The following is a 56,051-nucleotide window of genomic DNA, read 5'->3' as shown; positions in this document are numbered from 1 at the left end:
CCGCCTGACGATTTTCCGCTGCTCGGATTTGCCGGATGAGTCTCTTCAGCCTGATGCACTCATCGGCCGCTTCCGGCCAGGCGTTCGTAATCCAAGGTCAGTTGTTCAAGCTTGCGCAGCAGCGAGTCGCTGGTGGTGACGATCACGGTCGGCACGAAGCGTGAGTCCTCCGCCAAGGTGAAGCCGGCCCGGGCGAAACGCCATTGGGTATCGATCTTCTCGAGCTGACTAACGATTTGCGCGGTGTTCTGCGGCGCCGTTTTCAGCTCATTCAACCCCTGTTCGAACTCATTGACTGCAGCATCGAAATCGCTGCGCAAGCGCTGCTCTGGCAGCTTCCAGCTCATGGCCAGGTAAAGCATGGTGATGCGCTGACTGAGCATGCGTTGGCGCCCGCTGCGGTTTACCAGCCGGGCGGCCTGACTGCCGCTGTGACGCTCGATCTTTCCGACCAGCGCTTCGCTCTGGCTGAGGAAGCGGTCAGCCAGGCGCAGGAGTTCGGCGGATTGGCTGCGGTCCGGGCGGGTCAAAGCCAACTGACGATACTGGTGCCAGGTGTCAGTTGCTTCGTTCAATGCTTTGCGGATATCCCCGTCAGCGGCGTATTCATCGAGCCACTGAGCGTTCTCCTCGACGCTGGCAATGCTGTTGTCGAGCTGACTTGCGGCGAGGTCGACACGGGTGTCGGTGCCGATCATCAAATAGGTCTTGGCGATGCGTTGGCTGAGCATACGCTGCATGCCGGCGCGGTTGACTGCTTCTGCGTCCCTGATGCCGGCCTGACAGGGCAGGCTGCCGGACAGCAGACCGAGTAGCAGCGTGGTGATTAGCGAAATTTTAAACATGGAGCGCTCCTGACGTCCGGGCGGGCGCGATGCTGACCGATCGGTCAGTCGACGTGGGCGAGACGATAGAGCGCTGCGCGCTAACGGCATTGATGATTATCAAGGGCGCCGGAGCGCTGCTTCAGCCTGAGGCGTGGCGCACACAAACGCGGTGCAGAGCGGGCGCTTCTGGCTCAGCCTTTGGCCTCGTGCTCCAGGACCCAGACCGCCGCTTCCACCCGCGAACGCAGGCCCAGCTTGTGCAGCAGATTTTTAACGTGGACCTTGACCGTGCCTTCGGTAATACCGAGTTTGCGCGCGATCATCTTGTTGCTCTGGCCTTTGGCAATCTGGCGCAGGACCTCTTTCTCGCGCTTGGTCAGGCCGGAGAACGGCATCTGCCCGGTGGGCTTGGGCCGCACCCGGATCGCTTCGGCGAGCACCTGGGTCAGTTCAGGACTCAAGGCCATACGGCCGGTCGCCGCCAGGCGGATCTGTTCGATCAGCTGTTCGGCGTCCATGTCCTTGAGCAGATAGCCGTCAGCACCGTTGCGCAGGGCTTCGAGTACATGGCCCTGCTCATCGGAAACGGTAAACATCACGATGCGTGCGTCGATGTCCACGTCGCGCATGCGGCGGGTGGTTTCCAGCCCGTCGATACCCGGCATGTTGAGGTCCATCAGGATGAGGTCCGGCTCGGTCTGTTGCGCAAGCGCGATGGCGTCTTCGCCGTTGCCCGCCTCACCGACCACCTCAAGGTCATTTTCCAGTTCCAGCAGGTCACGCAGACCCCGACGCATCATGGGGTGGTCGTCGACCAGCAGGATTCGTGCAGTAGTCCCTTCGTTCATGCGTGACCCGTTCCTGTTTCAGGGGAGATGTGGCGGTAGGCGGGCGGGAACCGCAGGTATACCAAAGTGCCTCCCGCAGGGCGCCGACCGATGTTGATGGTGCCGTTGAGGCTGTTGGCTCGCTCGCGCAGGATGATCAGGCCATAGTGGCCGGCACGCTGCTCTTCAAGGCGGATGCCGATGCCGTCGTCCTCGATCTTGACGTGAATGGTGCCGACGCTGTCCTGGGTCAGGCTCAGCCAGCAGTGCTCCGCCTCGGCATGCTTGACCACGTTGCTAAGCGCTTCGCGGACGATCTGCAGGCAGTGCACTTCTTCGTTGGGCGTGAGCGGGCAGTGATCGAGTTGGTAGTCACTCTCGACCTGCAACCCCGAGTTGGCGCTGAACTCCTGAACCGTGGCGTAGAGCGCCGGTTTGAGCCCGGGTTCGTTGACCTTGATGCGAAACGTCGTGAGTAATTCGCGCAGCTGGCGATACGCTGAATTCAGCCCCTGCTCGATCTGCTGCACGCTGTCGTCCAGTTGTGCCTGGTCGCTCTGCTTCTGCATCAGCCGCTTGAGGCGTGCCAGTTGCAGTTTCTGCGCGGCTAGCGCCTGGGCCAGTGAATCGTGCAGCTCACGGGCAATCACCGCGCGCTCCTCCATCAAGGCCAGGCGCGCCTGTTTCTGGCCGAGTCTGGCCAGACTCAGCGATGCGGCGAAGAGATCGGCCAAGGTCGTCAGCGGTAGCGTTTGCCAGGGCCGCAGTGGCTCGCCTGTGCGACTGGCCACCCGCAGCGAGCCCAGCTCGTCCGGTCCTGAGCGCAGCTCGAACGTCAGCAGTTCTTCGCCAGTCGGCAGCCGGCCGGTCTGGTTCACCGGGCAGGCCTCGCACTGAGGCAGCTGGCAGTATTCCGGCGGCTGCAGATTGTGGGAGGTCATCGCCGTGTGGCTGCCCGCTTCGGCGGATCGGTTCAGGCACAGCGAAATCGGGCCGGTGTCGAGGATCTGCTGCACCTTGCTGAGTTGCGCGCCCATCATCTGGGTGGGGTCATCCGGCTTGCTGTAGAGCATCCGGGCACTGTCGAACAGCAGCTGCAGCGTGGCGTTGCTGCGAGTCAGGGCAGCGGTCTTGTCATCGACCTTCTGTTCCATGTCCGCGTAGAGGCCGGCCAATTCCTGGCTCATCTGGTTGAGCGTGCGGGCCAATAGGCTCAGCTCGGTATCGCCGGGAATCTGCACCTGGCCGCTGAAATCGCCCTTGCCGATATCGCGCGCCATCCGGGTCAGGCTGCGCAGCGGCGTGGCCAGGTTGTTGTGCAATCCGTAGATCAGCACAAAGGCGATCACCACGATGACGAACAGCGTACCGGCCTGCAGTGCGCGGATAACGCTGAGCTTGCCTTCCGAGGCCTCCTGCAGCGTGCGAACGAAGGTGTCCAGCTCGTTGACGAACGCTGGCGCCTCCCGACGGTACTCCTCCAGCCGCGCCGGTTGCGCATCGAGCAGGGAGCGCATGCCTTGCTCCCAGTGCTGCGACACCGCGGCGTGCAAAACCGGCAGACGGGTACCGTCGTGGCGGTGCAAGGCCGAGCGCAACGAAGGAGAACGCAACGTCTGCTGCAGGGTTTCAATGCGCTCATAGAGCAGGGCTTGCGAGCCGTGTTCGGCCGTGAAAGCCAGGCGGTAGGCCTGCATGCGCAGACTGCCAGCCTGATTGATCGCCTCGGCATCGCCTTCCAGGGCGTCCGCCAGGTAGAGGCTGGCAAGCATGCTGACCAGCGAGACACCGATGATCACCACGAAGGCCACCAGCGTATTGAACACGATCGAGTGACGGGTGGAGAGCGGCTCGCTTTCGGTTGAAGACATGTTCGGCTCGACGGTCAGGCGATGCCCCATTCTGCGCCTGGTCGGTTGCGCTGACCACGGGTGAGAGCGTACCTCCAATGCTTTTGAACCCTCCTCTGAGGCGCCACCGCTGGCCGGCGCCACTACCTAACCTGCTGATTCAATGACATTTTTATTGTTGAGATAGGGATACCTCGCAAGAGGTAGTTAGAGGGTGTGTGGCAAATCGCCATTCACCCTGTGTTGACCACAGTCAAATTCGGATCGATCCCCCCCGCTTAGCGTGCAAGCCATTCCTGAACCCGCTGCGTTTGCCGGCCGGGTGTCTTGGCGCCAAGAGGATCGACCAATGAGCAATATCGAAAAGTGGGACGTGGAGGACCAGATCTTCTGGGACACCACTGGCAAGCGGGTCGCCAATCGCAATCTGTGGATTTCCATTCCGAGCCTGCTGATGGGCTTCGCCATCTGGCTGATGTGGGGCATCGTCACGGTGCAGATGCTCAACCTGGGCTTTCCCTTCGCGCCCGCCGAGCTTTTCACCCTGACCGCCATCGCCGGCCTCACCGGCGCCACCTTGCGCATTCCAGCGTCGTTCATGATCCGCATCGCTGGCGGGCGCAACACCATCTTCCTGACCACTGCGCTGCTGATGATTCCTGCCGCCGGCGCGGGCATTGCCCTGCAGAGCCAGGACACGCCGCTGTGGGTCTTTCAGCTGCTGGCCTTCCTCTCCGGTATCGGTGGCGGCAACTTCGCCTGCTCGATGAGCAACATCAGCACCTTCTTCCCGAAGAACCAGCAGGGTTTGGCCCTGGGCCTCAACGCCGGCCTCGGTAACTTCGGTGTCACCACCATGCAGATCCTGATCCCTCTGGTGATGACTGCCGGTGTGTTCGGCTTTATCGCCGGCGACCCGATGACACTGGTCAAGGACAGCGGCACCTTGATCGGCGGCATTCCTGCCGGAACCGATACCTGGATTCAGAATGGCGGTTGGGTCTGGCTGCTGTTCCTGGTGCCGCTGGCTTTCGCCGGCTGGTTCGGCATGAACAACCTGCTGGTGATCTCGCCGACGCCGGGTTACCCGCTGAACGCCTTCGGCAAGATTCTTGGTCTCTACGCCGTGGCCTTTTTCGCCGCCGCCGTCGGCCTGTACCTCTACCTGCCTGCGCCGACTGGCCTCGGCGTGCTGAATATGTGGGGCGTGATGCTGCTGACCATCGGCGCGACGCTCGGCATGCTGCGCCTGCTGCCGGGCAGCATCAGCCCGAACATCAAGCGCCAGTTTGCGATCTTCCGCGACAAGCACACCTGGTCGATGAGCGTTCTCTACATCCTGACCTTCGGCTCGTTCATCGGCTTCTCCATGGCGCTGCCGCTGTCGATCACGGTGATCTTTGGGTTCATGAATGAGGTCGGCGCTGATGGCGTGGTGACCCGCGTCGCCAACCCCAACGCACCGAGTGCGCTGACCTACGCCTGGATCGGGCCGTTCATTGGCGCCCTGATCCGCCCGCTGGGCGGCTGGATTTCCGACAAGGTCGGCGGCTCCATCGTCACCCAGGTGATCTCGGTGGTCATGGTTGGCGCCTCGGTCGCGGCCGGCTACGTGATGCAGCAGGCCTACGGCTCGGCCCAGCCTGAAGAGTACTTCTTCCTGTTCCTGGTGCTGTTCCTGGTGCTGTTCGCCGCCAGCGGCATCGGCAACGGCTCGACCTTTCGCACCATTGGCGTCATCTACGACCGCGAGAAGGCCGGCCCGGTACTCGGCTGGACCTCCGCGGTCGCCGCCTACGGCTCCTTCGTCGCCCCGATTGTGATCGGCGAACAGGTCAAGGCGGGCACCCCGGAAGTGGCTATGTACGGCTTCGCGGTGTTCTACGCGCTGTGCCTGATCCTCAACTGGTGCTTCTACCTGCGCCCCAACGCCTACGTGAAGAACCCCTGAGTCCGGAGAGCCGCCATGAACATCATGCTTGCCTACGACAACTCGCGTAACGCCAGGAAAGCCCTGGACGCCACCCTCGAGATGTTCGGTCCGCTCAACCCCCTGATCATGCTGATCGGGGTGGTGGAAGACACCCGCGATACCAGCGATTCGGCGGCCGAGCTCTACGAGCGTGAACGCCGCGAATTTCAGGCCTTCCTGCAGGAGGCGGCGGCCAAGGTCAGTGCTTTCGGCCTGGACGTCGACGTGATGCTGGCCGAAGGGGACGCCCGCAAGATGATTCTCAAGGCCGCCGAGCACAAGAAGCCCGACCTGCTGGTCATCGCGCGGCATTCCAACGAACCGGACGGCGGCTTCATCTCCCGCTCGCTGAATCTGCTGGTCGACGAGCTCGACTACATGACCTTCGGCAGCGTCAGCGCCTTCCTGGCCCGCCGGGCGCCTTGCCCGGTCCTGATTCAAGCCTGCCCCTGAGTGAGGAGCTCAACATGAGAGTTTCTACGCTGTTCGAATGGAAGCGCCCCGAGATCCGGGCCCTGCACCTGACCTGGATTGCCTTCTACATCTGTTTCTTCGTCTGGTTCGGCATGGCGCCGCTGGCCTCCAGCATGCTGAAAAGCGTGAACTGGCTCACGCCCGAAGACCTCAAGCTGTTCGCCATCGCCAACGTGGCGCTGACCATCCCGGCGCGCATCCTGGTCGGCATGGCGCTCGACCACTGGGGGCCGCGCCGGGTGTTCTCGGTGCTGCTGGTGACGATGGCGGCGCCCGCGCTGTTCTTCGCCTTTGGTGACAGCCGCACCCAGCTGCTGGTGTCGCGGCTGATCCTCGGCTCCATCGGCGCCAGCTTCGTGGTTGGCATCCATATGACCGCCATGTGGTTCAAGCCAAAGGACATCGGTTTCGCCGAAGGCTTCTACGCCGGCTGGGGCAACTTCGGTTCAGCCGCTGCCGCCATGAGCCTGCCGGCCATCGCCATCCATGCCTTCGGTGGCCCGGAAGGCTGGCGCTGGGCGATCGCCAGCTCGGCGATCATCATGGCCGTCTACGGCGTGTACTACTGGTTCGCGCTCACCGACGGCCCGGTCGGCACCATCCACCGCAAGCCGCACAAGGCCAGCGCGCTGGAAGTCAGCACCTGGGCCGACATGATCAAGCTGATCGTCTGGACCATCCCTATGGTCGGCGTGCTGGGGATCCTGGTCTGGCGCATCGAGGGGCTGGGTTACCTGGGGGCGACCGGCGCGGCGATCTGCTACTCGGTGATCGCGCTGGTGGTGATCTTCCAGGTGGTGCAGATCCTGCGGGTCAACATACCGATCCTGAAGAAGGGTGTGCCGGAAGACGACAAGTACCCCTTCAACACCGTGGCCGCGCTGAACTCCACCTACTTCGCCAACTTTGGTGCGGAGCTGGCGGTGGTGTCGATGCTGCCGATGTTCTTCGAGCTGACCTGGGGCCTGACCCCGACCACGGCGGGCATCATTGCTGCCTCCTTCGCCTTCGTGAACCTGGTGGCGCGGCCCATGGGCGGGCTGGTCTCCGACCGCTTCGGCAACCGCCGCTTCGTCATGCTCGCCTACATGCTCGGCATCGCCGTCGGGTTCTTCCTGATGGGGCTGATGAACGCGTCCTGGCCGCTGATCGTCGCCGTCGCCATCACCGTGGCCTGCTCGATGTTCGTCCAGGGCGCCGAGGGCGCGACCTTCGGAATCATCCCCTCGATTAAGCGCCGGGTTACCGGGCAGATCTCCGGCATGGCCGGGGCCTACGGCAACGTTGGCGCCGTCTGCTACCTGACCCTCTACACCTTCGTGACCCCCTCGCAGTTCTTCATGGTGATTGCCGCCGGTGCGTTCGTCAGCTTCGGGCTCTGCCTGCTTTGGCTGAAGGAGCCCGAGGGTGCGTTCTCCGACGAGTACTACGTGTCCAGCGTGGACCGCGAACTGGAGGCCCGCCAGAAGCTTGCGTCCTGACGTTTCTACCCCTGATGCGCCGGTCCCAGAGATCGGCCAGCCGAGATTGATAAGCCGACCGGTCGGGCCCGTGGTTCGCAACCGGAGTGAGGAGAAATAACCAATGAGCCACTTGCTCGATCAACTGCGCTTCTTCAACAGGAAGCAAGGCGAGTTCGCCGACGGTCATGGCGAAACCCGCATCGAATCCCGCGACTGGGAGAACGTCTACCGCTCGCGCTGGCAGTACGACAAGATCGTGCGCTCCACCCATGGGGTGAACTGCACCGGTTCGTGCTCCTGGAAGATCTACGTGAAGAACGGCCTGATCACCTGGGAAACCCAGCAGACCGACTACCCACGCACCCGCAACGACCTGCCCAACCACGAGCCGCGCGGCTGCCCGCGCGGCGCCAGTTACAGCTGGTACATCTACAGCGCCAACCGCCTGAAATACCCCAAGGTGCGCAAACCGCTGCTCAAACTGTGGCGTGAGGCGCGGCGCAGCATGACCCCGGTCGACGCCTGGGCGAGCATCGTCGAGGACAAGGCCAAAGCTGAGTCCTACAAGAGCAAGCGCGGCATGGGCGGTTTCATCCGTTCCAGCTGGGAAGAGGTCAACGAGATCATCGCCGCCGCCAACGTCTATACCGTCAAGCAGTACGGCCCGGACCGCGTCATCGGCTTTTCGCCAATCCCGGCCATGTCGATGGTTTCCTACGCGGCCGGTAGCCGTTACCTGTCGCTGATCGGTGGTGTGTGCCTGAGCTTCTACGACTGGTACTGCGACCTGCCGCCCGCCTCGCCACAGGTGTGGGGCGAGCAGACCGACGTGCCGGAGTCGGCCGACTGGTACAACTCCAACTACATCATCGCCTGGGGCTCCAACGTCCCGCAGACCCGTACCCCGGACGCGCACTTCTTTACCGAAGTCCGTTACAAGGGCACCAAGACCGTCGCCATCACCCCGGACTACGCCGAAGTCGCCAAGCTCACCGACCTCTGGCTCAACCCCAAACAGGGCACCGATGCCGCCCTGGCCCAGGCGTTCGCCCACGTCATCTTCAAGGAATTCCACCTCGAAACGCCGAGCGCGTACTTCCGCGACTACGCCAAGCGCTACACCGACATGCCGGTGCTGGTGCGCCTGAACGAGAAGGACGGCAGCTACATCGCCGACCGTTTCCTGCGCGCCTCGGACCTCGCCGACAACCTCGGGCAGGACAACAACCCCGAGTGGAAGACCATCGCCGTCGACGGCAGCACCGGCGAGCTGGTCTCGCCGCTGGGCTCCATCGGCTACCGCTGGGGCGAGAAGGGCAAGTGGAACATCGAAGCCCGCGAAGGCAAGGACGGCCGCGACGTTGACCTCGCCCTGACCCAGATCGAGGGCGGCGAGACGGCCGAGGTCGCCTTCCCGTACTTCGGCGGCATCCTCCACGAGCACTTCCAGCACGCCGAAGGCGAAAGCATCCAGTTGCGCCGCGTGCCGGTGCGCAGCATCACCCTGGCCGACGGCAGCACCACCAAGGTCGCCACCGTGTTCGACCTGATGGCCGCCAACCTGGGGATCGACCGTGGTTTGGGGGGCGGCAATGTCGCCAAGAGCTACGACGATGCCAGCGTGCCGGGCACCCCGGCCTGGCAGGAAGTCATCACCGGTGTGGCGCGTGAGAAGGCGATCCAGATCGCCCGCGAATTTGCCGATAACGCCGACAAGACCCATGGCCGTTCCATGATCATCGTCGGTGCGGCGATGAACCACTGGTACCACATGGACATGAACTACCGCGGCCTGATCAACATGCTGATGTTGTGCGGCTGCGTCGGCCAGACCGGTGGCGGCTGGGCCCACTACGTCGGCCAGGAAAAACTGCGTCCGCAGTGCGGCTGGCTGCCGCTGGCGTTCGGCCTCGACTGGAGCCGTCCGCCGCGGCAGATGAACGGCACCAGCTTCTTCTACAACCACAGCTCGCAGTGGCGCCACGAGAAGATGAGCATTCACGAAGTGCTCTCGCCGCTGGCCGACAAATCGCAGTTCCCCGAGCACATGCTCGATTACAACATCCGTGCCGAACGCGCCGGCTGGCTGCCCAGCGCGCCGCAGCTCAACCGCAACCCGCTGCAGATCTGCCGTGATGCCGAAGCGGCCGGCCTGTCGCCGGTGGACTACGTCACCCAGTCGCTCAAGGACGGCTCGCTGCGCTTCTCCTGCGAGCAGCCGGACAGCCCGGAAAACTTCCCGCGCAACATGTTCATCTGGCGCTCCAACCTGCTGGGCAGCTCGGGCAAGGGCCACGAGTACATGCTCAAGTACCTGCTGGGCACCAAGAACGGCGTGATGAACGAGGACCTCGGCAAGCGCGACGGCTTCAAGCCGCTCGAAGCCGAATGGCAGGACGACGGCGCCATTGGCAAGCTCGACCTAGTCACCACCCTCGACTTCCGCATGTCCTCGACCTGCGTGTACTCCGACATCGTCCTGCCGACTGCGACCTGGTACGAGAAGGACGACATGAACACGTCGGACATGCACCCCTTCATCCACCCGCTGTCGGCTGCCATCGACCCGGCGTGGGAAGCGCGTTCGGACTGGGAGATCTACAAGGGCATCGCCAAGGCCTTCTCGAAGATGGCCGAAGGTCACCTGGGGGTGGAGAAGGATCTGGTCACCGTACCGCTGCTGCACGACAGCCCCGGCGAACTGGCTCAGCCGTTTGGCGGCACCGACTGGAAAACCGCTGGCGTCGATCCGCAGCCGGGCAAGAACTGTCCGAACATGGCAGTGGTCGAGCGCGACTATCCGGCCACCTACAAGAAATTCACCTCCCTCGGCCCGCTGCTCGACAAGCTCGGCAACGGCGGCAAGGGCATCAACTGGAACACCCAGGCTGAGGTCGATTTCCTCGGCGAGCTGAACTACAAGGTGCGCGACGAGGGCGTCAGCCAGGGGCGTCCGCAGATCGAGTCGGCCATCGACGCGGCCGAGGTCATCCTCAGTCTGGCGCCGGAAACCAACGGCCACGTGGCGGTGAAGGCCTGGGCCGCGCTGTCGGAATTCACCGGCCGCGACCACAGCCACCTGGCGCTGCCCAAGGAGCATGAGGCGATCCGCTTCCGTGACATCCAGGCGCAGCCGCGCAAGATCATCTCCAGCCCGACCTGGTCAGGCCTGGAAGACGAGCATGTGTCGTACAACGCCGGCTACACCAACGTCCACGAGTTCATCCCGTGGCGCACCATCACCGGCCGCCAGCAGTTCTTCCAGGATCACCCCTGGATGCAGGCCTTCGGTGAGCAGCTGATGAGCTACCGGCCGCCGATCAACACCCGCACCATCGATTACGTGAAGGGCAAGAAGAGCAACGGCCATACCGAGATCGTCCTCAACTGGATCACTCCGCACCAGAAGTGGGGCATCCACAGCACCTACTCGGACAACCTGATCATGCTCACCCTGAGCCGTGGCGGCCCGATCGTGTGGATGAGCGAAATCGACGCCAAGAAGGCCGGCATCGAGGACAACGACTGGATCGAGTGCTTCAACGCCAACGGCGCCCTGACGGCCCGTGCGGTGGTCAGCCAGCGCGTGATGGAAGGCATGGTGATGATGTACCACGCCCAGGAACGCATCGTGAACGTGCCCGGCAGCGAGACCACCAAGACCCGCGGCGGCCACCACAACTCGGTGACCCGCGTGGTGCTCAAGCCCACCCACATGATTGGTGGCTACGCCCAGCAGGCGTACGGCTTCAACTACTACGGCACCGTGGGTTGCAACCGCGACGAATTCGTCGTGGTACGCAAGATGGCCAAGGTCGACTGGCTCGACGGCCCGAACGGCAATGACCTGCCGCAACCCCTGCCGCAAGACATCTGAGGAATAGGCCATGAAGATTCGTTCACCCGAGGTGGCAGCGCATGGTCCCCGGACCATGCCCGCTCTGAAGATCAAGGCGCCGGTTGTGGAGGCTGCACAATGAAAATTCGTTCACAAGTGGGCATGGTCCTGAACCTGGACAAGTGCATCGGCTGCCACACCTGCTCGATCACCTGCAAGAACGTCTGGACCAGCCGCGAAGGCATGGAATACGCCTGGTTCAACAACGTCGAGACCAAGCCCGGCATCGGCTACCCGAAAGAGTGGGAAAACCAGGACAAGTGGAAGGGTGGCTGGGTGCGCAATGGCGACGGCACCATCAACCCGCGCATCGGTGGCAAGTTCCGGGTGTTGGCGAACATCTTCGCCAACCCGGACCTGCCGACCATCGACGACTACTACGAGCCGTTCGACTTCGACTACCAGAACCTGCACACCGCGCCGATCTCCGAGCATCAGCCAGTGGCCCGGCCGCGCTCGCTGATCTCCGGTCAGCGCATGGAGAAGATCGAGTGGGGTCCGAACTGGGAGGAAATCCTCGGTACCGAGTTCGCCAAGCGGCGCAAGGACAAGAACTTCGACAAGGTCCAGGCCGACATCTACGGGCAGTACGAAAACACCTTCATGATGTACCTGCCGCGCCTGTGCGAGCACTGCCTGAACCCGACCTGCGCCGCGTCCTGCCCGAGCGGGGCGATCTACAAGCGCGAGGAGGACGGCATCGTTCTCATCGACCAGGAGAAGTGCCGCGGCTGGCGCATGTGCATCAGCGGCTGCCCGTACAAGAAGATCTACTTCAACTGGAAGAGTGGCAAATCCGAGAAGTGCATCTTCTGCTTCCCGCGCATCGAGGCTGGCATGCCGACCGTCTGCGCCGAGACCTGCGTCGGCCGCATCCGCTACCTCGGCGTACTGTTGTACGACGCCGACCGCATCCATGAAGTAGCCAGCACGGTCAACGAGCAGGACCTCTACAAGAAGCAGCTGGAGATCTTCCTCGACCCGTCCGATCCGAAGGTCATCGAGCAGGCGCTCAAGGATGGCGTACCGATGTCGGTGATCGAAGCCGCGCAGAAGTCGCCGGTATACAAGATGGCCGTCGACTGGAAGCTGGCCCTGCCGCTGCACCCTGAATACCGCACGCTGCCGATGGTGTGGTACGTGCCGCCGCTGTCGCCAATCCAGAACGCCGCGGCGGCCGGACACGTCAGCATGGACGGCGTGCTGCCAGACGTCGACAGCCTGCGCATTCCGCTGCGCTACCTGGCCAACCTGCTCACCGCGGGCGACGAGGAGCCGGTCAAGCTTGCCCTCAAGCGCATGCTCGCCATGCGTGCCTACAAGCGCGCCGAGCAGGTCGATGGCGTGCAGGACCTTGAGGTACTGGACAGCGTCGGGCTGTCGGTGGCCCAGGTCGAGGACATGTACCGCTATCTCGCCATCGCCAACTACGAGGACCGCTATGTGATCCCGACCGCGCACCGCGAAGAGGCCATGAGCGACGCCTTCGCCGAGCGTTCCGGTTGCGGCTTCAGCTTCGGCAGCGGTTGCTCGGGCGCCTCGGACACCAACATGTTCGGCGCCAAGAAGGCCAACCGCCGCGACATCATCCAGACCGTCCAGCTGTGGGAGGACTGAGCCATGCGCATCCTTAAAGTGATATCCCTGCTGCTCGACTACCCCGACCAGCACTTGCGCGACGGCCATGCGGAGCTGGCCCAGGCCATCGGCGCGGCCCGCGAGATCAGCCCTGCGCAGCGCATCGCGCTGCGGCGCCTGCTCGACGAGCTGACCGAGGGCGACCTGATGGACGTGCAGGAACGCTACACCGACCTGTTCGACCGCGGCCGCGCCCTGTCACTGCTGTTGTTCGAGCACGTGCACGGCGAATCCCGTGACCGCGGTCAGGCCATGGTCGACCTGATGGCGCAATACACCGAGGCCGGTTTCGACATCGGCGTCCGCGAGTTGCCGGACTACATCCCGCTGTACCTCGAATACCTCGCCACCCGCGAGGACCTCGAAGCACGCGAAGGGCTGGCCGACGTGTCGCACCTGCTGGCGCTGCTGGCGGCGCGTCTGCAGGAGCGCGAAAGCCCGCATGCCGCGTGCTTCAGCGCACTGCTGCAGATCGCCGGCGAGCCGGTACAGGAAACCCTGGCCGGCCTGCAGGAGCAGGTCGCCGCCGAGGAGCGTGACGACTCGCTGGAAGCGCTGGACAGGATCTGGGAGGAGGAACAGGTCGATTTCCTGAAGGCCGAGCAGCAGGATCGCTGCCCATCCATGCCGAGCGGGCCGGGCAAGGCCCGCGAGGAAAGCCCGGTGCCGCTGCACTGGACCGATTTCAAGCATGACGGGCAGGCCGCCGCGCTCGCCCAGGAGGTGCGCAATGTCTAACTTCAATTTCCTACTGTTCGGGGCCTACCCCTACATCGCCCTGGCCATCTGCCTGATCGGTAGCTGGGCGCGCTTCGACCTGTCGCAATACAGCTGGAAGGCTGGCTCCAGTCAGATGCTGTCGAACAACCGCATGCGCCTGGCGAGCAACCTGTTCCACGTCGGCATCCTCTTCATCCTGGCCGGCCACTTCGTCGGCCTGCTGATGCCCGAGGCGCTGTACCACCACTTCATCAGCAGCGGCCAGAAGCAGGTTGTGGCGATGGTGTCCGGTGGCTTCTTCGGCATTCTCTGCCTGATCGGTTTATCGATGCTGATCCGTCGCCGCCTGACCGACGCCCGCGTGCGGGCCACCTCCAGTTCCAGCGACATCATGATTCTCTTCGTGCTGCTGGCGCAGCTGGTACTGGGTCTGCTGACCATCGTCGCCTCCACCGGCCATCTGGACGGTTCGGTGATGGTGCTGCTGGGCACCTGGGCGCAGAGCCTGGTCACCCTGCAGCCAGTCAAGGCTGCGGGCGCCATCGAGTCGGTCGGCATCATTTACAAGCTGCACGTGTTCCTCGGCGTGACCCTGTTCGTGCTGTTCCCCTTCACCCGTCTGGTGCACATCGTCAGCGCGCCGGTGTGGTACCTGGGACGGCGCTACCAGATCGTTCGGCAGAAGGGCGTCAAACCGGCCATGCCACGCCCGCAGCGTCCGCGTACCTATGAAGCGCCGGCCCGCGAAACGTCCGCGCCTACGGCTGTACCCGGTTACGCCACGGCGAAGAGCAAAACCCCGGCGTGATGACTCGGCGGCTGGCGCACTTTGCGTCAGCCGTTCTGGCTGAATCGACCAAACCTTCATACGGCTTTAGCGAGGTGATCATCATGGGTTGTGGATGTGGTGGAAGCACAGGCGGAGGCGGCTGCGGTGGCGGCGCGCGCCTGGAGATCGAAGTGCCGGTCGATGCCCCGCTGTTCGAGGCGCTGGCGAACGAAGTTCAAACCCATACTGCGGCTGAACAGGCGCCCGGCGAACCCTCGCTGATCGCCAGCAGTGAACAGGAGTGGCCGCGGGTCCACGTCAACGGCGTGGCGATCGCCTCTCAGGCCATCGCCCAGGAACTGCAATATCACCCGGCCGAAAGCCGTGATGAGGCCGTCTACCTGGCGACCCAGGCGCTGGTGTTGCGCGAGCTGTTGCAGCAGCGCATCGGCGAGCTGGGGCTGGTGGTGCGAGCCGAGTCCGGCGAGAGCGAGGAAGAGGCGGCCACCCGCACCCTGATCGAGCAGGAAGTGCCGCTGCCGCTGGCTGATGAGGCCGCCTGCCGGCAGTACTACCACGGCAACCAGCAGCGCTTCTTCAGCGCACCCTTGCTGGCCGCACGGCATATTCTGCTGGCCTGTCCGGCGGACGATGCCGAGGCCCGCAGTCTGGCGCGTGAACTGGCCTTGGAATTGATCAGGCAGCTGCAGGCCGCCCCGCAACGCTTCGCTGAACTGGCGCTGCAGCACTCGGCCTGCCCGTCGAAGGCACAGGGCGGCGCGCTGGGGCAGATCAGCAAGGGCCAGACGGTGCCGGAGTTCGAGCGTCAGCTGTTCCGTCTGCCGGTCGGCCTCTGCCAGCAACCGCTGGAGAGCCGCTACGGCTATCACCTTGTGGCCGTCGACCAGCGCATAGAAGGCGAACAGCTGCCCTACGAGGTCGTCGCCGGTTCGATCCGCGCCGAGCTCAACCAGCGGGTCTGGCAGATCGGCGTCAGCCAGTACCTGCAGAACCTGGTGGGTGCGGCGCACATCGATGGCATCCAGATGCAGGGCGCGGACACGCCACTGATGCAGTAACGGAGACGTAGGGTGGATGACGCTTCACCCATCCACCTTTGCGGGCTGGCGGTGGATGGAAGCGGCGGCACTCGCACCACCCCACCGGGTCGCGCCACCGGGCGGGGCCAATGGTGGATGAAAAAAGCGTCATCCACCCTACGAGGTTTCAGAGGTGTTCTCGATGACTGAACTACGCGATGCCCACGGCCGCCAGATCGATTACCTGCGCATGTCGGTGACCGACCGCTGCGACTTCCGCTGCGTCTACTGCATGGCCGAGGACATGACTTTCCTGCCGCGCCAGCAGGTGCTCGGCCTGGAGGAGCTGGAACGCATCGCGCGGATCTTCGTCGGCCTGGGGGTCAAGAAGATTCGCCTCACCGGCGGCGAACCGCTGGTGCGCCAGGGCATCGTCGGCCTCTGCGAGCGCATCGCGGCACTGCCCGGTCTGCGCGAACTGGTGATGACCACCAACGGCTCACAACTGGTCAAGCTCGCTGCACCCTTGGCACGCGCCGGGGTCAAGCGGCTGAACATCAGCCTGGATAGTCTGGATGCAGCCAAATTTCACGCCATCACCCGCACCGGTCAGCTGCAGCAGGTGCTCGACGGCATCGAGGCGGCGCGCGATGCCGGCTTTCAGCGGATAAAGCTAAATGCTGTGGTGATGAAGGGCCGCAACGCCGAGGAAGTCGCAGACCTGGTGGACTTCGCCATCGCCGGTGGGCTGGACCTGAGCTTCATCGAGGAAATGCCGCTGGGTGACGTCGGTCGTTCGCGCGGCGAGCGTTTCTGCTCCAGTGACGAGGTAAAGGCGCTGATCGCCGAAAGGCACACGCTGATCGACTCGGCCGAGCAGAGCGGCGGCCCGGCACGTTACGTGCGCCTGCCGGAGCATCCGCAGACGCGCATCGGCTTCATCTCGCCGCATTCACACAATTTCTGCGCCACCTGCAACCGCGTGCGGCTGACAGTGGAAGGGCGCCTGCTGCTGTGCCTGGGCCACGAGAACGCCATTGACCTGCGTGCCTTGCTGCGTCGCCACCCGACCTGTGATCAGCCGGCGATCGATGCGATTCACGCCGCATTGCAGCGCAAGCCCTTGCGCCACGAATTCTCCAGTGGCGGGGAGGTCCAGGTATTGCGTTTCATGAACGTCAGCGGCGGTTGAGCCAACGACCCATAGGCTACGAGCCGACCGCTTAATTCGCTACCATCGGCCGCCATTGCCGGTTTGACCCACATGCCCAGCTGCCGCGATCGGAGCTTGTGGCCGAAACCGCTGGTGCCATCGCCTGCAACGCTCACGGCACCACTCAGCGCGCGCATACCTCCAAAGGGGAATGGGTTCGCATACGGCACGGGTGCAGCCTGTGCACACATCTTCAAAGGAGTTTCGAGCCATGGCTCATCTGTCCAACACCGAATTTCAGGCCCTGAGCATCGCGGTGCTTACGGTGAGCGACACCCGCAACATCGATTCCGACACCTCCGGTCAGGCGCTGATCGACGGCCTGCAGAGCGCCGGCCATACCTTGGCCGAACGGGCTATCGTCAAGGACGACATCTGGCAGATCCGCGCCCGCGTCTGCAGCTGGATCGCCAGCGACAACGTTCAGGTCGTGCTGGTGACCGGTGGTACCGGCTTCACCGCCCGCGACAACACTCCACAGGCGGTACAGCCGCTGCTGGACAAGGACGTCGATGGCTTCGGCGAGCTGTTCCGCTACGTTTCGCTGGGCGAGATCGGCACCTCCACCGTGCAATCCCGCGCGCTGGCCGGTATGAGCAACGGCACGCTGGTTTGCTGCATGCCGGGCTCGACCAACGCCTGCCGTACCGCCTGGAACAAGATCCTCGTCGAGCAGCTGGACAGCCGCACCAAGCCCTGCAACTTCGTTCCGCACCTCAAGGCTTCCGCGGTCGAATACTGCGGGCCACGCTCATGAGCGCCGGTGGCTGCGACACCAGCGGCCTGAAGCCGGTCGACGAGGCCATCGCCGAACTGCTGGCGCGGGTGCCGGCGCTGCCGCCGGTGGAGCATGTGGCGCTGGCCGATGCCCTTGGCCGGGTGCTGGCCGAATCGCTCGACGCACCTTTCCCGGTGCCGGCCTGGGACAACAGTGCAATGGACGGCTACGCCCTGCGCGCGGCCGACCTGTCGGCCGACGGCGGTTGGCTGCCACTGGCCGGGCGCATCGCCGCCGGTGATGCGGCCGACCAGCAACTGCCTGCTGGCCACGCCGTGCGCATCTTTACCGGCGCGCCGCTGCCGCCGGGTGCCGACACCGTGGTGGCGCAGGAAGACTGTCAGGTCGAGGCGGACCGCGTGCATCTGCCTGGGGTTACCCCAGGCGCCCATGTGCGTCGGCAAGGCGAAGAGGTGAAGACCGGCGAGGCGGTGCTGCAAGCCGGCAAGCGCTTGCGACCGCAGGAAATCGGATTACTGGCGAGCTTCGGCGTGGCCCGCGTCGCGGTCTATCGGCGGCTGCGCATCGGCTTGCTGTCCAGCGGCAACGAACTGCGTGAGCCCGGCGAGCCGCTGGCGCCGGGACAGATCTACAACTCCAACCGCTACTGTCTGCTCAGCGTGCTGCGCAGCCTCGGGATGGAGGTTCACGACTACGAAATTCTCGTCGATGAGCTGGCCGCCAGCCGTGACGCCCTGGCGCTGGCAGCCTCCGAATGGGACATGTTGATCACCTCCGGTGGCGTCTCGGTCGGCGAGGAGGATCACCTCAAACAGGCGATCCGCGAACTGGGCGAGCTGCACATGTGGCGGCTGGCGATCCAGCCGGGCAAGCCGCTGGCGTTTGGCGAGGTCAATGGCAAACCGTGGATCGGTCTGCCAGGCAACCCGGCTGCAGCGCTGATCACCTCGCTGGTGGTGGCGCGGCCGTTCCTGCTCAGTGCTCAGGGTTGCACCGAGGTGCTGCCCAAGCCGCTGCGCCTGACCGCTGGCTTCGCCTGGCGCAAGCCGAACAACCGCCGCCAGTATCTGCGCGCTCGGTTGGAGCAGGTCGACGGCGAGATGCGCGTATGCCTGCACCCGCGGCAGGGCTCGGCGATGCTGACCTCGGCCAGCTGGGCCGAAGGTCTGGCCCTCGTCGAACGCAACCGCACGTTGGAAGCGGGTGAAGTGGTGGAGTACCTGCCGTTCAGCGAGTTGCTCGGCTGACACACGAAAACGCCCGGTCGTTGAGGAGTCGGCCGGGCGTCTTCGTGCCTGGGTCAGCTTTGTCGCTGCGGCAGCATCCGCCGCAGAACGTCGTCGCGGCGAACATAATGGTGAAACAGCGCGGCTGCGGCATGCAGACCAATCAGCCAGTAACCGAGCTCGGCCACGGTTTCGTGAATTTCCTTGATATCGCCGGCCAGGTTCTTGTCCGGTGAGAGCAGGGCCGGCAGCTCCAGGCCAAAGAAGGGAATCGGCTTGCCCGCAGCACTCAGTGTCAGCCAGCCCAGCAGCGGCAGTCCGATCATCAGGCCGTACAACGCCAGGTGCGCCAGCTTGGCCAGCCGTTGCTCCCAGGCTGCGCTGGCAATGGCGAGCGGCGCCGGGCGCAGCCATCTGGCCAGCAAACGCAGCCAGACCAGCATGAACACCGACAAACCGAGCATGAAGTGCCACTGCTTAAGCAACTCGCGCGGCTCGCTGCCCTTGGCGAAATTACCCTTCAGTTCAATCGTTGCGTAGACCGCTGCAATCAGCAGCACCATCAGCCAGTGCAGGCCAATGGACAGCCGTCCGTAGCGTCTTGGCATCAGTTTCTCGTTCATTTCACCTGCTCCGCGTGTGGATACTTGCCGCGAGTCTAGGCCTCGAAACTTAAGCGAATCTTATCCGGGCAAGCGTCGCGACGATTCGACGCGGTGCCGCTGCCTAGCCTGCTTCAAGGCACGGTCGCGGCGGCTGATACGGGTCGCGTCGTTGGTATGCCAGCGCTGCGCGAAGGGGATGGCCTTGGATTGAGGGCAGGCTCAGGTACGGGGGATACGCACAACCACGCGCAGTCCGCCCAATGCCGAATCGAGCAGTTCGACAGTCGCGCCGTGCAGCTCGGCGATGCGCGCGACAATCGACAAGCCGAGCCCCGCGCCCTGGCCGTCGCCGAGGCGAACGAAGCGCTCGAACAGTTGCGCGCGCAGCTCGGGCGCAATGCCGGGCCCGCTGTCCGCAACCTCAAGGGTCAAGTGCTCGGCGGTGCTACGCAGCTGTACCTCGACCCGCCCGCCTGTGGGCGTGTAGGTCAGCGCGTTGCCGACCAGATTCTGCAACAGCGTCGCCAGGCTCGCGGCATCGCCGGTCAGCGTGCAGTCGGCGTGCTCATCAACTTCCAGCGCGAGCTCCTGTTCGCGGGCGATCGACAATGGCGTCAACTCGGCGAGGGTGTCGCGTGTCAGCCTGCACAGGTCCAGCGGCGCCAGGCGCAGCTGCTGAGCGCTGGGCTCAAGCCGGGCGAGGGTCAGCAGCTGCGTGACTACACGTGTTGTACGGTCGACGCCGGCAAGCAGCTGCTTGATCGACTCGTCACGCTCGGCGTCGCTGCCGGCCTGCAGCGCGTTCTGAGCATGAACCCGGAGTACTGCCAGCGGCGTGCGCAGCTCGTGTGCCGCGTCAGCGATGAAGCGTTTTTCCCGCTCGACCAGTTGATTGACCTGCTGCAGCAGGCGGTTGAGCGAGGCGGCCACCGGCTCCAGTTCCTGCGGCAGCGGTGCCAGCAGCAGTGGCGCGAGGTTGTCCGGATCGCGACTCTTCAGCAGTTGCGCCATATGTGCCAGAGGGCGCAAGCCCAAGCCCACCGCCAGCCAGATCAGCAGCGCCAACAGCGGCAGACCGATCAGGTCGGGCAGCAGGCTGCGCCCGGCGATCTTGCCGACCAGCTCGCCGCGCACGTCGTCGCGCTCACTGACCAGAATCCACAGATCGTCTTCACGGTCTTGCAGCAGGAACAGGCGCCAGGCATGCCCATCGAGCTGCACGTCGTGATAACCGCCACTCAGGCCGCTGAAGGGCGGCGCCGAATCCGTCTTGGCCAGCTCCTGCAAGGCGCCGTTCGGCGCACCGGCGGACTGCAGCACGCTGATGCCGTCTGCGGCATAGACCTGAAAGCCGAGTTTGGTTTCGTAATCGTGCCCGGGCGCCCCTTGGTCACGCCGCGCGTTCACCGCTGCGTCCAAAGCGCTCTGCAGTGCCTGGCGCGCTGACGGCTCCATCTCATGCATCACCAGCCCCTGTACCAGCCGCGCACTCTGTGCCAGCTGAGCGTCGAACAGCTCTTCGATTTCGTGGCGAGCGTCGCGGTAACTGCGCCAGGAGATCAGGCTCAGCGACAGCAGCAGGATGCCAAGTACCAGCACCAGGGTGCGGTTGCGGATGGAACGCCTCAGCATTTGTCCACCAGATAGCCGACCCCGCGCACGGTGCGGATCAGCTCGGGAAAGAACTTCTTGCGCAGGTGGTGGATGTGCACCTCCAGCGCGTTGCTCTCGACTTCCTCGTCCCAGCCGTAGAGCACCTGCTGCAGCCGATCACGGGTCAGCACGCGACCGGGCTGGGCGATCAGCTCATGCAGCAGGACGAACTCCTTGCGCGGCAGGTTGATTGGGGTGCCCTGGTAGCTGACCTGCTGATTGACCGGGTCGAGCAGGATGCCGCGGTACTCCAGCACCGGTTCCGGGCGATTGAAGCTGCGCCGGAGCAGGGCGCGCAGGCGCGCCTTGAGCTCGGCGACATCGAAGGGCTTGACCAGATAATCGTCGGCGCCGGCGTCCAGCCCGGCAATGCGGTCACTGGTAGCATCGCGCGCGGTGAGCACCAGCACCGGGATCGGGTTGGCGCTGGCGCGCAGACGCTTGAGCACTTCCAGCCCGTCCATCCGCGGCAGGCCAAGGTCGAGGATGGCCAGCTCGAAGCTCTCGTGGCTCAATGCGTGCAGCGCGCTGGCGCCGTCCTGCAGCCAGTCCACCGTGTAGCCCTCGGGCTTGAGCGCGGTGCGGATGCCCTCACCGAGGGCACGATCGTCTTCCACCAGCAGAATGCGCATGTCGTTCCTGTCGTCCTGGGTTGCTCTGCATTCAACGCTGCCGAGCGCGGTTATTCCAGCTTTTCCTTGACCTTCGCCAGCAGGGCCTGGGCTTCGTCGCGACGGCCAGCATCGGCAGTTTCGCGACCAGGGCGGGCGGGGGCGGCAAGGGCCTTCTCCAGTGCGGTGCGCGCTTCGTCATAGCGTTTCTGACGCAAGAGGAAATCACCGTGGAAGTAGTTTGGGTCGATGCCGTTCGGGTTCAGCGCCAGCGCCTGCTTGAACAGCGCTTCGGCCTTGTCCTCGTCACCGAAGCCGATCGGCCAGCCGGGCACCTGGTAGTAGAGGCTGGCGAGGCTGGTGTAGGCCGAGCCATTCAGCGCCTGTGGCTCAAGTTCGATGGCTGTTTCCAGTTCGGCCTTGGCCTGTTTGACCAGCCCCAGGGCGCCGAGCCCGCCCTTGGCGCCGGCCCAGGTGCTGAGCACGATGCCGTGCCAGATGTGCAACTCGGCAGCCTGGGGTTCGCCGGCCACCGCGCTTTCGGCCTCCGAGGCGAGCCTGGCGAAGGCCGCCTGGCGCTGTGTCGCGGGTAGCTGGTAGTTGATCTCCGCCCAGCGTGTCTGGATCTGGCGCAGCGATGACTCGCCGGCCGGGCTGAGCGCGAAGGAGGGTTGGCTGGCCAGGGCCAGTATCAGGGCGCAGAGGCCGAGCAGACGCTTCATGGGTGTTCTCCGGTAGAGGTGGGTTGGGACGAGGGCGGCCGCGACTGGTCGGCACGGGCGAAGCGCTTGATCACCGGCAGCTGCTTGCGCAGAGCCTGGTCGACCAGCCGTGGCAAGAGGCCGTTGAGGCGCACGAAGAGTTTTTCCGGCCAGCCGAGGTACAGCTCTTCGCGTTCGGTGACGATGGCGTGGACGATCTGCCGCGCGACGGCCTGCGGGTCGTCCATGCAGACCTTCAGCGCATCGTTCATCGCCAATACGTCGGCGCTGTTCATTGCCGTGCGGGTGGCGCGCGGGGCGATGTAGAGCACCTTGACGTGACTGTCGGCCAGCTCGCGGCGCAGCGCCTCGGAGAAACCGCGCAGGGCGAACTTGCTCGCGCAGTAGGCGGCGAAACCCGGGTAGCCGATGGAGCCGAAGGTTGAACCGAGATTGACCAGCAGCGCCTGCGGTTGCTGGCGCAGCAGCGACAGCAGCAGGTGAGTCAGCTGCAGCGTGGCAGTGACGTTGACGCCGATCAGCCGGGCGATGGCGTCCTCGTCCTGCTGTTCGAGCAGGCTGAACTGGTTGATCCCGGCGGCGTTGATCACGCCGTTGAGGCCGCCGAAACGCCGCGCGGCATCCAGCACCGTATGCCGGCCACTGCGCTGGGTGAGGTCGGCGCAGACCAGGCTGACCTGCGCCGGATAGCGGCGCGTCAGCGCCTCCAGGGCAAGGCTGTCGCGACCGACCAGCAGCAGCCGGGCGCCGCCCGCGCAAAGCTGCTCCACCAGCACCTGGCCGATGCCGCCGCTGGCGCCGGTCAGCAGGATGCGCGCGTCACGCAGTTGCATGATCGTGCTCCTGTGCTGTCAGGCTGCGGAAGATATCGCCGTAGAGGCGATAGACCACGCGGGCGGTGTGCACCACCGCGGCCTTGTCGTCCTCGTCGTCGAGGCGGTTCATCAGCCTCTTGAAGAATTCGATGTGCTCCAGGTCCAGGCTGCCATGCGAGGTCAGGTAGCTGAACGCCTTGGCCGGCAGCTGAAGTTTGTCCTGCAGCACGCCGGCGGCTTGGGTCGCCAGCGCGATGCTGGTGCCCTCCAGCACGTTGACCATGCCGAAGAAACTCGCCGGATTGTGCCGCGCGATGCGGTCGTAGACGTAGGCGACCATCAGCTCGGTGGGCAGCGCCGGCTGACCGTGGCGCACCGCCTCGGCATCGCCGCCACAGGCGCGGATGTCGTTGAGGATCCATTCCTGATGGCCAATTTCTTCCTCGATGTATTCGGCGATCGCCTCGCGCAGCCACTCCAGGCGCTCCGGCAGGCGTGCGCCGCAGGCCATCAACAGCGGCACGGTGTGCTTGACGTGGTGGTAGGCCTGAGTCAGGAAGGCGATGTACTGCGCGCGGGTCGCGGTGCCGGCGAGCGCGGCGTGGATGATCGGCGCGCGGAGCAGGTATTCGCGCTCGGCATTGGTCTGGTGTTGCAGCTGGTCGAAGAAATCCATGATGAGCCTCGAAAGTCAGGACAGAAGGGCGTTGATCGCCGATTGGTAATGGTTGAAGAGGGCGTTGCGACGCAGCCGGCCGTTGGCGGTGGCCAGGCCGTTGCCGGCGGTGAAGGGCTCGGCGGCGCGCAGCCAGTGGTGCACGCGGGCGTAGTCCGGCAAGCCGGCGTTGACCCGCTCGACTGCCGTCTGCAGCTCGGCATCGCTCAGCTCGGGGCGGCGAGGTACCAGCACGGCGACGTTCTGCGACAGCGCCTCGCCATGCAGCCAGGCCTGAGCGATGGCTGCCTGCTGTACCAGTTCTGCCTCCACCCACTCGGGATTGACGTTGCGTCCGTAGGCGGTGACGAACTGATGCTTCTTGCGTCCGTGCAGGATCAGGAAGCCATCCTCGAAATGGCCTAGGTCGCCGGTGGCCAGCCACTCGCCGGTCAACGGCGGTTCGCCGAGATAGCCGAGCATGTGCGGGCCGCGCACCAGTACCTCGCCATCGTCGGCCAAGCGCAGCTCGACGTGTGGCAGCGGCCGGCCGACCGTGCCGATGCGCCGCGCCTCGGGTGTGTTCAGGCAGACCACCGAGGCGCATTCGGACAAGCCGTAGCCCTCGAACACCGGCAGCCCGAGGCGTTCGGCGCGCTCCAGCAGTTGCGGCGCCACGCGACCGCCACCCACCGCGATAAAGCGCAGCGATGCGGGTAATGGCACGCCTTGCTCAGCGGCGCTGACCAGCGCCAGCAGCAGTTGAGGCAACAGGATCAGGCTGTGCGGCTGGCTCGCGTTCAGCGTGGCGAGCAGGCGCGGCAGCTCGAAGCCCGCCGCGCCGCTGAAGCCGATCTCGGCCAGCGGCCGCAGTTCGACCCGCGCGCCCGCCAGCAGCGGCGCATAGAGCCCAGCGATGTTCTCCAGCAGCGTCGCCAGCGGCAGCATGCACAGGTGCTGTCGCACGTCGCACGGCAGGCTGGCCTGCCGCAGGCTCTCGGCCACCGCCAGCTGCGCTTCGGCATCCAGGCAGACGCCCTTGGGCTGGCCAGTGGTGCCGGAGGTATAGGTGATCTTCAGGGTGCCGTCGGGCACCGGCGTGACGGCATCCGGCTGGCGCAGTAGCAGTCCGCCGACGCTCTGACGAAAGCCGCAGCGGTCGCTGAGTGGGCTGACGGCACCGATCAGGCAGTCGATGCCGGCGTGGTTCAGTACATGCTCCTGCTGCGCCGGGGAAAAGAATCCCGGCAGCGGCACGCAGACCAGCCCGGCGCGCAGCAGGGCCAGATCCCACAATGCCCACTCCAGACCGTTATCCAGCGCCAAGGCGACGCGCTGCACGCCGAGCCTTTGCAGATGGCTGGCGCGCGCGGCCACTTCATGGCGCAGTTCGGCGTAGCTCAGTTGGCGCGGCCATTCGCTCAGCGCAATGCCGGCGTGCTGGTCGAGTGTCGTCCAGAAGCGTTCAGCTGCAGGCTGCATGGGGCGCCTCCGTGGCATTGAACAGCGGCTGATAGCCGAGCCGCGCATAGAGGCCGAGCTGCAGCAGGCGCTGGTGGCCGGGCAGGATCTCGCCGGCCATCAGCTGCGGCCGGCAGGCGTAGTAGCTGCCCCAGTCGGCCAGCTCCTCGCCCATCCGCGCCGGATCGGCCAGACCCAGCGGCAGCGGATCGAGCGCCATGCGCTGGAAGCTGTTAAGCAGTGCCGGCGTGCCGGTGAACACCACCCAGCGAAAGCCCTGAGCAACCAGCAGATCGGTCAGCGCGACGATCAGCAGGCGCGCCGAGGCATTGCCGAAGGCGGCGAGGTTGCCGACCTCGACGATCTCCTCGCGCGGCACCGTACGCCCATGCCGCTGGCTCACGGCCTGCTCGATGGGCTCGTCCAGATAGCGTTCGAGAAACAGCGGCCGGCGCCGGGCGCTGCGCAGGCCAACCGCGCCCTGCACCTCGCCATTGTCGCCATGCAGGCCGAGCAGGCAGGGCATGAAGTGCCGCACCTGCGCCTGATAGTGCTCGGCGAAGCGTTGGCGGATGAAGTGTTCGAGGGCCGTTCGCCGCTCGCCTGCATCGGCCTGCGCCAGTTGCAGCGTCAGTGATGGCTCACGGCCGATACGCGCCAGTACGTCAGTTTGATCAACCCAGGGCAGTTCCATCGGGGAACCTCGGTTAGAAGCCTGGGGCGATTGTTGGGTCGCAAACTTAAGGCAGCCTTAAGCCGGTTGCCGTGGTGCAACGATCCGTGCTGACGACGATTTTTTCACATGTGCCTGGCTATGCTCGGCCGCGTGGATCACGCCTCGCTCAGCCAGTAGGCCAGGGCGCTGGCGGCTAACACCCAGATGAGCACGACTGCTGCAGCGCCCGCCCGGCTGTTCGGGCGTGGCGTGTTTTCCCAGTCAAGTGCCTGAGCGCGGCACTCGCTGAGGATGGTGGGAGGCATCAGGCGTATGGCCAGCCAGATGCCCAGGGGCAACAGCAGCAGATCGTCGAGGTAGCCGAGCACTGGGATGAAGTCCGGAATCAGGTCGATCGGGCTCAGGGCATAGGCGACCACACAGACCAGTAACCCCCGCAACCACCAGGGCGTATCCGGGTGGCGAGCACAGCACCAGAGCGTCATGACGTCACGTTTGAGCTGGCGTGCCCAGCGCTGCAGGCGCGACGTGAGGCGAGACAGGCTGAACATTCGATTGCTCCTTTGTGCAGAACAGGCGGCAGCGCTAGCGATGAGGAAAGAACCGAGATGATGCAAGCAGGCTCTTACACCCGACAACGCCTGGGCGCGATGGTCCGCCGTCGCTACCGCTGGGTCGGCCTGACGGCTCTATTGTTCGCATTCGGTGCCACAGCAATAGCGCTGCACTGGAACGAGCGCTGGTACTTCAACCTGACCCGGCAGATGAACGTCACTCAACATGATCTGGCGAACCGCTGGTTGCCTGGCTATGCGGTATCCATCGATGGCAAGCCGGTAGAAGGCATCAGCCGGAACCTCTCGGCGGTCAGTTATGACGCGGATCTGGATCGCCTGCTAGCGGTGGTGAACGGCGGGCCGACTGAGTTGGTGGCGCTGAGCAAGAGCGGCGAGCTGCTCGAGCGCTATCCGCTGCAGGGTTTCGGCGACATCGAAGGCGTGACCTACATGGGGCACGGTCGCGTGGCCGTGTCCGATGAGCGAGCGCAACAGATCAGCATCTTCCGCTTGCCGACGCAGCCACGACCCATTGATGCGTCCGAGGCGCAGTTCTTCTCGCTCGGGATCAACCTAAACGGCAACAAGGGCTTCGAAGGGCTGACGTACGATGCAGCGGGCGACCGGCTGTTTATCGTCAAGGAACGCGACCCTCGGCAGCTGTACGAGGTCGGTGGAGTCGCTGCCAGCCTCGAGGGGCCGCTGCAGCTGACCATTCGCGACCGCAGCGACTGGATCGCGGACCAGGTGTTCGCCACCGATCTGTCAGACATTCACTTCGATGCCGTTACCGGTCACCTGATCCTGCTCAGCGACGAGTCGCGCTTGCTCATGGAACTCAGCGACAGCGGGCGCATGCTCAGCTATCGCAGCCTCAATCGCTGGTTCGGTGGTCTGCGGCATTCTGCGCCGCATCCCGAGGGCGTCACCCTTGATAACGATGGCACGCTGTTCGTCGTCAGCGAGCCCAATCTGTTCTACAGCTTCCGTCGTACTGGGGGCTAACGCCGGACAGCGCTTTCACACTTCGTTCACGCCCGCTTGACGAAACCCTGACAGCACGCAGATCAGACTTCGAAGCGTGCCGTGGTGGCCCTTGGCGCTTGCCGAGGGCTTCGTTTTCTCATGCCCGAGTGATCTCATGTCTTCTCGCCATTTGCGTCCACAACGCGCCAGTAATCGGCGTAACAGTTCTTCACCTCACCGTCGGGCACTGCTAACCATGATGCTCGCCGGACTCTCCCTGACCGGTTGCCAGAACGCATCGGAGCTGCTGGTCGCCGACGAATACCCGCCCGCATATGCCGATGGCTTTCGTGCCGGGTGCGGCAGCGGCCGCCAGGCTGCCGGCGCGCTGGCTCAGTTTCGCAAGGACGTCCCGCGCTACATGGACCAGCCGTTGTACGCCGAGGGTTGGAATGACGGCTATCGCCAATGCCAGGCGATGCAAATTGACACCGGTGGGCTGACAGCCTGGCGCAGCAATGCGCTGGAACGTGATCGCGACCGGGCATGGCGCCACCATGTGGATCAGGCCAAGGCAGAAGCTTTTCACCGCTGAGCGCATTCGTGGTCCATGGAAGGCGCACGAAACCAAGCCGGTGCGCCTCAAGGCCAGCCGCGGGTGACTAGCCCGCGGGTTCGGCCGCGAGCAGCGGCCGCTCGACCGGTGTCGCTCGATACAGCACCAGCCGGTAACAGGCCAGGCAGATCGTCCAGTCGAACAGCAGCGTCCACAGGTTGTGCGAGAAGAAATGCGCGCCCTGCATCACCCGCCCAATCGACAGCACCGTTCCCAACCCCAGCGCCGTCGCCAGGGCGATCCGGGCGGCACGCGGGCTGCGGTCGCGCAGCATGAAAAACAACGCCAGCAGCGAAAAGCCTGCCGAGGCGTGGCCGCCGGGCCAGCAGCGCCCCGGCTTGAGCGTCGGCGCGCGCTCGCTGAGCAGCGGCGTGAAGGTTTCAGCACCACCGAATTCCACCAGGCTCCACGGGCAATGCACGCCTGTGAGCGCCTTGAGCGGTGTGACGATGCTGGTCGACAGGCCCAACGCCAGCACCAGATAGCCCAGCGGCCGGCGCCACGGGGCCAGCCGCGTCGGCAGCAGACTGAGCAGGAAACCAGCGATGGCGAGTACGCCAAGCGCGATGACCGCTTGCTTGATCCGGTCATGCAGGACGTCTTCGAGCAGCCAGCTGTGGCGCCCGACGAAACCGACGCCGGGCTGATAGAACAGGTGCGACAGGGCAAAGTCGAGGTTGCTCGGCTCGCCCACCAGCAGCGCTACCATCAACAATCCCGGCAAGCCGAAGCCAAGGGCGAAGTTGAACGGGCGGCTCGCGGCAGGCGTGTTCGGCGCGACGGACATCTTTACTCCAGAGGCGCCGCGAAGGGCGCCGACAGGTTCAGCGCTGGCTGAGTTGGGTGGCGGTGGTTTGTGGGCGTTTCCAACCGAGCAGGGCGTGGCCGTAGTCGTAACTGGCGCCCTGGTAGTAGGCGATGTCGCGGCGCACCAGCGGGTCGTCCGGCGTGGCAGAGGACTCGTTGCTCGCCTGCAGCGCGTCGTCGTGGCGGCGTACGCAGCGGCGGGGGCTGAGGATGGCCAGGTCCTTGCCATCGAACAGGCCAAGGTGCTGGTAGTTCCCGATCAACGCCCGTCCCGGTTTGGCGTCGTCCCGCAGCAGGTTGCGGCCGAAAAAGGTCGATGCATAGTCCAAATTCAGCAGCCCGAGCAGCGTTGGCGCGATGTCGATCTGACTGGCAAGGGTGTTGATTTCGCGAGGCTCGACCAGTTCCGGCCCGTAGATGAACAGAGGAATGTGGTAGTTGGCGACCGGCAGATCCTGCGAGCCCGCGCTGCCTGCCGTGTGGTCGGCGACGATGATGAACAGGGTGTCCTTGAACCAGGGCTTGCTCTGGGCGTTGCGCAGGAACTCGCCGATGGTCGCGTCGGTGTATTTCACCGCGCCTTCACGGCCCTCGCCGGACGGAATATCGATGCGACCGTCCGGGTAGGTGTAGGGCCGGTGGTTGGAGGTAGTCATCATCTGCAGGAGAAAAGGCTTGCCGACGGCGTAATCGGCATCCGCCTCGCGAATCGCCAGCTGATAGAGGTCCTCGTCGGCCATGCCCCAGGCGTTCTTGAAGTGGATGTCGGCTTCGTCCGCGCTGCTCTGGTCCACTACGCGATAGCCGTTACCGCTGAAGAAAGCGCTCATGTTGTCGAAGTAACCGCGCCCGCCGTAAAGAAACACGCTGTCGTAGCCCTGCGCCCGCAGCTGTTGGCCGAGGCTGGCGAAACCGCTTTCACGGCCGATGCGCTTGACGATGGAGCGACCGGGCGTGGGCGGCACCGACAGGGTGATGGCTTCAAGGCCGCGGTCGGTGCGGGTGCCGGTGGCGTAGAACTTGTTGAAGAACAGGCTCTGTTGGCGCAGCCGGTCGAGGTTGGGCGTCAGCCCGCGCGTGTCGCCAAAGCTGCCGAGGTATTTTGCGCTGAGGCTTTCAACGGTGATCAGCACCACGTTGAGCTTGCGCAGCTGGCCGGGGTTGTCGATCACGCGGCGGATGTCCAACGGGTCCTGACCGATGAAGCGGGCGTTGGGCTCGCTCACCTCAGCGCGCAAGCTTGCGGCAACGTCGACCTCGGGCAACGTCGAGTAGAACTGCTGGTAATCCAGCTCATTGTTGCGAAACGCGGCGAAGAACTGGAACGGGCCGTTGCTCGCCAGCTCGCGCTGATACGGATTACCGCCAGTGCCGCGCGGAAAGTCCTGACCCACGAGCAATCCCGCGCCCAGGGCCGTCGCCAGCAGTCCGGCGAATGCCGTCGCGCGTCCGCGCCAGGGTAGGCTCGGTGACTCCAGTGCGCGACTAAGTGGGCGCTGCAACGCGGCAGTGGCGATCAATGCCACCAGCCCGATCAAAGCGAGCAACGCGTAGACCGGGTACGACTCGAGGATGTTGTTCACCACCTCATCGGAGTAGACCAGATAGTCCACCGCGATGAAGTTGAAGCGCACACCGAACTCGTCCCAGAACAGCCATTCGGCCACGGCGGTGAACAGCATGGCGTACAGGCTCAGGCCCATCAGCACCGTCAGCCAACGGCGGTGCCAGCGGCTGGCCCAGACCCGTTTTGGGCACAGCAGCAGATAAATCCCAAGGGGAAGCGCGGCAAATGCCAGGTAAGTGAGGTCGTAGACCATACCGAGGCCATAGACGCGCAATAGTCCGATGGGGCCGCTGGCGGCTTCCTGCCAGTGGGCAAAAAGCAGGGCGCTACGGGTGATCAGGAAGATGCCCAGCCAGAGGCCGAGCAGCAGGGACAGATAACGAAGTTGAGCATGGCGCAGGAGTGTCATCGTATGATCCACAGGCAAGATTGAACGCGCCGAAGTCTGCGCACCCGCCTGTGAGCCCTTCGTAAAGAGGGCGTGAAAATTCCGTCATTTGCCTGCTAGCGAACCGATATGCGCATTCTGGTCATCGAAGACAACCGCGACATCCTGGCTAACGTCCTGGACTACCTGGAGCTCAAAGGCTATGTGGTCGATTGCGCTCAGGACGGACTAAGCGGCCTGCATCTGGCTGCCACCGAGCACTACGACCTGATCGTGCTGGACATCATGTTGCCTGGCATCGATGGGCTGCAGGTCTGCAAACGGCTGCGGGACGATGCCGGGCGGGACACCCCGATCATCATGCTAACGGCCCGTGATGCGCTTAATGATCGGCTGCAAGGGCTGGGTGCCGGCGCCGACGACTACCTGATCAAGCCGTTCGCGCTGTCGGAGCTGGTCGCCCGTATCGAGGCGATCCTGCGGCGCAGCCAGGGCTCGCGCAAACACAAACTGCATGTCGGTGATCTGCACTATGACCTCGATACCCTCCAGGCAACCCGCGCCGGGCAGCCGCTGCGATTGAATCCCATCGGCCACAAACTGCTGGCGATCCTCATGCAGAAAAGCCCGGCGGTGGTACGGCGCGAGCAGTTGGAGGAAGCGCTCTGGGGCAATGATGTTCCCGACAGCGACAGCCTGCGCAGCCATATTCACCAGCTACGCCAGGTACTCGACAAGCCGTTCGCGGCACCACTGCTGCACACCGTGCATGGCGTCGGTTTCCGTCTCGCGGAGCCTGAGCATGCTGGCTAAGCAACCCTTCGCGCGACGCATCGTCATCGCCTTCACGCTGATGACGCTGGTGGTCAGCGGGACCTTTTCCCTCGGAATCGTCGCGGTCGTGCATTTCATCGAGGAGCATCTGGTGACCCAGGAGCTGGGGCACGAATTGGACAGTGTGCTCAATGACGTCCTGGTGCACGGGGACGCACCACGGCTCGACGCGGTCACCCGATTCTTCGCCTCGAACCTGCCTGGCTACGCCATTCCCGAGGCGTTCAGGGGACTCGCCGATGGGTTCACCGAGCTGGTCCGTAACGAGGATGCCTACTACGTCTATCAACGCGAAATCGACGGCGCCAAGTATCTGCTGGTCGAGGAACAGCATGAATTCGAGGCGCGCGAGAACGCATTGTTCATGGTGGTGCTGGCCGGATTCGTGCTGAGCATCCTTGGTGCCTGGGGGCTTGGCTGGTTGATGGCGAGGAAAGTCATGGCCCCGCTGTCACGCCTGGCGCAGCAGGTTCGTCATCGCGATCAGCTGCATCCGCTGGCGCCACCACTGGCGTTGCAATATCCGGACGACGAGGTCGGCCATGTGGCGGCGGCGTTCGACAGTACCCTTGGCCAACTGCGCCAGAGCCTGGAGCGCGAGCGGCTGTTCACCAGCGATGTCAGCCATGAGCTGCGCACCCCTCTGATGGTCATCCTCGGCGCCTGCGAACTGCTCGATCAGACCGAGCTACCGGAAAAGTCGCGTACCCAGGCCCAGCGCATCGAGCGCGCCGCGCAGGAAATGCACGAGCTGGTGCAGACGTTCCTGATGCTGGCGCGGACCCGGCCGGAGCAGACCGCCTTTGCCGGCACCGCCAGCCTGCGCAGCGTGGCGCAGGAGCAGAGCGAGCGCTGGGCGCCGCTGTTTCTTGAAAAGGGGCTGACGTTCAATGTGGTCAGCGAAGGCGAGGACAGCGGCGAATACAACCTCACGCTGCTTGGCTCGGTGATGTCCAATCTGCTGCGCAATGCCCTGCATTACACCGACAGCGGCTCGGTGCGGCTGATTCTCGAAAACGCCGGCTTTCGCGTCGAAGACACTGGCATGGGCATTCCGCTGGAGCAGCAGGAACGCATGTTCCAGCCCTTCGTGCGCGGCGCCGACAGCCGGGGGGAGGGCCTGGGGTTAGGGCTGTCGCTGGTCAAGCGTATCTGCACACATCAGGGGTGGTCAGTGGGTGTAGCCCCTTGCGAGCCCAAGGGCAGCTGCTTCCAGGTGCGTCTGAAAAGCGATGGCGTTTGACGTTTTTTTCACATCCATTTGACAGAGCCTTGATGCGCGTCTCGATAGCGTGGTGTTTCGTTACCTATCGGAATGCCCGCCATGACGACATCGAGCCCCATCGAACTGGAGTTCTCGCGCAAGTACGACCGCCAGCACGCCTACGAATACCTGCATAAACACCATGACGGCCCTGCCCGGCGCCTGTCGCACTGGCGTGATGAGCAGATGGCGCGGCGCGCGCTGAAGATCGCCGGCGACCCCGATCTGGTACTCGACCTGCCGTGCGGCGCCGGGCGCTTCTGGCCGCTGCTGGCCGAGCACCCGAGCCGGATGATCTTTGCCGCCGACAACTCGGCTGACATGCTGGCGATTGCCGAGGCTGCGCAGCCGCGCGAGATCCTTTATCGGGTCGAGAGCTTTCAGACCTCGGCCTTCGCCATCGACATGGGCGACAACGCGGTAGACAGCATCTTCTGCATGCGCCTGCTGCACCACATCGCCGATCCGGCGCACCGGCTGGCGATGCTGCGCGAATTCCACCGCGTCACACGCGACACGCTGATCGTCTCGCTGTGGGTCGATGGCAACTACAAGGCCTGGAAGCGCAAGCGCCTGGAGCGTCGTCGGCCGGCGAAGGACAACCAGAACCGCTTCGTTGTCGAGCGTTCAGTGATCGAGGCGGAATTCGCCGAGGCCGGCTTCGATATCCTCGATCGCAGTGACTTCCTTCCGGGCTACGCCATGTGGCGGGTCTACGTGCTGCGCAAGCGGGGGTGAGCATGAGCCGACCACTCGTATTGCCGGCTCGTGAAGCGAGCACCAGCACCTTTCAACGCTGGTGGAACACCCAGGGCGAATGGGTCGAGGAGCCCAATCAGCGCCGCGCCGGCGAAAGCGGTGTGCAACGGATACGGCTGCGCGATCCGCAGCAGCCACTGCTGTACTGCAAACGCCAGATCGGCCATCTGTATCGCTCGTGGCTGCATCCGTTCGGCAGGCCCACGGTGCTGCGTGAACTTCAGGCGCTACAGGCCATCGGCCGACTCGGCGTGCGGGTACCCGAAGTTGTCTACTGCGGCACCCGGCAACTGGCCGGCCAGTGGCAGGCGCTGCTGGTGACGGCGGAACTGGAAGGCTTCATCAGCCTGGAAGACTGGTATCAACAGGGCCTGGGCGAGCGCTTTGGTACGGCGGTACAGGAACGCATGCTGGCTGCGGTCGGCATTAGCCTCGGGTGCATCCATCAGGCGCATTGGCAGCATGGTTGCTGCTATCCCAAGCACATTTTCGTCAAGGTTCACGGCGAAGGTGACGCGGCTGGAGTCGAGGTTGCCCTGCTCGATCTGGAGAAGAGCCGTCGCCGGCTTCGTCGCAGCGCCGCGGCACGGCATGACCTGCGCCAGCTCAGACGTCATCGCCAGGCCATGCCTGAACTGGACTGGCAACGATTGCTGGCCGCCCACCGCACCTTCAGCGAGTTGCACTGCGATGTCTGAGCCGACTTGCGTGGTTACCGATGCCATAAGCGGCGTTGACGTGCCAGTTGACGGTGCGGCGCTGAAGGGTCGCAGCGGACTGGCGCGGATCTGGTACGCCTCCGGCTATTCGGCGGCAGGTCTCAAGGCCGCTTATATGGGCGAAGCGGCATTCCGCCAGCTGGTGCTGCTGAATCTGCTGCTGATTCCTTTGGCGTTTCTGTTCGATGTCAGCCGCGTCGAACGTGCGGTGCTGATCGCCGTGGTATTTCTCGGCCTTATCATCGAACTGCTCAACTCGGCCATCGAGGCGACGGTCGATCGCATCTCCCTCGAACTGCACCCGCTTTCCAAACAGGCCAAGGATATGGGCAGCGCCGCGCAACTGCTGGCGCTGTGCCTGATCGGCCTGGTCTGGGCCGTGATTCTGATTCCCTGAAGGACGTACCCCATGCTTTCCTCAATGCGGCGACCCGGTCGACAGCGCCCGCTGCCCGGTTTCTATGGCTTGGCTGCGCACCTGCGGTTCACGTCTGCCAGTGCGCTGGCCTTGCTGGCGTTGTTTGCTCTGTTGCGCCTGGGGCTGCTGCTGTTCAACCGCGAGCTGATCGGCAGCACACCGCTGGGCAGTTTTTTCGAGGCATTCGGCAACGGCCTGCGCTTCGACCTGCGGGTGACGGTATACATCCTGCTACCGCTGCTGCTCGGCGTGCTGAGCGTGCGCGTGATGGCCGCCCGCGGGCTGCTGCGGCTGTGGGTCAGTGTGTGCGCCAGCCTGGCTATCCTACTCGGGTTGATCGAGCTGAACTTCTATCGCGAGTTTCATCAGCGCCTCAATAGCCTGGTATTCCAGTACCTGCAGGAAGATCCGGCCACCGTGCTGAGCATGCTTTGGCACGGCTTCCCGGTGCTGCAGCTGCTGGCGGCCTGGGGCGTGGTGAGCGCAGCGATGTTCGCCCTGTTCCGGTGGCTGGAGCGGCTGACCCGAGGTGCGCCGGTGCTTCATTCGACCAGCGCGAGCCGCGGCGGCGCGGCTTGGTATACCCGCACGGCAGTCTTCACCCTGCTGGTGCTGGTCTGCGTGGTGGCCGCGCGCGGGACGTTGCGCCAGGGGCCGCCGCTGCGCTGGGGCGATGCCTTCACTACCGAATCGATGTTCGCCAATCACCTCGGTCTGAATGCGACACTGTCGCTCTATGATGCCGCCAGGAACCGCTTGTCCAGCCACCGCGACAACAGCTGGAAGGCGACGCTTCCGAGCGATCAGGCGCAGTCGATCACCCGTGAGCTGTTGCTGACCGACAACGACCAACTGGTGGATGCCGAGCTGGCGCCGGTACGCCGCGATTTCCGGCCGCCAGTGGACGGGCAGCTGCCGGTGCGCAATGTGGTGGTGATCCTGATGGAAAGCTTCGCCGGGCGCTTCGTCGGCGCGCTGGGCAGCGGGGAAGGCATCACACCCAATTTCGACCGGCTTGCTGAGGATGGTCTGCTATTCAGCCGCTTCTTCGCCAACGGGACGCACACTCACCAGGGCATGTTCGCCAGCATGGCCTGCTTCCCCAACCTGCCGGGCTTCGAGTACCTGATGCAGACGCCTGAGGGCGGCAACCGTTTCTCCGGCTTGCCGCAACTGCTCAGCGCGCGGCAGTTCAACGACGTCTATGTCTACAACGGCGATTTCGCCTGGGACAACCAGTCCGGCTTCTTCAGCAATCAGGGCATGACCCGCTTCATCGGCCGTGGAGACTACGTCGATCCGGTCGTCGCGGATCCGACCTGGGGCGTCTCCGATCAGGACATGTTCGCCCGCGCGGCCGAGGAGCTGGGTCAGCTGGACCGCGGCAAACCGTTCTATGCGCTGCTGCAGACACTGTCCAACCACACGCCCTATGCGCTGCCGGAACAGCTGCCGGTCGCTCCGGTACAGGGGCATGGCAATCTGGATCAGCACCTGACCGCGATGCGCTATTCGGACTGGGCGCTGGGGCAATTCTTCGACAGGGTGCGTGGCGAGCCCTGGTACGCACAGACGCTGTTCGTGGTGGTCGGCGACCACGGCTTCGGGGTGCCGGAGGAGGTGACCGAGATGGACCTGTTCCGCTTCAACGTGCCGCTGCTGTTGATTGCGCCGGGCATTACCGAGCGTTTCGGCAGCCGTCGTGATGTGGTCGGGACGCAGGTCGACGTGGTGCCGACCATCATGGGCCGGCTTGGTGGCGAGGTCCGGCACCAGTGCTGGGGGCGCGATCTGCTCAGCCTGGCGGCGAACGACCCCGGCTTCGGCATCATTAAACCCTCGGGCAGCGACCAGACGGTGGCGATGATTCGCGGCGACCGCGTGCTGGTGCAGCCGAAGGAACAATCGGCGCGACTCTATCGCTATCGTCTGGGCGCCAACCCGCACGGCGAGCGTCTTGCGCCGGATAGCGATACGGCACAGTTGCAGCGCCAACTGGAAGCCTACCTGCAGACTGCGACGGCCAGTCTGCTGGGCAATCGCAGCGCGGATCGTGAGCGCGGGGCAGTGCCCGGCGGTGTTCCGCTGGCCAGAGCGGTGGTGCCGGCAGAGTCGTCCAGGCCGCCGATCCTGGTGCGCCAGGCGACCGAAGGCTGAGCCGATGTTCCGGTGACAAACGACTTACGGCTTGGCTTTATGGAAAAGGGGGTGGCGCTCAACGCGGGATCTTCACCTTGTCGTCATCGAAGTCGCCGCGCTCGGCGTCGCGGTGGCAGGCCACGCAGTTGGCGCGACCGCCAACGGACTCCCGTGCGAACTTGGCTTCGCTGACCTCGTCGTGCTTGCGTTCGAACCAGCGGGTCTGGCTGATGCGTGGCGGCTCGCCAGCAGTCGACGAGCGTTCCACCGGCAAGCGGTTGCTCTCCGACGCACGCAGCAGGAAGTCGAGGATCTCGCGCTCCTGTTCGGGGTCAAGCGTGGCATTGCTGCCGTAATGCTCATCAAGCGTCTGCATTTGCTGGCGCCAGGCCTCGGCCGGCAGCAGGCCCGGCGGGTAGAGCATGTGACAGGCGGCGCATTCCTCCTTCCATACCAGTGATGCGTCGCTCGGCACCGCCAGGCGCTTGGGGCGCTTGTAGCTCTGGTGATCATGGTCGTTGTCATCGGCAAGGCTGAAACCGGTCAGTGCCAGGGCGGACGTCAGCCCGGCGACGGCCACGATGGATGCGATCTTCATGGCGCGCTCCTATTTGATGCTGTCGATCCAGCTGATGAAGTCGCCTTTTTCTTGCGCCGTGCATTCGCGGGCGAAAACGTCGTCGCAGTTGCGGCGGAACCACTTTTCAACTTTCTTCAGGTCGGTGAAGCGCTCGGGATTGGCGGCCGGCGCCAGCGGATCGACCTTGCGGTGAGCGGGCGTCTTGCCGGGTTGGCGCGGGTCGGCAGTGTGGCAGGTGGTGCAGCTCATGGTCTTGCCGTTGCGCTGCTCCTCGGCGAAGTACAGCGCCTTGCCGCGCTCGGTGGAAAAGCCGTTGAAGTTCGAATCCTGCTGACGGGCTTGCGCGGCGTAGCCGGCCAGCAGAGGATGTTCGGAACCAGCTAGCGCTGGCAGGCTCAGGCAGCAGGCGAGCGCGATGAGGTGGGCTTTCATGGTGCGGTCCTCCAGGATGGATGAGCGCAGCCTAGGCGCCCCGCCTTACGCCAAGCTGAATCTAGCCAGGTGATGGCATTCAGCTTGGCTTCAGCTGCGGGGCATACAAGGGAGGCATTCCCTATACCGAGGATTGCCGCCGTGGCTGCCTTCAACCGCTTTCGCTTGTTTCACTGGTTACTGGCCGGTTTCTTTCTTGGCGTCTATCTGAGCGGCGACGACGCAGAGCTGCTGCATATCTGGCTGGGCTATGGCCTGGTGGCATTGCTGATGTGGCGCCTATTGATTGTGCCGCTGCGCCTGCGCGGTTTTCCAAAGCTGCTGCCGCCGAAGGGGCAGCGCCGTAAGCCCGGCCTGTCGGCAATCGGCAAGTGGCTGACGGTCGGCGCGCTGGCGAGCTTTGCGTTGGCCAGCCTGATTGGGTTGGGGATGGTCGATAACGGCGACGTGCTTGGCGCATTGCCCGGCGTCGGCGCGGAGGTGTTCGGCGCCGCCAGCGACATCGACTTCATCGTCTGGCTGGATGAACCCGACGAAATGCACGAATTATTCGCCAACCTGGGACTGTGGCTGATCGGCCTGCATGTCGGTTACGTGCTGCTGTTTCGCCGCAAGATGGTGTGGCCGATGCTGCGCGGCCCGTCCTCGGCAGGACCGGCGCAGAGCCCGAGCACGACGTTGTCTGCCCCCGCCCCCGTATCAGGGGAGTTCACCCGCCTGCGCATCGCCTCATGCCAGGCCGAAACTGCCGACAGCTGCTCGTTCATACTGCAGGTGCCGGTCGCCCAGCGCGTAGGCTTTACCGCGCAGCCGGGGCAGTTCCTCACGCTGAAGGTGCCCTGTGGCGAGATGCCGCTGCTGCGCTGCTATTCGCTGTCGCAGCGGCCGCAGGGTGATGGCGCGCTGCGCATCACCGTCAAGCGCGTGCCTGGCGGGCGCGCATCGAACTGGCTGCTGGATACCCTGCAGGCGGGCGACTGTATCGAGGCGCTGCCGCCGGCCGGCCTGTTTGTGCCGCGCAACCTGGATGACGATCTGCTGCTGCTCGGTGCAGGCAGCGGTATCACGCCGCTGATGGCGATCCTGCAGGCGGCGCTGGTCGAGGGTAGCGGGCGGGTGTGCCTGTTCTGCGCCAGCCGCGATGCCGCTTCGCTGATCTTTGCCGAGGAGCTGGCTGAATGGTCCGCGCGATATCCCGAGCGCCTACAGCTTTGCATCTGGCTGGATGCAGAACAGGGCGTGCCTAGCGGCCCGGCCATTGCCGCGATGATTGCCGGTTGGGCTGCCGCCGACGCCTTTGTCTGCGGGCCGCAACCGTTCATGAACGCCGCCAGCGCCGCGCTGAGTGAACTGGGCGTGGAGGCCGCTCGCATCCATCTGGAGCGTTTTGGTACTGCTGTGTCGGCCGCCGCGCCGGGCGCACGGCGGAGTCGCCTGAAGGTGGCGCTCGACGGCCGTCATTATGAGCTGGATGTACGGCGCGGTGAGGTGCTGCTGGAGGCGATGGAACAGGCTGGCCTGCAACCACCGAATGCCTGCCGCTCGGGCGTCTGCGCCGTATGCAAATGCCGGGTGGTGGAAGGCAGCGTAAGGATGCGCAGCAATCAGGTGTTGAGCGAGCAGGAAGTACATCAGGGTTGGGCGCTGGCTTGCCAGGCCGAACCGAGGAGCGCCGAACTGCAGGTTGAGTACTGACGAGCGGATCTGCGAGTCCTAAGGCGGGTTACGCCTCAGCCTTGTCCACTTGGCCGGCCGCAAAGGCCAAGACCATGCCGCGGCCTGGCGGCGCGGAAATCGCTGGTCGCTCGCCACCCTGCGGCGCGGTGTGGCGAGGCGGGGTCAACGCTCCGTCATCGGCAGCTCGTGTGGCTGCCAGGCTGTCCACGAGCCGGGTCTCGATGTCATAGACGATGCGCAGGCCTTTTTCGCGCGTCGGGCCGGGGCTGCCGATCGGCTCGAGCATCAGCACCTATGCATCTCCGTAACGGCCGGATGGTGACAGAAGTAGAACGCCGACGAGTTGCCGGCGTTTACCCGGTGGTCATTTGCGAACCAACAACACACCCGATTCCATGTGGTGGGTGTAGGGGAACTGGTCGAACAGGGCGCAGCGCTCGATGCGGTGGGTGTCGTGCAGCTGGGCGATGTTCGCCGCGAGGGTTTCCGGGTTGCAGGAGATGTAGAGGATGCGCTCGAAGCGGCGCGTGAGTTCGCAGGTGTCCGGGTCCATACCGGCGCGGGGCGGATCGACGAACACGCTGCCGAAGGCGTAACTCTTCAGGTCGATGCCGGCTAGGCGGCGGAACGGGCGTACTTCGTTCAGCGCCTGGGTCAGTTCCTCGGCCGACAGGCGAACCAGGCTGACGTTGTCGATGCCATTGTCATCGAGGTTGGCCAACGCGGCGTTCACCGAAGACTTGCTGATTTCGGTGGCGAGCACCTTGGGCACCCGGGTCGCCAGCGGCAGGGTGAAATTGCCGTTGCCGCAATACAGCTCGAGCAAGTCGTCGCTGCGTTCGCCTAGCGCCTCAAACGCCCAGTTCAGCATCTTCTGGCATACATCGCCGTTGGGCTGGGTAAAGGCGCCTTCGGGTTGTCGATAGCTGAAGGTGCGTCCGGCCACGGTCAATTGCTCGGTGACATAGTCGCGGCCAATGACGATGCGCTTGCCCTTGGAGCGGCCGACGATACTCACGCCAAGCTTCTCAGCGAGCTGTTCAGCTTCGGTCTGCCAGGCGTCGTCCAGCGGGCGGTGATAGGCGAGGGTGATCAGCGCGTCGCCGGACAGGGTGGTCAGAAACTCGACCTGGAACAGCTTGAAGCTCAGCGTTTCACTGGCTTGCCAGGCGGCCTTGAGCTGCGGCATCAGCTCATTGATGCGGCGACTGGCGATAGGGAAGCTATCGATCAGGATTGGCGTGTGCTTGTCGCCCTGCTCGAACATCGCGTAGTGACGCTGGCCGTCTTCGCGCCACAGGCGGAACTCGGTGCGCAGGCGATAGTGCTCGCGCGGTGAGTCGAAGACGTCCGGCGCGGGTGCGTCGAAGGGCGCCAGCAGTTCCACCAGCCGCGCGGCTTTCTCGGCGAGTTGGGCGTCGTAAGTGGCGGGATCGAACTGCGGAGCGCTCATGAGGACCCTTGGAGTGGTAAGTAAATCGTAGGGTGGACCGGGGCGCGCAGCTGGCGCTTTATCCATCCACCGTCGCCGCATGAAAGGTGGATGAAAAAAGCGTCATCCACCCACGCAACCGGAGGGCGCGGATTGTACGGTCGTCAGCTCGGGTTGTCAGGACCGCTCGGGTCCTGCTCGGGGCTGCTTTGGTGGGCCGAAGCGGAGCGCCGCCCGGCCCACCCTAAGTCGTCCCGAACGCAGGCACCGGCCGGACGGGGTTCCGCTGCAACGGCAGGACGCGGCTGTCAGCCGGCGAACCAGCCCAGCTTGATCACGAACAGGATCGACAGGATCCACATCGCCGGGCTCAGGTCGCGCCAGCGGCCGGCCAGCAGCTTGATCGCGGTCCAGGCGATAAAGCCGAAGGCGATGCCGTTGGCGATGGAGAAGGTCAGCGGCATGGCCAGGGCGGCAATGGCCACCGGTGCGGCGACGGTGAGGTCTTCCCAGTCGATGTTGACCAGGCTGCTCATCATCAACACAGCAACAAACAACAGTGCCGGTGCGGTGGCGTAAGCCGGAACGGCGCCGGCCAGCGGGGCGAAGAACAGGCTGAGCAGGAACAGCAGGGCGACCACGCACGCGGTCAGGCCGGTGCGGCCACCGGCGCTGATGCCGGCGGCGGATTCGATGTAGCTGGTGGTGGTTGATGTGCCCAGGGCTGCGCCGGCCATGGTCGCGGTGCTGTCAGCCAGGAGGGCGCGGCCCAGGCGAGGCATGCGACCGTCCTTGTCCAGCAGATTGGCCTTCTGCGCCACGCCAATGAGCGTGCCGGAGGTGTCGAACAGATCGACGAAGAGGAAGGCAAAGATCACGCTGATCAGGCCAATGTCCAGCGCGCCCATGATGTCCAGTTGCATGAAGGTCGGCACCAGCGAAGGCGGCATCGACACGACGCCGTTGAGCTCGGAGAGGCCGAGGACGATCGACAGCACGGTGACCACCAGGATGCCGATCATCACCGCGCCGGTGACCTTGCGGTAGGCCAGGGCGGCAATCAGGAAGAAGCCCAGGCAGGCCAGCAGCGGGCCGCCGGCAGTCAGGTCACCCAGGCCGACCAGCGTGGCCGGATTGTCGACGACGATGCCAGCGTTCTTCAGCGCGATGATCGCCAGGAACAGGCCGATACCCGCCGCGATGCCCGAACGCAGCGCCAGCGGAATGCTGTGGATGATCCACTCGCGGATCTTGAAGATCGACAGCAGAAAGAAGATCGCACCGGACAGGAACACCGCACCCAGCGCGGTCTGCCAGGTGTAGCCCATGGTCAGTACCACGGTGTAGGTAAAGAAGGCATTCAGGCCCATGCCCGGCGCCAGGGCGATCGGGTAGTTGGCGACCAGGCCCATGATCGCCGAGCCGATGGCCGCGGCCAGGCAGGTGGCGACGAATACCGCGCCGTGATCCATGCCGGTTTCGGCGAGGATGCTCGGGTTGACGAAGAGGATGTAGGCCATCGTCAGGAAGGTGGTGAGACCGGCGAGGATCTCTGTGCGCAGCGTGGTGTTGTGCGCCTTGAGTTGGAACAGCTTCTCCAGCATTTTGATTCCTCTTCTTGCCGGTCGATGATGCGTTGGGGTTGTCTCTCTGGACGACTTGCTCGTTACAGCAAAGCTTATCCGGGCGATGCTCGCAAAAGCGGCGCATCTTACACCGTCGTTCCAGCCGGTTGAATGTGATTAGAGTGACCCGTCAGTTCTGCTTCGTTGGGCTCTGCCACCTCTAAGGCTGGCGCCTGTCCAAAGAGCCAACGGGTGCATCACGCGCCTGTGTCTACGCTGCGGTTTTCGAGGGTGAGATGTTCAAAAGATGCAGCCAAGAGTTCAGGCAGCCAGGTAGTCGAGGCCGCGGCTGGAGCGGAACCACCGCAAAGGAGCCTGTCTATGCCTGAGCCGATCATGGGGCTGTGCACGCTGGTGTTGGCAGCCGGGCAGGGCAGCCGTTACCGCGAGCTTGTCGATCAAGACAAGTTGCTCGTGCCCAGTCGTGATACGCCTGCTGCACCCGGCGTGCTGGCCTCGACGCTCGAGTCGCTGGCAGGGGTCACGGAGCGACTGGTGGTGGTCACCCGCGAGGATAATCTTGCGCTGCGCGCGTGGCTTGATCAGCGGGCCGGATCGTTCGGTGCCGAGGTCTTTACGGTGCGCAGCAACGGCCTGGGCCACAGCCTGGCGCAGGCCATTGCGCAGTATCCGGCCGAGCAGGGCTGGCTGGTTGCGCTTGGCGACATGCCTTATATCCGCCGCGAAACCATCCGTGGCATTGCCGCTGAAATCCGCCAGGAGCGGCTGGTGGTGCCGCGCCATGTCGGGCAGCTTGGTCATCCGCGAGGCATCGGTAGCTGCTACCGCTCTCAGGTAATGGCACTCGACGGCGATCGCGGCGCGCAAGCCTTGTTCAGCGCGGGCCCAGTCACCGAAGTCGAGGTTGATGATGTTGGTGTGCTGCAGGACATCGACCGACCGGAGGATCGCCGAGACGCCTGAGGCCGGCGTGGTGCCGATCAGCGGTCGGTGCCTCGCGGGCTGCGGTTGGAGGGCCCAGCACAAACCTGTCGGCCCCTTCCGGTTCCTTCCGGCCCATCAGCTGAACGTTTTTTCCGACGTGGCAGTCGTACCCCTAAGCGCACGGACAGCGCACCTAATGCCTGAAGTTTTCGGCGATCCTGCATAGAACAGGCAGCCGAAGACTCCCAAACCGTGAGGCTGCCATGAGCGAAACATCTACCGCTGCAGGTGGGATTTCCGCCTGTTCCATTACCCTCCAACTGAACGGCCAGCGCCGCGAAGTCGAGGTCTATCCCTGGACCACACTGCTTGATCTGCTGCGCGAACAACTGCACCTGACCGGCACGAAGAAGGGCTGTGACCACGGCCAGTGCGGCGCCTGCACCGTGCTGCTCAACGGCAAGCGCATCAACAGCTGCCTGACCCTGGCCGTGATGCATGACGGCGCCCAGCTGACCACCATCGAAGGGCTGGCTGAGGGCGAGGCGCTGCACCCGATGCAAGCCGCCTTCGTCAAACACGACGCCTTTCAGTGCGGCTATTGCACGCCCGGGCAGATCTGCTCGGCGGTGGGCATGGTGGCCGAAGGACGGGTGCAATCGCGCGATGACCTGCGTGAGCAGATGAGCGGCAACGTCTGCCGCTGTGGCGCCTATCCGAACATCGTCGCAGCCATCGAGGATGCGACCGAAGAGACACGCGAGCGGCTTGCCGGTGCGAAGGAGGTGACGCCATGAATCCCTTCAGCTATGCACGCCCAAGCAGCGTCGAAGAAGCCATCGGGCAGTTCCGGCCGGACAGCCGTTACATCGCCGGCGGCACCAACCTGCTCGATCTGATGAAGGAAAACGTCACCCGTCCGTCGCAGCTGATCGATATCACCCAGCTACCCCTGGCGGATATTGAAGAGACGCCCGAGGGCGGTCTGCGCATCGGTGCGCTGGTCAGCAATGCGGATCTGGCCTGGCATCCGCTGGTGGAAGCCCGCTATCCGCTGCTGTCACAGGCGATCCTGGCGGGCGCCTCGCCGCAGTTGCGCAACATGGCCACCACCGGCGGCAACCTGCTGCAGCGCACCCGGTGCTACTACTTCTACGATGCCACCACACCGTGCAACAAGCGCGAGCCCGGTACCGGCTGCTCGGCGCGCGACGGGCTCAATCGCATCCACGCGATTCTCGGCCACAGCGACGCCTGCATCGCCGTGCATCCCTCCGACATGTGCGTGGCGATGGCGGCACTGGAGGCAGTGGTGCATGTGCAAGGGCAGCGCGGCGAACGGCGCATTCCCATGGCCGACTTCCACCGCTTGCCAGGCCATACACCCGAGCAGGACAACACCCTGGTCGATGGCGAGCTGATCACCGCGGTCGAGTTGCCGCCACAGGACTTCTCCGCGCACAGCAGCTACCTCAAGCTGCGTGATCGTGCCTCCTATGCGTTTGCCCTGGTTTCGGTCGCTGCTGCACTGGAGATGGACGGCGACAGCATTCGCAGTGCCCGCATCGCCATGGGCGGCGTGGCGCACAAGCCTTGGCGCAAGGCGGAAGCGGAGGCGGCGCTGGTTGGCAAGACGGCTGACGCGGCCGCGTTCAGCGCCGCTGCCGACATTCTGCTCGAGGGTGCCAGCGGTTTCGAACACAACGCCTTCAAGATCGAACTGGGCCACCGCGCCATCGTCCGCGCCCTGACCGACGCCGCCAAAGGAGCCGCCCAATGAAACCAGCCAATTCCCCGTTCGGGCAGCCGCTCAACCGCGTCGATGGCCCGCTGAAAGTCACGGGCCAGGCGCATTACGCCGGTGAGTTCGATGTGCCCGGCCTGCTCTATGGCAGCGTGGTCAACAGCAGTATCGCGCGTGGTCGGGTCGTCAGCATCGACGCCAGCGCGGCCGAAGCGGTGCCAGGCGTGGCGCTGGTGTTGACCCACCAGAACCGTCCGCCCATTGCGAGCTACGACGACCCTTACGAGGACGACGATGCTGCCGATGGCTCGCCGTTCCGACCGCTGTTCAACGACCGTATTCTCTACAGCGGCCAGCCGATTGCGCTGGTCGTGGCGGAAAATCTCGAGCTGGCCCGTTACGCCGGCAGCCTGGTGCGCGTCGAGTACGAGCGCGGGCCCCATCACACCGACCTGCTCAGCGAACTGGAAACCATGCACAAGGCACCGGCTGACCTGCCGGAGCCGCGCGGTGATGTGGACAGCGCCCTGGCCAGCGCGCAGTTCAAGGTGGATGTGCAGTACACGACGCCGGTCGAGCACCACAATCCGATGGAGCCGCATGCCTCCACGGTTCACTACTTTCCCGAAGGCAACCTGGAGATCTACGACAAGACCCAGGGCGTGCAGAACTGCATGCGCTATCTGGAAGGCGTGTTCGACATGGAGGGCAAGATCCGCATCCTCTCGCCGTTCGTTGGCGGCGCCTTCGGTTCCGGCTTGCGTCCTCAGTACCAGCTGACGCTGGCGGTTATGGCGGCGCTCAAGCTCAAGCGTTCGGTGCGTGTCACGCTCAAACGCCAGCAGATGTTCACCTTTGGCTATCGTCCGCGCACCGTGCAGCGGCTGTCGATTGGCGCAAACGCCAGCGGAGAACTGCAGGCCATCACCCACCAGGCGATAGGTCAGACGTCCAGCTTCGAGGATTTCACCGAGCATGAGGTCGAGTGGTCCGGGATGCTCTACAAGTGCCCGAACGCCAGGCTCGACTATCAACTGGTGCCACTGGACGTCTACACGCCGCTGGATATGCGTGCGCCGGGCGCGACCATTGGCGTCTACGCCCTGGAAAGCGCCATGGATGAACTGGCCTACGCAGCGAACATCGACCCGCTGCAGTTGCGCCTGACCAACTACTCCGAGCGCAATGCCAACGAGGACAAGCCGTATTCCAGCAAGGAGCTGCGCCAGTGCTACGAGCAGGGCGCCGAGCGCTTCGGCTGGTCACGCCGCTCGATGGCGCCGCGCTCCATGCGCGATGGCAACCAGCTGATCGGCTGGGGCATGGCTACCGGGGTGTGGGAGGCCATGCAGATGCCAGCCGCCGCTAAGGCGTGCATGGAGCCCGACGGTCGGCTGGTGGTCAGCAGCGCCACCTCCGACATCGGTACTGGCACCTACACCGTGATGACGCAGATTGCCGCCGCGGCGATGGGCCTGCCGATGGAGCAGGTCGAGTTTCGCCTGGGTGATTCGAACCTGTCGCAGGCGCCGCTGGAAGGCGGCTCCTTCACGGTGTCGTCCGTTGGCACAGCCGTGCAGCAGGCGTGTGAAGGGCTGCAGGCGAAATTGCTCGACGCAGCGCAGCAGGCGCCGGTATCGCCTTTTACCGGGGCCAAGCTTGAGGATGTCGAGTTCGTCGACGGTCAGATGCGCTTGAGGGCCTCGCCAGAACATTGGGTCGAGTTGGCGGAGATCATCGCTGCCAACGGCGTGATCGAGGCGGAAGTCAGCGCCAAGCCGGGCGAAAAACGCAGTGAATACTCGATCTCTACGCATTCGGCGATCTTTGTTGAGGTGCGTGTGGATGAATCATTGGGCACGGTGAAAGTGAGTCGCGTGGTCAGTGCGGTAGCGGCCGGGCGCGTGGTCAATCCGAAGACAGCGGGCAACCAGATCACCGGCGGTGTGGTGTGGGGTATCGGCCAGGCGCTGCATGAGGAAACCATGATCGACCACAACCTCGGTCGTTACATGAACCACAACCTGTCCGAGTACCATGTCCCGATCAATGCCGATATCAACGATATCGACGTGTTTTTCGTCGAGGAGAAGGACGAAATCGTCAACGCGCTGGGCTCCAAGGGCGTCGGCGAAATCGGCATCGTCGGTGTGGCGGCGGCGGTGGGCAACGCCATCTTCCACGCCACCGGTAAGCGGGTCCGCGATCTGCCGATCACTATGGACAAAGTGTTGTAACCGGCCAGCCACGTGGAAAAGGCTGCGCCGTTTTCCACCCTACGGTTGGCAGGCAACGGCTGTAGGGTGGAAGACCGCGAAGCGTCTTCCACCGAAACCGCTAATCCAGATCCCGATGTAGCTGGTCGCGGTTGGCCAGCGTCGGGAACAGCTTCATCCAGGTGCCGGTGATAAGCAGTGTGCCAACGCCACCGAGCACTACTGCCGGCACCGTGCCGAACCAGTGCGCCGTCAGGCCGGACTCGAATTCACCGAGCTGGTTGGACGCGCCAATGAATAGCCCATTGACTGCACTCACCCGGCCGCGCATCGCGTCCGGCGTTTCCAGCTGCACGAACGCCCCGCGGATCACCATGCTGATCATGTCCGCCGCGCCGAGAACGGCGAGCACGCCCATCGAGAGCCAGAACGAGGTCGACAGGCCGAAGGCGATGGTGGCCAGGCCGAACACTCCGACAGCGGCGAACATCACTCGACCGACGCGCTTGTTGATCGGGTAGCGCGCCAGCCACAAGGACATCAACAGCGCGCCCACCGCGGGTGCCGAGCGCAGCAGCCCGAGTCCCCAGGGGCCGGTGAGCAGGATGTCCTTGGCGAACACCGGCAACAGCGCAGTGGCGCCACCCAGCAGCACGGCGAACATGTCCAGCGAGATGGCGCCGAAGATGTCCGGTCGGCTACGGATGAAACGCATCCCCGCGAGCAGGTTGTCCATGGCCGGGCCGGTTTGCTTCGGTGGGGCCGGGCGTTTCGGCAGGCTCAGCATCAGGCTGCAGGCGAGGGCGAACAGCAGCGCGACCGGGCCATAGACCCACAGCGGACCGATGGCGAAGAGCAGGCCGCCCAGTGCCGGCGCGACGATGGTCGCCGTTTGCATGGCCGAGGATGAGGCGGCCACGGCAGCGGGAAACAGTTGGGTGGGCACCAGGCTGGGTAACAGCGCCTGGGTGGCGGGTCCTTCAAAAGCGCGCGCGCTGCCCAGCAGAAAGGCCAGCACGAAGATCATCTCGCGGGTGACTCCGAGCCCACCGGCACCGAGCACCAAGGCCAACGCAATCAGGCCCTGCAGGGCCTGACACAGTGCCGCGACACGGCGGCGGTCGAAGCGGTCGGCGACGTGACCGGTCCAGAGGATGAACAGCAGGCGGGGAAAGAACTCGGCCAGCCCAACCAACCCGAGATCCAGCACGCTCCCGGTCAGCTCGTACATGTGCCAGCCAATGGCCACGGCCAGCATCTGGAAGCCGCTGGCGGTGAACACGCGAGCAAACCAGAACTTGATGAAGGGGCGTTGGTGGCGCAGCAGGAGTTTGGCGTGTATGGACATCAGGTCGAGGCGCAAGGTGGGCAGTGGCGCAGATTAGCATTCAGTCGCGGTGGCGCTTTGAGGGAATCTGCCTGTTGAAAGCCGCGCAGTGAGGACGAACGGGGTTTTGCTTTGGCCCGTCAGCAGTCGAGACAGGTTGCTCTGGTGAGCTGAAGCCCACCCTACTTAGAAGAATAGTCGTCGAATTTCCGCCGTACGGTGGGCTTTAGCCCACCGTAGACGAGTTTTGGTGTCCGTGGCGGACTGGGTTCACCAATGCGCATGCAATTCAGGCGTCGGGCTTCATTCAGGCAACAACCCGCGCTCTGCAAACACCGCCTTGGCGGTCGCCATGCCATTAAGCGCGGCAGGGAATCCGGCATAGACGGCCATTTGAATGATCACCTCGACGACCTGCTCCGGGGTGCAGCCGACATTCAGCGCGCCGTGGATGTGTACGGCCAGCTGCGGTTGGCAATGGCCGAGCGCGGTCAGTGCTGCGACCGTGGCGAGCTCACGCTGGGGCAGGTCGAGGCCGGGGCGCTGGTAGATATCGCCGAAGGGGAATTCAATGACGTAACGGGCCAGATCAGGGGCGATGGCTTGCAGGCTGTCAATGACCTTGCGGCCGGCTTCGCCGTCGACCTGCTCGAGCTTGGCCAGGCCTTCGGTATAGCGGATCGATGCAGGCATGAATCAGTCCTCTCGGTTGGGTGAGAGGAAAGCCTGCAGGTTGGAGTCGACTCTAAGTCAAGCGGTTGTTTGCTGGCGATACAACTCGATCTTTTTCTGCAGCGCATCAAGGTGCTCACGGTCGCGCTGGAGACGTTCCTGCAGCTTCGCGGCGTGGGCTTCGAGCAATGCCTGACGCGCCTCAAGCGTGGAATCGCCAAGCTCGCGCAGACCGGCGTAGCGGATGATGTCGTCCAGCGCCATGTTCGTTTCTTTCAGACGCAATATGAAACCGACCCATTCCAGATCGCGCGGGCCGTACACCCGGCAGCCGCTGGCGTCCCGAGCGATATGCCGCAGCAGGCCGATCTTTTCGTAGTAACGCAGGGTGTGGGCGGAAAGGCCGGTTTGAGCGGCAAACTGCTGCACACTCATCCGAACCGGTGCGTCTGTCATGGCTTGATCGCCCGCAGGATCACGAATTTCGGCGTCGCCGCGACCTGCTCGACCTTGCCAAACAGCCGCTTGAGCTTGAGGTGATAACCGAGGTGGCGGTTGCCGACGATCCATAGCTCGCCGCCTTTGCACAGTGCCGTTTTGGCCTGGGTGAACATGCGCCAGGCGAGAAAGTCGCCGACCACCTGCTGCTGATGGAAAGGGGGATTGCACAGCACCAGATCCAGCGAATCCATCGGCTGCTCGGCCAACCCATCGCCGGCACGGATGTCGGCGGGGCGGTCGCCGTGGATGGCCTGCCAGTTTTCCCGCGCCGACTGCACCGCCATGTAGCTCTCGTCCACCAGCGTCATCTGTGCTTGCGGATTGCCCAGCGCGTAGACGATGCCGAGCACACCGTTGCCACAGCCGAGGTCCGCCACGCGCAGGTTGCCGAGCGCCTTGGGCAGATGCGGAAGAAAAGCCCGAGTGCCGATATCGAGGTCTTCGCGGCAGAACAGGTTGGCGTGGTTGAGCAGCTCGAGGGCTGGCTGATCGAGGCGGTAACGGGTCGGGTAGGGCGAGTGCGGTACGGGCTTGTCTTCGGGCGTTGCAATCAGCAGACGCGCTTTCTTGACCGCCAGCGAGGCCTGCACCGGGCCGATGTATTTCTCCAGCAGGTCGCCGGCTGCGCGCGGCAGATGCTTGATCATTGCGGCGGCGATCACCTGAGCACCTGGCGCCAGCTGGCCGTGCAGCCGGATCAGCTGTTCCTCCAGCAAGGCAAGGGTCTTCGGCACGCGGATCAATACGCGGTCGAACGGACCCTGCGCCACTTCACTGGCTGGAACGAACGTCACGGCGTCGTCGGCCAGCGCGTTGCGCTGCAGGTTCTTTTCCAGCGCCAGGTGTGCCAGGTGCGAATCGCCGCTGCTGGTGACCTGTACATGCTGCGCCAGCGCACAGGCCAGGGCGCCGAAGCTGTCGTTGAGGATCAGCACCCGCGTTGTCGCAGCCAAGCCTTGCTCGTGCAGCTGCGCCAACAGGTATTCGTCAGCCGCATCGAACGCCTGCAAGGGTTCGTTGGGCTGTTCGGGCTGGCGGACCAGGTCGAGGCGGGCGTATGGCGTTTCGAGAATAGGCATAAGAACTGGCGGTGTTTATAGGCGTCGGAATGGAGTATCAAGGTCCCAGGCCGCGGAAAAACTAACTGCGTTGGCAATACTGCGTTAGAACCAGCCTCAGAATGCTCATTTAGAAAAACTAAACTCCGCTTCTTCGGCTGTTTCTGCCTTGTCTTGCCTGCCTCGTCTACGTTTTTCCACGGCCTGGGCACGTGGTTCGCCCAAGTTCGGAAGGAGTGAAGTATGACCGCCAGCGAAGAGAAGTTCACCCGCCAGCGTCTGCTCGAGGTGCAGACGCTGACGCCCAATCTGTTCACCTTACGTACCACCCGCGATCCCGGCTTTCGCTTCAACGCCGGGCAATTCGCGCGCCTGGGCGTCCGTAAGCCGAGCGGCAGCATTGTCTGGCGCGCCTACTCGATGGTCTCCGCGCCGCACGATGAGTTTCTCGATTTCTTCTCCATCGTGGTGCCGGGCGGCGAATTCACCAGCGAGCTGAGCCGCCTCGAACCCGGCGACGAGTTGCTGGTGGACAAGCAGGCGTTCGGCTTTTTGACCCTCGACCGCTTCATCGACGGCCGCGACCTGTGGCTACTCGGCACCGGTACCGGCATCGCGCCGTTTCTTTCGATCCTGCAGGACTTCGAAGTCTGGCAGCGGTTCGAGCGGATCATTCTGGTCTACAGCGCGCGCACGGCATCGGAACTGGCGTATCAACAGCTGATACGCGACCTGCCTCAGCGCGATTACCTGGAAGGGCTCGGCTCGAAGCTGACCTACCTACCTGTGGTGACCCGCGAGCAGGTGCCTGGCGCGCAGCACGGTCGCGTCACCACGCTGATCGAGAGCGGCGAGCTGGAACGGGCCGCCGATCTGAAGCTGGAGCCGGAGCACTCGCGGATCATGCTCTGTGGTAACCCGCAGATGATTGAGGACACCCGCACCCTGCTCAAAACACGCGACCTCAACCTGAGTCTGACCCGGCGGCCGGGTCAGGTGGCGGTGGAGAATTACTGGTGACAGGCCGGCGGGATCAACGCTCGGGTCCGTCTTCGATCAGTTCGGCCTGTAGCCAGGTCACGAAGCTGCTGATCAGGCGCTGGCGCCGTTTGCGCTCGGGCAGCACGACGTAATAGCCGAACTCGGTTCGCACGCTTTCGCTGCAGACGCGGCAAAGCAGACCCTGCGCCAGGAGTTCATCGACCAGATGACGCCAGCCGATGGCGACGCCCTGGCCAGCGATCGCCGCCTGAATCAACAGGGTGTAATTGTCGAAGCGCAACATGCCCGAACCTGGGTTCCCGGTGATCCCGAGCGCGCGAAAAAGGTTGCTCCAGTCGAGCCAGCGTGAGCGGCTTTCCGGTCGCAGGTGCAGCAGCGGCAGCCGCGAAAGCGCCGTCGGCGCCAGAGGCGTGGTCTCATTTTTCAGCAGCAGCGGGCTGCAGACGGGATAGACCTCCTCGTGAAACAGCAGATGCGCCTCGCCATGCCTGGAGCGGCCGTCGCCGAAGACGATGGCTACGTCGGTTTCCGAAGGCAGCACGCCCAGCCCACGCTCGCTGGTCACCAGGCTGACGTCCACCTCCGGATGCAACTGGTGAAAACGCTCCAAGCGCGGCATCAGCCAATACGCGGCGAAGGCGAAGTCGGTCGCGACCTGGAGCACCTCATGCTGCTGCTGCGCGGTGACCGCGGCAAGGCCAGCGTCCAGCGTGCCCAGACCCTGCTGTACATAGCTCAGCAGCAGCTCGCCGGCCTCGGTAAGGACGATGCCGCGATAGACGCGGTCGAACAGGCGAACCGCCAGCTGCTGTTCCAGACGCTTGATCTGCTGACTGATCGCCGGCTGTGTGCTGCCCAGCTCCAACGCGGCGGCGGTAAAGCTCTGTTGACGTGCAGCGGATTCGAATACCCGCAGCGTGTCCAGGGCGATGTGGTCGAGACGGTTACGCATAAGCTTTGCTTATCCTAGTCATAGCGCGTGGCCGGGTTTACCGCAGAGTTTAAGGGTCCAGACTCTGTATGACGCAATCTCGCATAAAAACAAGGCATGGACCGTTCGCACTATGAAGCGCCCCAACATCCTATTCATCATGGCCGACCAGATGGCCGCTCCCATCCTGCCGATGCATGACCCGGCGTCGCCGATCAAACTGCCGCATCTCTCGCAACTGGCCGCCAGCGGCGTGGTGTTCGATTCGGCCTATTGCAACAGCCCGCTCTGCGCGCCCTCGCGCTTCACCCTGGTCAGTGGCCAACTGCCCAGCAATATCGGCGCTTACGACAATGCCGCCGATTTTCCTGCCGACGTGCCGACCTACGCGCACTACCTGCGGCGGCTCGGTTATCACACGGCGCTATCCGGCAAGATGCACTTCTGCGGTCCTGACCAGCTGCACGGCTACGAGGAACGGCTGACCAGCGACATCTATCCGGCCGACTATGGTTGGGCGGTGAACTGGGACGAGCCAGAGGTACGCCTGAGCTGGTACCACAACATGTCGTCGGTGCTGCAGGCCGGCCCCAGCGTGCGTACCAACCAGATGGATTTCGACGAAGAGGTGGTGTTCAAGGCGCAGCAGTACCTCTACGACTTCGTTCGCTCCGATAGCCACCAGCCGTTCTGCCTGACGGTCTCGATGACGCACCCTCACGATCCCTACACAATTCCCGAGGAGTACTGGAACCGCTACCGGGAAGAGGACATCCCGCTGCCGCGCCAGAACATCGCACAGGACGAGCAGGACCCGCACTCGCAGCGCCTGCTCAAGGTCATCGATCTATGGGGCAAATCGCTGCCCGAACAGAAGATCAAGGACGCCCGCCGCGCTTACTTCGGCGCCTGCAGCTACATCGACGACAACGTTGGCAAGCTGCTGAAAACGCTCGAGGCGTGCGGCCTGGCCGAGGACACCATCGTGGTGTTCTCCGGTGACCATGGTGACCAGTTGGGCGAGCGGGGCCTCTGGTACAAGATGCACTGGTTCGAGATGGCCGCTCGCGTGCCGCTGATCATCCGTGCCCCGGGAATCGATCCGGCACGGATCGGCGCCTCGGTGTCGACCGCCGACCTGTTGCCGACCCTGGTTGAGCTGGCGGGCGGCACGCTGGAGGCCAACCTGCCGCTCGATGGTCGCTCGCTGCTGCCGCACCTGACCGGCCACGAGGGCCATGACGAGGTGTTCGGCGAATACATGGCCGAAGGCACTCTCAGCCCGCTGATGATGATCCGGCGCGGCGCCTACAAATTCATCTATTCGGAGCAGGATCCCTGCCTGTTGTTCGATCTGTTCAACGACCCACAGGAGCGCGAGAACCTGATGAACTCCGCCGATCACCAGGCGCTCGCCGACGCCTTTCTGGCCGAGGCGCGGCAGCGCTGGGATATCCCGGCCATCCATGACCAGGTGCTCGCCAGCCAGCGCCGGCGGCGTCTGGTCAGCGAAGCGCTGAGCCTGGGCAAACTGACCAGCTGGGATCACCAGCCCTGGGTCGATGCCAGCCAGCAATACATGCGTAACCACATCGACCTGGACGATCTCGAGCGTCAGGCTCGCTACCCTAGACCCTGATATACAGCGCCGCTGCCCTCAGGCCGCGCGATACGGAACCCTTTCGATCAGAGAGAAGGCAGAAGGACATGAGAAAAACGATAAGTGCAGTCATTGCCGGCAGCGTGATGTTGGCCGCCACGGGGCTTCAAGCGCAGGAAGACAAACAATGCGCCACGGTGCGTCTGGGCGATCCGGGCTGGAGTGATATTGCCGTCACCAATGGCATCGCCAGCCTGCTGCTCGAGGGCCTCGGTTACAAGCCGAAGGTCATGACCCTCGGCGTGCCGATCATCTTCGCCGGGCTGACCAAGGATCAGCTCGATGTCTTCCTGGGCAACTGGATGCCGGCGCAGCAGGACAACTACGACAAGTTCGTGGCCAGCGGTGAGATCGACGAGCACAGCGTCAACCTGACCGGTACCGAATACACCCTGGCGGTACCGACTTCGGTGTGGAACGAGGGAGTAAAACGTTTCGAGGACCTGGACACGCACGCCGAGCTGTTCGACAAGACGATCTACGGGATCGCTGCCGGTGCGCCGGCGAATCTGTCGATCCAGAAGATGATCGAGCAAGACGAGTTCGGGCTGGGTGACTGGCGGCTGGTTGAATCCAGCGAGCAGGCGATGCTGGTGCAGGTCGGCCGCGCGGTGAAGCGCGACAAGGGCGTGGTCTTTCTCGGCTGGACGCCGCACCCGATGAACGTTCAGTACGACATCAAGTACCTCAAGGGTGGCGAGGCTTATTTCGGTGAGAGCGGCACGGTCAATACGCTGGTGCGCAAGGGCTATGCCGCACAGTGCCCGAACGTCGGCAAACTGCTGAGCAACCTCAAATTCACCCAAGAGATGGAGAACGCCATCATGGATGAGGTGCTGGCCAGAAACGCCAGCAACGAAGCGGCGGTGAAGGCCTGGGTCAAGGCTCATCCCGAGGTGCTCGAAGGCTGGCTGCAAGGCGTCACGACCCGAGAGGGTGAAGACGGATTGGCCGCAGTGAAAGCCTCGCTCTGAGGTGTGCTGCGTGCTGGTCGGATGCGTAAGGCGGGCAAGCGGGGCTCGGCATCTGATGTGGCCGTCCCGGCACCGTCAGCTTCGTAGGGTGGGTCACGCATCACCGATCCACCAGGCGGTGGCGGAGGTGGATGAAAAGAGCGTCATCCACCCTACGTTATGGACGCTTGGTTAAGCGTTGCCTGATTACTCGACGTACGCGGGAGCTTGGATAAGCACCGCGAAGCGTTTCATCCATACCAGGGCAAGAGCAGTTTCGCAGGGTGGATCACGCTTCACCGATCCACCGGGCGGTGGCAGAGGTGGATGAAAAGAGCGTCATCCACCCTTGTATCTCGACTACCACGCTATGTTGGGGTGATAGTTCCCGACTGATCATCGGGGGAAGGCCAGGAAGCCGTATCCACCCTTAGGCTTTGAGCCTGCGACGTAGATAGCGCTGCGGCC

50 protein-coding genes and 1 pseudogene are annotated in these 56,051 nt (G+C 64.2%); 27 read left to right on the top strand and 24 right to left on the bottom strand.

Annotated features, from left to right (window positions below; all coding sequences use genetic code 11):
* Positions 1 to 59: 59 nt before the first annotated feature.
* The 3 genes and pseudogenes from CXK96_RS19625 to CXK96_RS19615 all read right to left on the bottom strand — a co-directional run bounded on the left by CXK96_RS19625 (position 60) and on the right by CXK96_RS19615 (position 3,632).
* Complete coding sequence (locus CXK96_RS19625) at positions 60 to 845, bottom strand: type IV pili methyl-accepting chemotaxis transducer N-terminal domain-containing protein (protein ID WP_102838105.1); 786 nt, start codon at positions 843 to 845, stop codon at positions 60 to 62.
* A gap of 173 nt (positions 846 to 1,018) precedes the next feature.
* The gene (gene narL, locus CXK96_RS19620; protein ID WP_256061681.1) at positions 1,019 to 1,627 is read right to left on the bottom strand and encodes a two-component system response regulator NarL; all 609 of its coding nucleotides are present in this window, start codon (positions 1,625 to 1,627) and stop codon (positions 1,019 to 1,021) included.
* Positions 1,605 to 3,632: pseudogene (locus CXK96_RS19615) on the bottom strand (histidine kinase). Before CXK96_RS19615 ends, narL begins: the two are co-directional and overlap by 23 nt.
* A 221-nt stretch (positions 3,633 to 3,853) precedes the next feature.
* Here CXK96_RS19615 and CXK96_RS19610 point away from each other — a divergent pair.
* From CXK96_RS19610 to glp, 11 genes are all read left to right on the top strand, one after another.
* Complete coding sequence (locus CXK96_RS19610) at positions 3,854 to 5,455, top strand: NarK/NasA family nitrate transporter (protein WP_102838103.1); 1,602 nt, start codon at positions 3,854 to 3,856, stop codon at positions 5,453 to 5,455.
* Between the two features lie 15 nt (positions 5,456 to 5,470).
* Entirely contained in the window at positions 5,471 to 5,929 is a 459-nt protein-coding gene (locus tag CXK96_RS19605) for a universal stress protein (protein WP_045430483.1), read from the top strand.
* Between the two features lie 14 nt (positions 5,930 to 5,943).
* Complete coding sequence (locus CXK96_RS19600; RefSeq protein WP_102838102.1) at positions 5,944 to 7,431, top strand: MFS transporter; 1,488 nt, start codon at positions 5,944 to 5,946, stop codon at positions 7,429 to 7,431.
* Positions 7,432 to 7,534: 103 nt separating this feature from the next.
* Positions 7,535 to 11,290, top strand: coding sequence for a nitrate reductase subunit alpha (locus CXK96_RS19595; RefSeq protein WP_102838101.1), 3,756 nt, complete (start codon positions 7,535 to 7,537; stop codon positions 11,288 to 11,290).
* Positions 11,291 to 11,389: 99 nt separating this feature from the next.
* A complete protein-coding gene (gene narH, locus CXK96_RS19590) occupies positions 11,390 to 12,928 on the top strand; it encodes a nitrate reductase subunit beta (RefSeq protein ID WP_102838100.1) in 1,539 nt (512 codons plus the stop codon).
* A 3-nt stretch (positions 12,929 to 12,931) separates the two neighbouring features.
* Positions 12,932 to 13,687 (top strand): nitrate reductase molybdenum cofactor assembly chaperone, encoded by a 756-nt coding sequence (narJ, locus tag CXK96_RS19585; RefSeq protein ID WP_102838099.1) that lies wholly within the window; start codon positions 12,932 to 12,934, stop codon positions 13,685 to 13,687.
* Complete coding sequence (gene narI / locus CXK96_RS19580) at positions 13,680 to 14,477, top strand: respiratory nitrate reductase subunit gamma (RefSeq protein ID WP_102838098.1); 798 nt, start codon at positions 13,680 to 13,682, stop codon at positions 14,475 to 14,477. Before narJ ends, narI begins: the two co-directional genes overlap by 8 nt.
* A gap of 83 nt (positions 14,478 to 14,560) precedes the next feature.
* A complete protein-coding gene (locus tag CXK96_RS19575) occupies positions 14,561 to 15,517 on the top strand; it encodes a peptidylprolyl isomerase (RefSeq protein WP_102838142.1) in 957 nt (318 codons plus the stop codon).
* Between the two features lie 163 nt (positions 15,518 to 15,680).
* Positions 15,681 to 16,670 (top strand): GTP 3',8-cyclase MoaA, encoded by a 990-nt coding sequence (gene moaA / locus CXK96_RS19570; RefSeq protein WP_102838097.1) that lies wholly within the window; start codon positions 15,681 to 15,683, stop codon positions 16,668 to 16,670.
* A 232-nt stretch (positions 16,671 to 16,902) separates the two neighbouring features.
* Positions 16,903 to 17,448: a molybdenum cofactor biosynthesis protein B gene (gene moaB, locus CXK96_RS19565; protein WP_102838096.1), complete on the top strand. Its 546-nt coding sequence runs from the start codon at positions 16,903 to 16,905 to the stop codon at positions 17,446 to 17,448.
* The gene (gene glp / locus CXK96_RS19560; protein WP_102838095.1) at positions 17,445 to 18,677 is read left to right on the top strand and encodes a gephyrin-like molybdotransferase Glp; all 1,233 of its coding nucleotides are present in this window, start codon (positions 17,445 to 17,447) and stop codon (positions 18,675 to 18,677) included. The genes moaB and glp overlap by 4 nt, the downstream gene beginning before the upstream one ends.
* A gap of 53 nt (positions 18,678 to 18,730) precedes the next feature.
* On the opposite strand, the gene CXK96_RS19555 is transcribed toward glp, so the two are convergent.
* The 9 genes from CXK96_RS19555 to CXK96_RS19515 all read right to left on the bottom strand — a co-directional run bounded on the left by CXK96_RS19555 (position 18,731) and on the right by CXK96_RS19515 (position 26,405).
* Positions 18,731 to 19,279, bottom strand: a complete 549-nt coding sequence (locus tag CXK96_RS19555) for a cytochrome b (protein ID WP_102838094.1) — start codon at positions 19,277 to 19,279, stop codon at positions 18,731 to 18,733.
* Between the two features lie 201 nt (positions 19,280 to 19,480).
* The gene (locus CXK96_RS19550; RefSeq protein WP_102838093.1) at positions 19,481 to 20,893 is read right to left on the bottom strand and encodes an ATP-binding protein; all 1,413 of its coding nucleotides are present in this window, start codon (positions 20,891 to 20,893) and stop codon (positions 19,481 to 19,483) included.
* Positions 20,887 to 21,546, bottom strand: coding sequence for a response regulator (locus tag CXK96_RS19545; protein WP_014821503.1), 660 nt, complete (start codon positions 21,544 to 21,546; stop codon positions 20,887 to 20,889). The genes CXK96_RS19550 and CXK96_RS19545 overlap by 7 nt, the downstream gene beginning before the upstream one ends.
* 50 nt (positions 21,547 to 21,596) lie before the next feature.
* A complete protein-coding gene (locus CXK96_RS19540) occupies positions 21,597 to 22,247 on the bottom strand; it encodes a tetratricopeptide repeat protein (protein WP_102838092.1) in 651 nt (216 codons plus the stop codon).
* Entirely contained in the window at positions 22,244 to 23,080 is an 837-nt protein-coding gene (locus tag CXK96_RS19535; protein WP_102838091.1) for an SDR family oxidoreductase, read from the bottom strand. The genes CXK96_RS19540 and CXK96_RS19535 overlap by 4 nt, the downstream gene beginning before the upstream one ends.
* Positions 23,067 to 23,738 (bottom strand): TenA family transcriptional regulator, encoded by a 672-nt coding sequence (locus tag CXK96_RS19530; protein ID WP_102838090.1) that lies wholly within the window; start codon positions 23,736 to 23,738, stop codon positions 23,067 to 23,069. The genes CXK96_RS19535 and CXK96_RS19530 overlap by 14 nt, the downstream gene beginning before the upstream one ends.
* Positions 23,739 to 23,753: 15 nt before the next feature.
* Positions 23,754 to 25,199, bottom strand: coding sequence for an AMP-binding protein (locus tag CXK96_RS19525; protein WP_102838089.1), 1,446 nt, complete (start codon positions 25,197 to 25,199; stop codon positions 23,754 to 23,756).
* Positions 25,183 to 25,872, bottom strand: coding sequence for a thermostable hemolysin (locus CXK96_RS19520; protein ID WP_102838088.1), 690 nt, complete (start codon positions 25,870 to 25,872; stop codon positions 25,183 to 25,185). The genes CXK96_RS19525 and CXK96_RS19520 overlap by 17 nt, the downstream gene beginning before the upstream one ends.
* A 137-nt stretch (positions 25,873 to 26,009) precedes the next feature.
* Positions 26,010 to 26,405, bottom strand: coding sequence for a YkvA family protein (locus CXK96_RS19515; RefSeq protein WP_102838087.1), 396 nt, complete (start codon positions 26,403 to 26,405; stop codon positions 26,010 to 26,012).
* A 57-nt stretch (positions 26,406 to 26,462) separates the two neighbouring features.
* Here CXK96_RS19515 and CXK96_RS19510 point away from each other — a divergent pair, with 57 nt between their 5' ends.
* Both CXK96_RS19510 and CXK96_RS19505 read left to right on the top strand, forming a co-directional pair.
* Positions 26,463 to 27,416, top strand: a complete 954-nt coding sequence (locus CXK96_RS19510) for an SdiA-regulated domain-containing protein (protein WP_102838086.1) — start codon at positions 26,463 to 26,465, stop codon at positions 27,414 to 27,416.
* A gap of 217 nt (positions 27,417 to 27,633) precedes the next feature.
* The gene (locus CXK96_RS19505; protein WP_102838085.1) at positions 27,634 to 27,972 is read left to right on the top strand and encodes a hypothetical protein; all 339 of its coding nucleotides are present in this window, start codon (positions 27,634 to 27,636) and stop codon (positions 27,970 to 27,972) included.
* A gap of 67 nt (positions 27,973 to 28,039) precedes the next feature.
* Here CXK96_RS19505 and CXK96_RS19500 read toward each other — a convergent pair whose 3' ends face one another.
* Together CXK96_RS19500 and CXK96_RS19495 are read right to left on the bottom strand one after the other, a co-directional pair.
* A complete protein-coding gene (locus tag CXK96_RS19500; protein WP_102838084.1) occupies positions 28,040 to 28,780 on the bottom strand; it encodes a phosphatase PAP2 family protein in 741 nt (246 codons plus the stop codon).
* 37 nt (positions 28,781 to 28,817) lie between these two features.
* The gene (locus CXK96_RS19495) at positions 28,818 to 30,776 is read right to left on the bottom strand and encodes an LTA synthase family protein (RefSeq protein WP_102838083.1); all 1,959 of its coding nucleotides are present in this window, start codon (positions 30,774 to 30,776) and stop codon (positions 28,818 to 28,820) included.
* 108 nt (positions 30,777 to 30,884) lie between these two features.
* Here CXK96_RS19495 and CXK96_RS19490 point away from each other — a divergent pair, with 108 nt between their 5' ends.
* From CXK96_RS19490 to CXK96_RS19465, 6 genes are all read left to right on the top strand, one after another.
* Complete coding sequence (locus tag CXK96_RS19490) at positions 30,885 to 31,568, top strand: response regulator transcription factor (protein WP_014821492.1); 684 nt, start codon at positions 30,885 to 30,887, stop codon at positions 31,566 to 31,568.
* Entirely contained in the window at positions 31,558 to 32,832 is a 1,275-nt protein-coding gene (locus tag CXK96_RS19485; RefSeq protein WP_014821491.1) for a sensor histidine kinase, read from the top strand. Before CXK96_RS19490 ends, CXK96_RS19485 begins: the two co-directional genes overlap by 11 nt.
* Positions 32,833 to 32,913: 81 nt before the next feature.
* Positions 32,914 to 33,591: a class I SAM-dependent methyltransferase gene (locus CXK96_RS19480; protein ID WP_102838082.1), complete on the top strand. Its 678-nt coding sequence runs from the start codon at positions 32,914 to 32,916 to the stop codon at positions 33,589 to 33,591.
* 2 nt (positions 33,592 to 33,593) lie between these two features.
* Positions 33,594 to 34,310 (top strand): lipopolysaccharide kinase InaA family protein, encoded by a 717-nt coding sequence (locus CXK96_RS19475; protein WP_102838081.1) that lies wholly within the window; start codon positions 33,594 to 33,596, stop codon positions 34,308 to 34,310.
* Entirely contained in the window at positions 34,303 to 34,728 is a 426-nt protein-coding gene (locus CXK96_RS19470; protein ID WP_234484520.1) for a diacylglycerol kinase, read from the top strand. Before CXK96_RS19475 ends, CXK96_RS19470 begins: the two co-directional genes overlap by 8 nt.
* 12 nt (positions 34,729 to 34,740) lie before the next feature.
* Positions 34,741 to 36,906: an LTA synthase family protein gene (locus CXK96_RS19465; RefSeq protein ID WP_102838080.1), complete on the top strand. Its 2,166-nt coding sequence runs from the start codon at positions 34,741 to 34,743 to the stop codon at positions 36,904 to 36,906.
* A 58-nt stretch (positions 36,907 to 36,964) separates the two neighbouring features.
* On the opposite strand, the gene CXK96_RS19460 is transcribed toward CXK96_RS19465, so the two are convergent.
* The gene (locus tag CXK96_RS19460; protein ID WP_102838079.1) at positions 36,965 to 37,486 is read right to left on the bottom strand and encodes a diheme cytochrome c; all 522 of its coding nucleotides are present in this window, start codon (positions 37,484 to 37,486) and stop codon (positions 36,965 to 36,967) included.
* A gap of 9 nt (positions 37,487 to 37,495) precedes the next feature.
* Positions 37,496 to 37,900: a DUF1924 domain-containing protein gene (locus tag CXK96_RS19455; protein WP_102838078.1), complete on the bottom strand. Its 405-nt coding sequence runs from the start codon at positions 37,898 to 37,900 to the stop codon at positions 37,496 to 37,498.
* Between the two features lie 141 nt (positions 37,901 to 38,041).
* On the opposite strand from CXK96_RS19455, the gene CXK96_RS19450 reads away from it, so the two are divergent.
* The gene (locus CXK96_RS19450) at positions 38,042 to 39,595 is read left to right on the top strand and encodes a 2Fe-2S iron-sulfur cluster-binding protein (protein WP_102838077.1); all 1,554 of its coding nucleotides are present in this window, start codon (positions 38,042 to 38,044) and stop codon (positions 39,593 to 39,595) included.
* A gap of 28 nt (positions 39,596 to 39,623) precedes the next feature.
* Here the strand turns inward: CXK96_RS19450 and CXK96_RS19445 are convergent, their stop codons facing one another.
* From CXK96_RS19445 to CXK96_RS19435, 3 genes are all read right to left on the bottom strand, one after another.
* Positions 39,624 to 39,869 (bottom strand): hypothetical protein, encoded by a 246-nt coding sequence (locus tag CXK96_RS19445; RefSeq protein WP_102838076.1) that lies wholly within the window; start codon positions 39,867 to 39,869, stop codon positions 39,624 to 39,626.
* A gap of 72 nt (positions 39,870 to 39,941) precedes the next feature.
* Positions 39,942 to 41,030, bottom strand: a complete 1,089-nt coding sequence (gene trmA / locus CXK96_RS19440) for a tRNA (uridine(54)-C5)-methyltransferase TrmA (RefSeq protein WP_102838075.1) — start codon at positions 41,028 to 41,030, stop codon at positions 39,942 to 39,944.
* Between the two features lie 287 nt (positions 41,031 to 41,317).
* Positions 41,318 to 42,613 carry an NCS2 family permease gene (locus tag CXK96_RS19435; RefSeq protein WP_045430412.1) on the bottom strand — a complete coding sequence of 432 codons (1,296 nt, stop codon included), beginning with the start codon at positions 42,611 to 42,613 and terminating at the stop codon, positions 41,318 to 41,320.
* 342 nt (positions 42,614 to 42,955) lie between these two features.
* On the opposite strand from CXK96_RS19435, the gene CXK96_RS19430 reads away from it, so the two are divergent.
* From CXK96_RS19430 to CXK96_RS19415, 4 genes are all read left to right on the top strand, one after another.
* On the top strand, positions 42,956 to 43,558 hold the full coding sequence (locus tag CXK96_RS19430; RefSeq protein WP_045430408.1) for a nucleotidyltransferase family protein: 603 nt from the start codon (positions 42,956 to 42,958) through the stop codon (positions 43,556 to 43,558).
* 224 nt (positions 43,559 to 43,782) lie between these two features.
* Positions 43,783 to 44,316, top strand: a complete 534-nt coding sequence (locus CXK96_RS19425) for a (2Fe-2S)-binding protein (protein ID WP_102838074.1) — start codon at positions 43,783 to 43,785, stop codon at positions 44,314 to 44,316.
* Positions 44,313 to 45,299, top strand: a complete 987-nt coding sequence (locus CXK96_RS19420) for an FAD binding domain-containing protein (RefSeq protein WP_102838073.1) — start codon at positions 44,313 to 44,315, stop codon at positions 45,297 to 45,299. The genes CXK96_RS19425 and CXK96_RS19420 overlap by 4 nt, the downstream gene beginning before the upstream one ends.
* A complete protein-coding gene (locus tag CXK96_RS19415) occupies positions 45,296 to 47,500 on the top strand; it encodes a xanthine dehydrogenase family protein molybdopterin-binding subunit (protein ID WP_102838072.1) in 2,205 nt (734 codons plus the stop codon). Before CXK96_RS19420 ends, CXK96_RS19415 begins: the two co-directional genes overlap by 4 nt.
* 100 nt (positions 47,501 to 47,600) lie before the next feature.
* On the opposite strand, the gene CXK96_RS19410 is transcribed toward CXK96_RS19415, so the two are convergent.
* The 4 genes from CXK96_RS19410 to CXK96_RS19395 all read right to left on the bottom strand — a co-directional run bounded on the left by CXK96_RS19410 (position 47,601) and on the right by CXK96_RS19395 (position 51,058).
* Positions 47,601 to 48,827: an MFS transporter gene (locus CXK96_RS19410; RefSeq protein ID WP_102838140.1), complete on the bottom strand. Its 1,227-nt coding sequence runs from the start codon at positions 48,825 to 48,827 to the stop codon at positions 47,601 to 47,603.
* A 282-nt stretch (positions 48,828 to 49,109) separates the two neighbouring features.
* A complete protein-coding gene (locus CXK96_RS19405; protein ID WP_102838071.1) occupies positions 49,110 to 49,499 on the bottom strand; it encodes a carboxymuconolactone decarboxylase family protein in 390 nt (129 codons plus the stop codon).
* A 57-nt stretch (positions 49,500 to 49,556) separates the two neighbouring features.
* Complete coding sequence (locus CXK96_RS19400; RefSeq protein ID WP_102838070.1) at positions 49,557 to 49,934, bottom strand: MerR family transcriptional regulator; 378 nt, start codon at positions 49,932 to 49,934, stop codon at positions 49,557 to 49,559.
* Positions 49,931 to 51,058 carry a methyltransferase gene (locus CXK96_RS19395; RefSeq protein WP_102838069.1) on the bottom strand — a complete coding sequence of 376 codons (1,128 nt, stop codon included), beginning with the start codon at positions 51,056 to 51,058 and terminating at the stop codon, positions 49,931 to 49,933. Before CXK96_RS19395 ends, CXK96_RS19400 begins: the two co-directional genes overlap by 4 nt.
* Before the next feature lie 222 nt (positions 51,059 to 51,280).
* On the opposite strand from CXK96_RS19395, the gene CXK96_RS19390 reads away from it, so the two are divergent.
* A complete protein-coding gene (locus CXK96_RS19390) occupies positions 51,281 to 52,057 on the top strand; it encodes a ferredoxin--NADP reductase (protein WP_102838068.1) in 777 nt (258 codons plus the stop codon).
* 13 nt (positions 52,058 to 52,070) lie between these two features.
* Here CXK96_RS19390 and CXK96_RS19385 read toward each other — a convergent pair whose 3' ends face one another.
* Positions 52,071 to 52,991, bottom strand: coding sequence for a choline sulfate utilization transcriptional regulator (locus CXK96_RS19385; RefSeq protein WP_102838067.1), 921 nt, complete (start codon positions 52,989 to 52,991; stop codon positions 52,071 to 52,073).
* Positions 52,992 to 53,103: 112 nt separating this feature from the next.
* On the opposite strand from CXK96_RS19385, the gene betC reads away from it, so the two are divergent.
* Both betC and choX read left to right on the top strand, forming a co-directional pair.
* Positions 53,104 to 54,609: a choline-sulfatase gene (gene betC / locus CXK96_RS19380; RefSeq protein ID WP_102838066.1), complete on the top strand. Its 1,506-nt coding sequence runs from the start codon at positions 53,104 to 53,106 to the stop codon at positions 54,607 to 54,609.
* Positions 54,610 to 54,716: 107 nt separating this feature from the next.
* Entirely contained in the window at positions 54,717 to 55,604 is an 888-nt protein-coding gene (gene choX / locus CXK96_RS19375) for a choline ABC transporter substrate-binding protein (RefSeq protein ID WP_256061682.1), read from the top strand.
* Positions 55,605 to 56,051 lie beyond the last annotated feature (447 nt).

The organism is Stutzerimonas stutzeri (assembly GCF_002890895.1).
GTDB classification, from domain to species: domain Bacteria; phylum Pseudomonadota; class Gammaproteobacteria; order Pseudomonadales; family Pseudomonadaceae; genus Stutzerimonas; species Stutzerimonas stutzeri_AB.
Note: the sequence above shows the minus strand (reverse complement) of the source record. Positions and strands in the feature narration are given on the sequence as shown.

What these genes read in the sequence shown, in the direction of transcription:
- CXK96_RS19625 (WP_102838105.1), bottom strand. Translation starts at nt 845, where the DNA reads ATGTTTAAAATTTCGCTAATCACCACGCTGCTACTCGGTCTGCTGTCC.
- narL (WP_256061681.1), bottom strand. Translation starts at nt 1,627, where the DNA reads ATGATGCGTCGGGGTCTGCGTGACCTGCTGGAACTGGAAAATGACCTT.
- CXK96_RS19610 (WP_102838103.1), top strand. Translation starts at nt 3,854, where the DNA reads ATGAGCAATATCGAAAAGTGGGACGTGGAGGACCAGATCTTCTGGGAC.
- CXK96_RS19605 (WP_045430483.1), top strand. Translation starts at nt 5,471, where the DNA reads ATGAACATCATGCTTGCCTACGACAACTCGCGTAACGCCAGGAAAGCC.
- CXK96_RS19600 (WP_102838102.1), top strand. Translation starts at nt 5,944, where the DNA reads ATGAGAGTTTCTACGCTGTTCGAATGGAAGCGCCCCGAGATCCGGGCC.
- CXK96_RS19595 (WP_102838101.1), top strand. Translation starts at nt 7,535, where the DNA reads ATGAGCCACTTGCTCGATCAACTGCGCTTCTTCAACAGGAAGCAAGGC.
- narH (WP_102838100.1), top strand. Translation starts at nt 11,390, where the DNA reads ATGAAAATTCGTTCACAAGTGGGCATGGTCCTGAACCTGGACAAGTGC.
- narJ (WP_102838099.1), top strand. Translation starts at nt 12,932, where the DNA reads ATGCGCATCCTTAAAGTGATATCCCTGCTGCTCGACTACCCCGACCAG.
- narI (WP_102838098.1), top strand. Translation starts at nt 13,680, where the DNA reads ATGTCTAACTTCAATTTCCTACTGTTCGGGGCCTACCCCTACATCGCC.
- CXK96_RS19575 (WP_102838142.1), top strand. Translation starts at nt 14,561, where the DNA reads ATGGGTTGTGGATGTGGTGGAAGCACAGGCGGAGGCGGCTGCGGTGGC.
- moaA (WP_102838097.1), top strand. Translation starts at nt 15,681, where the DNA reads ATGACTGAACTACGCGATGCCCACGGCCGCCAGATCGATTACCTGCGC.
- moaB (WP_102838096.1), top strand. Translation starts at nt 16,903, where the DNA reads ATGGCTCATCTGTCCAACACCGAATTTCAGGCCCTGAGCATCGCGGTG.
- glp (WP_102838095.1), top strand. Translation starts at nt 17,445, where the DNA reads ATGAGCGCCGGTGGCTGCGACACCAGCGGCCTGAAGCCGGTCGACGAG.
- CXK96_RS19555 (WP_102838094.1), bottom strand. Translation starts at nt 19,279, where the DNA reads ATGAACGAGAAACTGATGCCAAGACGCTACGGACGGCTGTCCATTGGC.
- CXK96_RS19550 (WP_102838093.1), bottom strand. Translation starts at nt 20,893, where the DNA reads ATGCTGAGGCGTTCCATCCGCAACCGCACCCTGGTGCTGGTACTTGGC.
- CXK96_RS19545 (WP_014821503.1), bottom strand. Translation starts at nt 21,546, where the DNA reads ATGCGCATTCTGCTGGTGGAAGACGATCGTGCCCTCGGTGAGGGCATC.
- CXK96_RS19540 (WP_102838092.1), bottom strand. Translation starts at nt 22,247, where the DNA reads ATGAAGCGTCTGCTCGGCCTCTGCGCCCTGATACTGGCCCTGGCCAGC.
- CXK96_RS19535 (WP_102838091.1), bottom strand. Translation starts at nt 23,080, where the DNA reads ATGCAACTGCGTGACGCGCGCATCCTGCTGACCGGCGCCAGCGGCGGC.
- CXK96_RS19530 (WP_102838090.1), bottom strand. Translation starts at nt 23,738, where the DNA reads ATGGATTTCTTCGACCAGCTGCAACACCAGACCAATGCCGAGCGCGAA.
- CXK96_RS19525 (WP_102838089.1), bottom strand. Translation starts at nt 25,199, where the DNA reads ATGCAGCCTGCAGCTGAACGCTTCTGGACGACACTCGACCAGCACGCC.
- CXK96_RS19520 (WP_102838088.1), bottom strand. Translation starts at nt 25,872, where the DNA reads ATGGAACTGCCCTGGGTTGATCAAACTGACGTACTGGCGCGTATCGGC.
- CXK96_RS19515 (WP_102838087.1), bottom strand. Translation starts at nt 26,405, where the DNA reads ATGTTCAGCCTGTCTCGCCTCACGTCGCGCCTGCAGCGCTGGGCACGC.
- CXK96_RS19510 (WP_102838086.1), top strand. Translation starts at nt 26,463, where the DNA reads ATGATGCAAGCAGGCTCTTACACCCGACAACGCCTGGGCGCGATGGTC.
- CXK96_RS19505 (WP_102838085.1), top strand. Translation starts at nt 27,634, where the DNA reads ATGATGCTCGCCGGACTCTCCCTGACCGGTTGCCAGAACGCATCGGAG.
- CXK96_RS19500 (WP_102838084.1), bottom strand. Translation starts at nt 28,780, where the DNA reads ATGTCCGTCGCGCCGAACACGCCTGCCGCGAGCCGCCCGTTCAACTTC.
- CXK96_RS19495 (WP_102838083.1), bottom strand. Translation starts at nt 30,776, where the DNA reads ATGACACTCCTGCGCCATGCTCAACTTCGTTATCTGTCCCTGCTGCTC.
- CXK96_RS19490 (WP_014821492.1), top strand. Translation starts at nt 30,885, where the DNA reads ATGCGCATTCTGGTCATCGAAGACAACCGCGACATCCTGGCTAACGTC.
- CXK96_RS19485 (WP_014821491.1), top strand. Translation starts at nt 31,558, where the DNA reads ATGCTGGCTAAGCAACCCTTCGCGCGACGCATCGTCATCGCCTTCACG.
- CXK96_RS19480 (WP_102838082.1), top strand. Translation starts at nt 32,914, where the DNA reads ATGACGACATCGAGCCCCATCGAACTGGAGTTCTCGCGCAAGTACGAC.
- CXK96_RS19475 (WP_102838081.1), top strand. Translation starts at nt 33,594, where the DNA reads ATGAGCCGACCACTCGTATTGCCGGCTCGTGAAGCGAGCACCAGCACC.
- CXK96_RS19470 (WP_234484520.1), top strand. Translation starts at nt 34,303, where the DNA reads ATGTCTGAGCCGACTTGCGTGGTTACCGATGCCATAAGCGGCGTTGAC.
- CXK96_RS19465 (WP_102838080.1), top strand. Translation starts at nt 34,741, where the DNA reads ATGCTTTCCTCAATGCGGCGACCCGGTCGACAGCGCCCGCTGCCCGGT.
- CXK96_RS19460 (WP_102838079.1), bottom strand. Translation starts at nt 37,486, where the DNA reads ATGAAGATCGCATCCATCGTGGCCGTCGCCGGGCTGACGTCCGCCCTG.
- CXK96_RS19455 (WP_102838078.1), bottom strand. Translation starts at nt 37,900, where the DNA reads ATGAAAGCCCACCTCATCGCGCTCGCCTGCTGCCTGAGCCTGCCAGCG.
- trmA (WP_102838075.1), bottom strand. Translation starts at nt 41,030, where the DNA reads ATGAGCGCTCCGCAGTTCGATCCCGCCACTTACGACGCCCAACTCGCC.
- CXK96_RS19435 (WP_045430412.1), bottom strand. Translation starts at nt 42,613, where the DNA reads ATGCTGGAGAAGCTGTTCCAACTCAAGGCGCACAACACCACGCTGCGC.
- CXK96_RS19430 (WP_045430408.1), top strand. Translation starts at nt 42,956, where the DNA reads ATGCCTGAGCCGATCATGGGGCTGTGCACGCTGGTGTTGGCAGCCGGG.
- CXK96_RS19425 (WP_102838074.1), top strand. Translation starts at nt 43,783, where the DNA reads ATGAGCGAAACATCTACCGCTGCAGGTGGGATTTCCGCCTGTTCCATT.
- CXK96_RS19420 (WP_102838073.1), top strand. Translation starts at nt 44,313, where the DNA reads ATGAATCCCTTCAGCTATGCACGCCCAAGCAGCGTCGAAGAAGCCATC.
- CXK96_RS19415 (WP_102838072.1), top strand. Translation starts at nt 45,296, where the DNA reads ATGAAACCAGCCAATTCCCCGTTCGGGCAGCCGCTCAACCGCGTCGAT.
- CXK96_RS19410 (WP_102838140.1), bottom strand. Translation starts at nt 48,827, where the DNA reads ATGTCCATACACGCCAAACTCCTGCTGCGCCACCAACGCCCCTTCATC.
- CXK96_RS19405 (WP_102838071.1), bottom strand. Translation starts at nt 49,499, where the DNA reads ATGCCTGCATCGATCCGCTATACCGAAGGCCTGGCCAAGCTCGAGCAG.
- CXK96_RS19400 (WP_102838070.1), bottom strand. Translation starts at nt 49,934, where the DNA reads ATGACAGACGCACCGGTTCGGATGAGTGTGCAGCAGTTTGCCGCTCAA.
- CXK96_RS19395 (WP_102838069.1), bottom strand. Translation starts at nt 51,058, where the DNA reads ATGCCTATTCTCGAAACGCCATACGCCCGCCTCGACCTGGTCCGCCAG.
- CXK96_RS19390 (WP_102838068.1), top strand. Translation starts at nt 51,281, where the DNA reads ATGACCGCCAGCGAAGAGAAGTTCACCCGCCAGCGTCTGCTCGAGGTG.
- CXK96_RS19385 (WP_102838067.1), bottom strand. Translation starts at nt 52,991, where the DNA reads ATGCGTAACCGTCTCGACCACATCGCCCTGGACACGCTGCGGGTATTC.
- betC (WP_102838066.1), top strand. Translation starts at nt 53,104, where the DNA reads ATGAAGCGCCCCAACATCCTATTCATCATGGCCGACCAGATGGCCGCT.
- choX (WP_256061682.1), top strand. Translation starts at nt 54,717, where the DNA reads ATGTTGGCCGCCACGGGGCTTCAAGCGCAGGAAGACAAACAATGCGCC.